This is a genomic window from Neobacillus kokaensis, from assembly GCF_014656545.1.
Classification (GTDB): Bacteria; Bacillota; Bacilli; order Bacillales; family Cytobacillaceae; genus Neobacillus; species Neobacillus kokaensis.
The window spans coordinates 62611-107177 of sequence record NZ_BNDS01000010.1 but is presented as its reverse complement, the minus strand read 5'-3'; the positions used below and the strand labels follow the sequence as shown (position 1 = coordinate 107177).

The window sequence follows — 44567 nt, the reverse complement described above, 5'->3', positions numbered from 1 at the left end:
GGTAAGAATAAAGCTCTGATTCTTCCCGTAAAGCCGATAGATAGGCGGCTATCGGTAAAAAAAGCGCTTGATTTTGCCTGAGTCGGATGGAAAAGCAGTTAAACGGTAAGAATCCCCTGAATCTATCAATACTGATTAATTTTGTAACTATTTGGATGTGTACTCGTATAAAATTATAAGGTATTTACAGAGGGGAGATGAGGATCTTGCGCTTTTATTCCAAAAAGGGACTATTTACCGGAATCATACTATGGGGTACAGTCACTTTTTTAATTGGTTCGTTTCTATTCTTACCCGAAGGGCCAGAAGGGAAGGGGGAAACCGTTACTGCTGTACTTATTTGCACTTTAACGAGTGGGTTTATAATGTGGCTTTGGTTTGCTACATATTACGAAATAAATGGGAATGAGTTAAAAATTGTTGCAGGACCGTTCAGATCACGAATAGATATCATAGAGATAAAGAGTATACGACCAAGCAGGAGCATTTTATCAAGCCCAGCATTATCAATGAATCGTCTGGAAATACTTTATGGAAAATGGGGGATGGTCTTGATATCTCCGAAAAATGAAGAGCAATTTTGCGAAAAATTAATGAACATAAATCCGAACATTGATATAAAATTGAATGATAGTTGATAATAAAATCCAATATTTTAATTTTAAGGTTACATTTTTGGAGTTAATAAATAATTTATCAGCAGATGTATGATATTTAGATAATTCCAGTGCATTTTTATTTAGAAGCATTAATATACGAAAAAATTTCTTCTGTCTCACTATCTTAAGTATACTTGGCGATTGAGACAGAATCGAATTAAGTAAATATAATAATATTATGTAAACTGATAAAACATCAAATAGGAGAGGAGAAGCAGCTGCTAATTTCAATAGCAGCTGTTATTGTTCCTTCGGCATATCCATTTTATCTACAGCAATCTTTAAATCATCATTCCGAATATGTGTGTAAATCATTGTTGTCTGAATTGATGAATGACCTAATTGCCGGCGTAATTTTGGAACATCGTTAATTTCTGCGTGATATCTGGTAGCAAACGAATGTCGTAATTTATGTACCGATAATGCTGGTTTTCCAAATGCTGCAGCGTATTTTTCAACCAATTTTTCAACTGATCGGGCTGTTAAACGTCTGGATTTTCCTTTTGGGCCCATTGGTGCAGCCACAAATAATGCTTTATTATTTTTATCAACCTGGTACTTAGCCGTTCTGACAGCCAAATATTCCTGCAGGTCATCCATAGCAATCTGACTGAAAAAAACAAATTGTTCTTTATTACCTTTACGAATAACTCTAGCGCAATATTTGCTGAAATCAATGTCATCGAGATCAAGACCGATCAGCTCTGATAAACGAAGCCCTGAGCCCAAAATCAACGAAATAATCGCAGTATCACGCTCTTTATTTAATTGATAAAAGTTGAAGATTTTTTTGTTATCTTTGTTTAATTCTCCATAATCACGTGCAACAAACAAGCGAAATTGCTCATATTCATCACCAAGCAGGATTTTTCCTTCCATTTTATTTGCCCGCGTTTCCATTGTTTCTTTAACCTCATTAAATTCAATTTTTGCCATTACATTACGGTTGATATATGGCTGCAGATCGGGCGTTTCAGCAATGTTTTGCAGGTAATTGAACAGCGATTTTAATGCCGATAACTTACGATTGACTGTTAATTCCTTGTTATTTAACTCGTAATGAAGAAAATTTAAAAATCCTTCAACTTCAAGTACCGTCATCTGCTCTAAACGTTCTAAAGGAATATCCTTAATGCTGCCAGTCCAAAGCTGCTCAGTGATCATCCAGTTAAAGAAAATTTTATAGTCATGACAGTAATTAAACAATGACGCCGTCGAAAGCTTTCTGAGTTTGTGATTAATATATTCCTCAACATACCAAGGAAGCTCATTAAGTAAAGCTTGCAGTTTTTTAAAATTTTGCTGCTTATCGGGATTTACCATAATAACACCTCACTACTATATTTTACCGTAGGTACATTATTACGTCAAATTTATATTTTACGTAATTTTATGAGGAGCGTAATTAAAACAGCGATTCTTCGTTTTTTGAAGTTTCGTCATTAATTAAATGTTCCAATGTTTATACCGCAAAACTTTGTTCATTAAACTCCCCTTTATCCTTCGGCTCTTGAATACAAGAAACTTACCTTATTTAAAAGAAAACCTTAATTAAATTTTTATTAAATAAAAAAACTGACCTATTAAATTTTAGGGTCAGTTTTTTATGAAAGCATATTATTTTAAAGATTATTTATATTAATTATCATTTCGTTATATGCGGTAACCACCTCTTGATAAGTGGCTTCGATTGCTTTAAGGTCAACATCAGCTTCAAAATTGGTTCGGATTTCATCAAATTCATTATCAAATAGATCCAGTTTTTGTTGAAACAACTGAACACTTTTTGCCTGCTCAATCTTGGAATCTATAAAAGTATAAACGGTGAATGAGTGTCTATTCGCAGACAATTTCTCGTACTGGTCAAAACGTTCCCGACCTTTCTTTTTCGCACGACGTTTTAGTTCATTCATACTCTTTAATATATTTTCGCCTTGCTGCTTTACTAATTCTAGCTGTTGTTTGCTTACATCCATCATAATTGCGACCTTTCCTATCTGAATTATATACATATTATATCATAAAAAATAAAGCGAGCTATTCTTCAGATTCAGCTCGCTTAAATCGCTATTACTGCTTGTTTATGACCTCTTCCGCTATTAACAGATAGGATCGAACTTTGTCCTCAGGCTCATGCGTAATCGTCACAATCATGATTTCATCAGCCTGGTATTTAGATCGTAATTCTTTCAGTTTCTGGCCAGTCATCTGTGGGTTCCCAATAATCATCTTCTGTTTCATTTTTTGTAACGCTTCCGACTCCTTTTCGGTCAGTACATATTGCTTTGCTTCTTCAATGGACGGAACGCCGTTGAGTCCCTCTCCTTTTCCTCTTTGAATCGACCAGATTAATGGGCTTAACGCAAGCTCCTCCGCCCTTTCGGTGGTTTCAGCACATATAGCGGAAACGGTTAAAATCACTTCTGGTTTTTGCCCCTGCTTTCTAGGTTTAAATGCTTCTTTATACTGCTGAATGATCGCAGCCGCGTTCGAATCACTCATAAACAAGCCAAAGGCAAAGGATAATCCATACTCCGCTGCAAGCATGGCACTCTTTTTTCCGGTCCCAAGGAGCCAAGGTTCAGGTGCTATGGGTGGAATGGGTGCAGCCGATAAATTAGCATACGGGTGTTCTGCAGGAAAATTATCCTCTATAAAATACAGCAAATCCCTGACTTTATCCGGCATATTCCATACATTTTGCAAAAAGTGATCGGACAACGCATTGGTGGCCTCTGTTGTGCCACCGGGCGCACGACCAATTCCAACATCTATTCGTCCAGGAAACAAGGTTGCGAGCAGGTTATATACCTCTGCTACTTTATATGGTTTATAATGAGGCAATAATACAGCTCCTGAGCCGATTCGGATGCCAGTTGTATGTGCGCCGATATAACTCAACATCACTTCCGGTGCCGGACATGCAAGCCCCGGGAGATCATGATGCTCAGCAATCCAGTAACGGGAATAGCCAAATTTTTCACCAGCCTGCGCCAGCTTCATTGCTGCAATTAAAGCCTGCTGTGGTGTTTGGCTAGTTGAAATCGGTGCCTGATCTAATATACTTAAACGCATGAAGCTCCCTCCCTTTTATTTACACAAAGGTTAAGTACTAATACAGTGTTTGCTTTTGTGTCTCATCCGATTTAATTGAATATACCATTTTTTCATTCTTAGCTGATTCAATTTCAGCTAGGGAAAGGTTGAAAATCTAAAATGCTTATCTATTCATTTTTAAATTTAATTTACTATAAAAAGTATTTTGTTGTTAGTATTTTAATCCATTGACAATCCTTAACAGATGCTTTAAAGTAAAATCGTTAAATGCAATAATAAAACATTTTGTGTGGACTTTTCTAGAGAACTCTCTATTTTCGCCACACAGCCTTCATCTGGAGGCTGTGTGGCTTTTTTTATTGTAAGAAAGGGGAAAGATTAATGAAAACATGGCATTATGCACTACTCGTATTTTTGGGAGGATGCTGTTACGGTGTATTATCAACCTTTGTGAAGCTGGCATATGAAGCTGGATTCAGTGTTTCAGCAGTTACAGGAAGCCAATATCTGCTTGGAACCTTGCTGATCTGGATTGTGTTCCTGTTTACAAAAAAGAAGAAACTTACACCGAAACAAATCATTAAATTATTATGTTCCGGGATTCCATTTGGATTAACAGGTGTATTTTATTATCACTCATTGGATACGCTTGATGCTTCACTTGCAATTATCTTTTTATTTCAATTCGTTTGGATTGGCAGTTTGCTAGAATGGCTCTTTTTTAAAAAAGCACCAACTGCTGGGAAGCTTGTTTCAATTGTCATTCTTATCGTTGGCTCTATTCTGGCAGCAGGTGTAATGACTAATACCGGTACCGAACTTTCGTGGCAAGGGGCCATATGGGGCGCTCTTTCCGCTGTAACGTATACCTTATTCATCTTTCTTAGCAGCTCTGTTGCGAAAGACACACCGCCTGTTCAAAAAAGTGCACTTCTTACGACTGGTGGACTGCTGACAATTTTCTTGGTGTTTCCGCCAACGGATTTATTCCATTTGTCGGTTTTAATGGGAGTCGCACCATATGGCTTATATCTTGGTTTATTTGGCGTTGTCTTGCCGCCGCTATTATTCTCAATTGGCATGCCGCATATCGGACCTGGACTTGGAACCATTCTTACCACATCCGAGCTTCCAGTCGTTGTCATCCTCTCTTCCCTTGTTTTAGGAGAACAAGTAAGTTTGTGGCAATGGGTCGGGGTAGTATTTATTTTAGGCGGAATTGCGGTTGGTAATTTAAAGCTTCCAAACAGAAAATTAAAATCGATTGTTCATTGGGAAAGCCGCTCTACTTCTTAATGATTTACATTACTCATTAAATCTAATAAACTTCTATTGGTATTATTGTGATCAAAAGGTATAGGTTACTATACCTTTTAGCAAATTAAGTTTAACTAAGTTTTCTAGGAGGATATTGTCCATGCATCAATTACAAGATATTTTAGAGGCAAAAAACTTTATTTTGAGTAAAACGAGCGCACAGCCTACAATTGGAATGATTTTAGGATCCGGCTTAGGAACGCTTGCTGATGAGATAGAAAATGCTGTTATTATCCCTTATAGCGAAATACCTCATTTCGCAAAATCAGAAGCTGTTGGACATGCAAATGAAATGGTCATTGGCGAATTAATGGGTAAGACGGTTGTCGCAATGAAAGGAAGATTTCATTATTATGAAGGCTTTACATTAGATGAAGTAACCTTTCCAGTGCGAGTATTAAAGGCACTGGGGGTCGGGCAGCTAATCCTGACAAATGCCTGCGGTGCTGTTAATACAAAATTTAACCCGGGAGATTTAATGTTAATTACCGATCACATTAATTTAGTCGGAACAAATCCATTAATCGGTCCGAATAATCCTGAATTAGGAACTCGTTTCCCTGATGTTTCTCAAGTCTATAATCGTGATTTGCGAAATACGGCTTTAAAAGTGGCTGAAAAACAAAATATGTCGCTGCAGCAAGGTGTTTATGCCTGGTGGAGCGGACCAGCCTATGAAACACCCGCAGAAATTCGTATGATTCGTACATTAGGAGCGGATGCTGTCGGTATGTCGACCGTTCCGGAAGCACTCGTTGCGATTCATGGAAATATGAAGGTATTGGGCATATCTTGTTTAACTAATATGGCCTGTGGCATCCTTGACCAGCCATTAAGCCATGATGAAGTAATTGAAGTAGCTGGCAAAGTGCGTGCTAAATTTGTTGATTTAGTAAAGGGGATTTTAGAGGAAATCTAATTACTTGGACATAAATTTTGATTTGAATACAGATAAACAGACACTTTCCCTTTCAGAAAGTGTCTGTTTATCTTATTTAAAAATCGCCGCAATGACTTCGTCTCTTGTCATAGCACTATCAACTGTGTATGTACCAGGGCGCAATTTGTTTTCAACCTTTTTCTTTTCTACTGCTTGTGAAAATTGAAACGCACTGCCTTTGATGACCTTTGCTTTTACCAGCATTTTGCCGACATCAATACTGGTCATCCCTTGTGACACACCGATAACAGCACGATATACAACCTTTTGACCACCATCGTCATTGGCCGCAGATTTTTGTCCGTCCGCTTTAGCTGTTTCGATATTCTTGTCATAATCTTCCTTTGTCTGTACAACATAGCCGGCAGCTGTAAGCTTGTCCTTCATTTCCGCTTCGGACAGGTCTTCTTTTACTGTGGTTTGTTTTTCGACCGTTTTTACCTGCGTCTTTGATGAGGTTCCGCTATCGCTAAAAAAGTAAACTGCACCACTAATACTTGTTGCAATCAGAAGTCCTGCAGCAAAATTAGTCAATCCATTTGTTTTCATATGCATACTATCTCCTTTCATCCCTTGTTGCCAGATGCGGAGTAAGCAGCTGTTCGATTTCACTTACAGAAACTTGTTTTTTCTCGGCAATACTCTCAATTGAGTATTTGCGTTTATATAAATCTAGTATTTCACGCATGAAAAGTTTTTCATCGGCGGACAGTTGAACTCCAGCTTCTTTTGCAACCACTTCAATGTCCAGTTCCATATTGCGAATGGTACTTTGCATGTCGTTAATTTCTTTCATGACAGACATATGAACCATGTCAATCTCACTATGCTCTTTTTTAACTGCCTTCTTATTTCCAACGATTGAAATTATTAGCAGCAATGCAGAAGCACCAAGTAATATCGCTAATGTCCACTCCATTATATTCATTCACTCCTTCATAAGAAAAGATAGCCACAAGTCATTATTATACATGGGAAACAAAAATTTTTCGATTAATATTTACTAAATACATCAAAAGTCGCAGAAATTTAACAAATTAAAATCTAAAACGACAGGAAGTTACATAATTGGAAGGGTATTTGTTCAATCTAAACTTGACACTCATGCACAAGAAAGGAGTTTTTTTATGGAAAATCAACAAATGAATCAAGCAACGATGCAAAGCCCGCCTCCTGCTATCACATCAAAAGACCTGCAATACTTAAAGGATGCATTATCGTGGGAGCTTCTGGCGTTTAAAAAATTTCATTTTCTAGCCCAACATGCGACTAATCCGAGCATTAAACAAGCCCTCGATAAAGCTGGTCAAATGCATCAGGACCATTATCAAAGGCTGTTGTCTCACCTTCAGGTTAATAACAATTCCGTATTAACCGGCATGCAAAATATGCAGCAGACTCAGCAGCAACATTTACAGTAAGGAATGGAGGTAAATTGAATGCAAAATCAGCAAATGCAAAGTCAGCAAGGACAGAACCCGAATCAAATCGCTAACCAGCAAACAGGACAATTGCCAAAGGTAAAAGGTCCTGAAATGAATGACCGTGATTTTATGAATGATGGTCTGAGTACGTGTAAGTATATTACAGACAGCTTAAATATTGCTGTTCGTGAAGCGAGTCATGATCAGCTTCATACTGATTTAATGCAAATGTTAACCGAAACCCAGCAAAGCTGCCGTGATTTGTTCTTAGTCATGTTCCAAAATGGCTGGTACAAGATGGAGGCGGAAGATCAGCAAAAAATTAACCAAGCCTATCAGCAGTTTAGTAATTACTCGACGCAATTTCCTTATCCCATTTCATAAAAAAGAGCCGATTCGGCTCTTTTTTACTGTATAAATTTTACTGATCATCGCGGTTTGGATAAGTAAATTCATAGGTCAATTCTTTATCTTTTAAGGTGATTGTGACGATTTCATTTTCATTACCCGAAATAAATGTATATGAGCTATTATTTCCAGATTGTTCCTTCCAACCGCCTGTTCCGCTGGTGATTTTTTTCAAATAATCTTGATAGGCTTTAAATGATGCTCCTTCCCAATGATACACTTCTTTTTCAGGAGAAATATAAATAGGTTTCAAATCAGTAGGGAATAACATAGAACCGTATCCATGTGTGACATATAACGGACCGTCATGATTATATGGTGTTTTTCCCTTTATTTTGAGTGTAGACATGGCCTGCAAAATCTCAGCATGCTCCAGTTTTGGATAATCAAAGCTAAATTCCAACCATTTTTCCTTTGTTAGAGGAATAAAGAAGTAGTAACGGAGTGCAACATCCATCATTTTTACATGTTCGATGTACATGTATGTCGCATATGGAAAATGTTCGAGTTCAGTATTAATATGCATTGATTTGCTGGCAATGATATTGTTCTTTTCTTGTTCCGAAACTTCCTTTACTGTCCCTACTTGGTTTGATTCATTATTTTTGTAAAGAGCTAATTCCTCTCCCGTTTTTTCGCTGTATACTTGGTCTAATTCCCAGTTGAATAGTTGAGCGTCCAATTTATATGGCTCAGCGGTTTTAAATTGGGGTTTTTCATGTACCATCTGAACGATAAAGCCTGCGAAAATGAAAATAAGAATACAGGAAGCTAATGCGTTCTTCCAGCGATGAGTCCAAACCGAACTGGTTTGAGAAGGAGCATTTTGAATTGTACGATATATCTTTTCTCGAATCGCAAATTTTTCAGCCTTTGTTGATGTGACCTGTTTAAGAATTTCCCACTGTTCTTCAGGAGTATTTTTCATTCTCACTCCTCCCTTCCATTCCATTGATTTTTCTAAGTGATTGCATCGCCCTTGATAATGTTTTACGTACCTTTACCTCGGACCAATCAAGAATTTCTGCGATTTCTTTCGTGGAGCATTCTTCAATCTTTTTAAGGGTGATGACAAGACGGTAATTTGGCTTCAACTTTTGAATGTTTTTTAATTGTTCCAGCACAATCTCCCTGTCTTCAATATGTTGTTCTAAATTAAAGGAAGAAGGTATGTCAGCATAAGATGCCGTCAAAGAGAAAAATCGTTTCCGCTTTCGTTTACGAATTTCATCAATAACCAAATGCTTAGCGATACTGAAAAGCCACGTTTTTATACCGGACCTGTTTTCAAACTTTTCTATGGCCAAATAAGCGCGAACAAATGTATCGTGAACTAAATCCTCACAGCTTTGCCGGTCCCCAAGCATGAACAAGATAAAGCGATAAATATCGTCATAATATTGTTCGTACCACTCCATTACTTGATTTTCTCTATTATTTTTCAATCCTAATCTCACCTGCTTTTTCTCTTCTTAATAATCAGTCGTTTATAAAGTTTAAATGTGACACTTTTTATAAACAATTACTTCTGATTATTGGGTATATTCAAATACTATGTTGACATATTTTCTTTTTCCTAGATATATAGATTGTATATAAAAATTTGCTTTAATGTTAAAGTTTTACTACTTGAATATCGCTTACTTCTATCTGCTCCTGGAACTTTATTTGATGAAAAGCGAGGTTATACTGTGTATACATTTTATTGCAGGTCCTATCAGACTATGATGAGAATTGCTTCAGCTGTCCTACCTTGGCGAAAGCCTAAGTTATTAGAGGGTATAAATAGTTTAAGCAAGCTGCCAAAGCTGATTAAGAGCAAAAAAATTGAAAGTGTTTTAATTGTTACGGATAAGGGATTGCTTCAATCGGTTTGATGGATGATTTGCTAGAAGGATTACGTGATGAAGGAGTAAGCTTTGTAGTCTACGATCAAACGGTTCCGAATCCTACGATTGAAAACATTGAAGAAGCCTATGAAATATATATGACAAACCAGTGCCAAGGGATTGTTGCCTTTGGAGGCGGGTCCCCAATGGATTGTGCCAAAGGTATAGGAGCACGGGCAGCAAGACCAAACAAGACCATCCAGCAGATGAAGGGTGTATTAAAAGTTATGAAAAAGCTGCCGCCCCTTTTTGCCATACCTACTACAGCAGGTACCGGAAGTGAAGCAACCCTTGCAGCAGTTGTCACTAACACTGATACACATGAGAAGTATGCGATAATGGATACGTCCCTTATTCCCCGTTATGCTGTCCTTGATCCCTTGCTTACTGTTAATCTGCCGTCCCATATCACAGCTGCAACAGGTATTGATGCATTAACACATGCTATAGAAGCTTATATTGGTAATAGTAATACAAAGGAAACGATTCAATGCAGTCTAGAAGCGGTAAAGTTAATTTTTGAAAATCTTTATGAGGCATATTCTAATGGAAGTAACATTACTGCTAGGGCGAATATGCAGCGGGCCGCTTATTTAGCAGGAATTGCCTTTACTCGTGCCTATGTAGGTAATGTGCATGCAATTGCGCATACTCTTGGCGGATTTTATTCGGTGCCCCATGGATTAGCCAATGCCATTATCCTCCCTTATGTTCTTGAGTATTATGGAGACTCTGCATACAAGCCGCTCGCGGACCTGGCGGATACAATTGGAATTAGTGAGCAAGGGGATTCTATAGAGCAAAAGGCGAAACAGTTCATCAGTGCCATTAAGCAGCTTAACGAACGGACAGGGATTCCCAAAAAGCTCGATTGCTTATTAGATGAAGATATTCCGTTAATGGTGGAACGAGCTTTAAAAGAAGCCAATCCTCTCTATCCTGTCCCCAAGATTTTATTTAAAGAGGATATGCTCTATCTCTATCATGCAATCAAGGCCTAAACACTTTATAATAGATGAAATGAAGGAGGAAATCATGTGGAAACATACAGTTCATTGATTTCTGCTCAAAAGTCATTTTTTCGTACAGGAAAAACAAAAGATGTAGCATTCCGCTTAAATGCTCTTCAAACGCTAAGAAATGCTATAAAGCAGCATGAAGAAGAGCTCATGCAGGCTTTACGGGCGGATTTAAATAAATCAGAATTTGAAGCCTATACTACCGAAATCGGCTTTGTCTTAGAAGAATTACGGTATACTATCAGCCATTTACATTCATGGGTCAAACCCGAAAAAGTGAAGACACCTATTACTCATATTGGTTCGAGCAGTTATATTTACTCCGACCCATATGGGGTGGTGTTAGTGATTGCTCCTTGGAATTACCCATTTCAACTAGCGATTGCCCCGTTAATCGGAGCCATAGCCGCCGGGAATTGTGCGGTGATGAAACCATCAGAATTAACACCGAAAACTAGTGAAATTCTAGAAAAACTAATGAGTGAATGTTTCCCTGAAGAGTATATCGCTGTTGTGCAAGGCGGAGTGGAAACAAGTCAAGGACTGCTAAATGAAAAATTTGATTATATCTTTTTTACAGGAAGTGTACCTGTCGGCAAAATAATCATGGAAGCAGCTGCTAAAAATTTGATCCCTGTTACCTTAGAACTGGGTGGTAAAAGTCCATGTATTGTCCATGAAGATGCCAATTTGAAAATAGCCGCAAAACGGATTGCCTGGGGAAAATATACGAATGCCGGTCAAACCTGTATTGCTCCTGATTATCTTTATTTACATAAGAATGTGAGAGACGAATTTTTGCAGCAATTGAAGGCGGCAATTGTGGAGTTATACGGCAGCGAGCCGCTTGATAATCCGAATTTCACCCGAATTGTCAGCGTACGGCATTTCGAACGTCTGTCAGCTTTTTTAAACAAAGGTGAGGTGTATGTTGGGGGAAAAACAAATCCTGAAAAATTGGCGATTGAACCGACTGTTTTAACGGAAATTTCATGGGATGACCCAATCATGCAGGATGAAATTTTTGGTCCAATCCTTCCAGTTCTGGTGTATAGCGAGCTGTCGGAGGTAATAGAGGGCATTCACGAGCATCCTAAACCGCTTTCGCTTTATATTTTTTCTGAAAATAACAGCATTCAAGAAAAGGTTCTAAACAGTGTTTCGTTTGGCGGCGGGTGTGTGAACGATACGGTTTATCACTTCGCCTCCCCCCATCTGCCATTTGGCGGTGTTGGCCCAAGCGGCATCGGATCCTATCATGGGAAAGGCAGTTTTGACACCTTTTCACACAAGAAAAGCATACTTAAACAAACCACACGCTTTGACATCCCTTTTCGCTACCCTAATGTGAAGAATGGACTGAAAAAAATTAAGATGTTTATGAAATAAAATAAAAAACAAATGCTCTCAGTGGATTTGCTGAGGCATTTGTTTTTTATATTCCTATTTACGAATTTTTAACGTATCTTCTTAATTTTTAAGAGTCAAGATCAGTAAAAAGGTGCTTTTTTATGGAGATGTTTTTTCCGTGAAAATGGGGCTTAATTCACTCCATACATCAAATTTATTCCCATCTAAATCATAGAAAACAAAGTTCCTGCCGGAATGGCCTCTATTCTCTATTTCTCCCACCCTTATCCGCTTTTCCTTAAAATTCTTATGTATCTCTTTTAATGCACTCAATCCATTTACTTCAAATGTGATTGAAAATCGCTCATTGCCATGGATATCATGGAAATTAGAACTCTGATTTTTGGGAGATTTAACTAAGAAAAAACTTTGGTTTGCGAAATTAAGAATAGCCTTATCCTCGTCTTTATAGCTTAGTTCTGCTCCTAATTTGTTAAGATACCAATTTGAAGCCTGTTCCACGTCTGAAACTGGAATATAAGTAGTTCCGATTCTTAATAATTTTTCAGTCATTTAATGATCTCCTCTGTTCAGGTGTTGAAAAATTTGAAACGCTCCCTTTAAGTTTGATCTTTTTGTCTATAATTGAAACTTTTTCTTTATGAGTTGCGCTGTTTCCGCTGCACTTAACCTGGTATTGTTGATTTTAAGATAATTATCTTTGTTGATTTCACCGTCAAACGAGTTCAAGCGGTGTTTTTTCAGCGTGTTAATTAAATCATTTTCAGACCATGCAAGATCTCTTTTTGAAGGCTTATGCTCAAGTCTATTAGAGGTTTTATTCCGTTCAAGTCTTTCTTCATACTCGGCCTCAAGTTCGACAAGGTATACCGTGCCGCCTCTCGATTCAAACAAATGAGACAGCTTATTAACATAATCCCAATCGGACTGAAGATCAAACATCCAAACAAACGTGAAAATTAAGCCATATAAATTACTTTTTGATACCTCTTCAAAAATCTCCTGTCGAAATTGGTTTACTAGTCTTTTACCTTCTGGTGTACTGTAATTGAAAAAATGGCTCACAAGATCAATTGTCATATGATTATGGAAAAGCTTTAATTCGGTCATTTTTGCTAATTCCTGTCCGACAGTCATTTTTCCAACCGCTTGCGGACCAAAGATCAGAACAAGTTTCATATCTCATATTTCCTCCTTAAAAAATATTTTTTTTACCAGAAATTATAATATTAAATTTTAAATGCATTAGGATGTAGTTGTTTTACCCGTATTAAATATTTTGTTACACGCTGGTCATCTTCATCTTGATATTCAAAATTAAGACTCTCCGCTACGAAATTAGCGGTGGATCGAAAAAGATTAATCATCGCAAACAAGGCATTCCAAACACTTTGCTCGTTTCCTTCAGGAAAGGTTGAAAGCAGTTCTTCCCAAGTCCCTTCTGGTAAAAATTTTTGTAACAACTTTCCGCTTTTTCCGATGCTGACGGCAAAATCGTTTTGAATGCCAACCTGCCATTCCAGCATTTTTAATAGCATAGGTCTTACACAATTGTTCAGATGGTCCATAGCATAAAGAATTTCTTTTCTCCACAACCCTTTTGCAACATATGTTGCTACCCACCAAAACTCATTACAACAATTTAAAAATTCTTCTGCGGTTGGGTGTTTCACCCAATAATCTTCATCAGTAGGCGGTGAAATCATTGGAAGAGAATCGTCTTTATCCAGTAAAATAACGGTCAACTTATCTTCTTGGAGATACTCGTCTTTTTTATTTATCGGTATTAATGTTAGATCAATGCGATTTCCATCAGAAAAAAGCATCAGATAGGGATATCTTTTGATGGAAGATGATGAATGCTTTTCAGGGGTCTGCATAATAATCCGTTCGCCAAAAATATCTATCCATTTCTCGTCTTGTATAAAAGAATCCATTTCAGTCACAAGATAAACAATATCAAAATCTTGAAATAAATCCTTTGGTGCATTCGAATTGGTTCGTGAACCATTCATAGCAACAGCACGAATTCTTTTGTCTTTTTTAGCGACATTTAAAATAAGGTCAAACATTACTTGTTCTGATCTCATTTAACAACCTCCACCATTTTTTTAATATGATTGGATTTTTCTATGGGACAGTTTGTTAATAAACTTGATAGGATTTGTCCCATAGGCCGCTTCTATGGGACAGTTTCCTAATAAACTAGTTGTACTTTGTCCTATATGGCAAATCTATAAGACAGTTTGCTAATAAACCAGCTTGTTTTTGTCCAATAGACTGCTTATACGGAATATTTTACCATAACTTTCTATCGAGAATTTCACAAAAAAAATAAAAATTGGCCGAACTGTAGTAACAAAAAAGCTCGGAGATATCTCCGAGCTCAAATCTTAATTATTTTATTACAGTTCCTGTTCCCCATTAACCCCATTTATCGAATAGCTAACGGTAATTTCAGCATTTAATGAATGGGAAACGGAACAGTATTTATCTTTGGAAAGTTGGATTGCCCGCACTACCTTTTCTTCAGGGAGTTCTCCCTCCAAAGCGTAATGAATGTTAATTTTAGTAAAACGTTTTGGTTCCACATCAGCGCGGTCACCCTTCACGTCCATATGAAATGATGTAGGATTCAATCTCATTTTATGCAAAATCATAATGATATCAATTCCGGTACAACCCGCAACTGCATTTAATAACAATTCTGTTGGCCGTGCTCCGGTATTTTCACCGCCGACTTCTGGCGCTGCATCCATTTTAATTTCATGGCCGGAGGGAGTTACCCCTGTAAAAGCCATTTTTCCTGTCCATTTAATTGTTGTTTCCACTATAAGTCATCTCCTTGTTTATTATTTTGGCTCACTGCCTATTTTTTAAAAATCAACCTGGGAATAAATCGGATGATAGGTATCGTTCTCCGGTATCAGGCGCCAAGCAAAGGACTCTTCCTGACGTTGGTAAACTTTTTGCAATCTCTATCGCAAAATGAGCAGAAGATGCGCCAGATGCCCCGATAAAAATACCCTCTTTGGCTGCAAGACTGCGTGCCATTACTTGAGCATCCTCATCTTTTATATGCAGGATTTCATCGTAAATTTCCTGATTCAAAATCTTGGGAATAAATCCTGGACCGGTTCCCGGGATTTTGTGAGGCCCCGGCTCACCGCCTGATAGAACCGGTGAACCTGCTGGCTCTACAACATAAATTTTTAAATCTGGTATTTGTTTTTTCAATTCTTCTCCAACACCTGTAACTGTGCCGCCAGTGCCGGCAGTCAGTACAAGCGCGTCGAGTTTTCCTTCAAATGCCTCTAAAATTTCAACTGCTGTCGTGTTTCGGTGGGCATCTGAATTCGCCTGATTTTCAAACTGCATTGGAATAAAGGTGTCAGGAATGGTTTCAGCCATTTCTATCGCTTTATCGATGGAACCCTGCATCCGTCGATTTGCTGGGGTTAAATGCACTTCCGCCCCATAAGCTTTTAAAATTTTCACACGCTCGAGTGTTGCGTTATCGGGCATAGTAATAATGCAGCGGTAGCCTTTCACTGCACAGACCATGGCAATCCCGATCCCGGTATTTCCGGAGGTCGGTTCGATAACCGTACTTTTTCCCGGAATTAATTTCCCCTCAGCCTCTGCTCGCTCAATCATATTGATTGATGCACGGTCCTTTACGCTACCACCGGGATTGAATGATTCCAATTTTATGTACACTTCTGCACCATTTTGGTCAGGGAGCTTATTCAATTTTACAATTGGAGTATTGCCGATTAAATCAAGAACCGAGTTATAAAGTTTCATTTTTGTCACCCTTTCAATAGTTGTCCTTTCTCTTATTATATCATTTAATTCCCATTAGATTAGTGGGTGATGCTTTTTATTTTACAAAAAATTTTTGAACAATATAACTTTATATTACCCTTTTAGCATTAGTTCTTGTTAAATTTTTATGAGTACAAACAACCTACCGTCATTTAAAACGATAGGTTATTTATGAGTTATCATTAAAGTTCAAACTCCCACTCATCCCGGAGATGTAAATAAAGTACCAAGAGCGTGTTTTCTAGATCATTTGCAGTTTTCCCGGCAGTCTCCACTCCAATTTTTGGCAGCAGAAGCTCGGCGATTTGCCTTGTCATTTGATCTCTCTCAGTGTCAGGCAGCTGTCGGAACCGGCTGGCATATGTTTTCAGCAGTTTCCAGTCTTTCTCTTTGAATGATTTCATCGTCCATTCATCAATTACAAGACTCTCTTTTGATAAACCACGTTCTTCCATCTCTTTTTCAATGCCGGTAAGCTTTTTTTTCTTTCGTTTAGCTTTACGTTCATGAACGACTATCGTTCCTGCAACAAGGTCGCCTAGGCGTTTATGCTTGGAATGAAAGAATATCATGATAATGCCAAGAAAGTAACCGGTTGGCAGCGAGTCAATCAGCCGTAAAATATTTCGAATAAAGCTTGATAGCAGTGTAATGCTGTGACCATTATCTTGAATCACTCGAATTCCCACTACTTTTTTCCCCAGCGTCCTGCCGCCGGAAAAAAACTCGAAGAAAAAAAAGTACCCGTAATTCACAATAAAGATAACGATGATCACAATTGCAATTGCAACGGTGCTGCCTTCAAAAAAGGTTGAGTACGATGCCAGTTTATCCGAAACCAGCAGAACGGATAAGAAAAAAACAATATTAAATAACCAAATTAAAATTTGGTCAATAATAAACGCAGCAGCCCTGCTTCCTAAACCTGCGAGGCGAAACTGAAGCGAGACATATTCGGGAGTTTTAACCTCCATTTGTTCATAATTCATCAAGATTCCCCCATAACATGATGTTTTTCACATAAGTTGTTTCTATTTTTCTACAATATTACTATAATAAGGAATAGCATGTAAACTAGAGAGAAGGTGTAACATGGATGTAAAACAATTTATCAGACAGCACCGTGAAGATTGGAAGCAGCTTGAAGAATTAGTGGCTGACTTAAGCAAAGGCAGGAATGCAATCAGCGGTGAAAATATAATGAAATACCATCGGCTCTATCAAAAAGCGGCCCAGAATCTTTCATACAGTCAAACCTATTTTCAACATGATGAAGTAACTCAATTCTTAAACGGACTCGTTTCCAAAGCACATAATTTGCTTTATAAGGATCAAGTATCAAGTGTAAAACAAATCCGCTATTTTTTCAGCACGAAATTTATTGGTTTATTAGTGGAACAATGGAAATTTGTCATTACAGCGATGATTTTGTTTGCCATTGGCGGATTCGGAAGCTTTCTAGCAGTAATGAATGATCCCCTCCATATTTATTCCATCCTGCCGGCAAATATCGCGCAGGGTGTTGATCCACAGAGGCTAGGGAGCAACGACGGAGCGGTCGATTCCTCGCTTATGTCGGCAAGTATCATGACAAACAACATTCAGGTTGCAATGTTAGCCTTCGCCGGTGGAATTACTTTTGGCATCTTGACTGTTTATTTACTCATTTATAACGGTATCATCGTGGGGGCACTTGCCGCCTTGTTCTGGCATCACGATAAGTCTTATGATTTCTGGGCTTATATTGTTCCTCATGGAATGATTGAGCTGACCGCTATCTTCATTGCCGGCGGTGCTGGATTGTTAATGGGTTTTAAGCTGTTCGTACCAGGGCTGTATTCTAGAGGCTATCAATTAAAGCAGCAGGCTAAACGATCTGTTCAGCTGCTGCTCGGGACAATTCCCTTGTTTGTACTAGCCGGGATCATCGAAGGCTTTATCACTCCGGCGGCCATTTCGCTGGAAGCTAAGTATGCCGTTGCTTTCTTAACGGTCATTGGCTTAATTCTTTATATCATGATCGGTAAGCTCAAGCTTGCTAAGACTATAACAAGTTCTGATTCATAATATCGATATATTGCGAAACGGCGGTTACCGCCAATTTTTCCTCCGGGGCCTCAATCATTTGCAGGCCCTGTTTTTCCCATTTGTTTTTTTCCCGCTTTTTAAACATCATTTGCTGCTGGGCAATGCTCTTTATCATAGCTGTTTGGACATCAGTTGGCTCTGCCTTCGTCCGTTTCACCAGCGTTTGGTCCTCTATTCCAATCATGAAAAATAAATGGCGAGACCGGAGCCGTTTTAAATAGATTAGTGCTGATTCTTCGTGTAAAAAGGTGCGGACATCACTGAATAACAACAATAAACTGCGCTTCTTCTGCACCATTTCCAAATATTGCAGTACTGCGGCATAATTAGATTCGGCAGCATCAACTTTCACATTGTAAATGGCCTGCAAGATTGTCTGCAGATGAGCCATTCCTTTTGCCGGAGGAACAAACACCTTGATCTCCTTTGAAAAAGCAAGAACTGATACATAGTCCCCTTTTTGAAGTGCTGCCGCTGCAACCGTCAGCGCTGCCTCGAGTGCTTTTTCCAGGCGATTGGCCTTTTTTAGCTCGGCCCCCATCATCCTGCCGCAATCGAGTAGTATTGTAATATATTTGCCGTGCTCCGGCTCATATTCATTGGTCATAACTTCTCTTAATTTTGCGGTTTGCCGCCAATTGATTTTCCGCGGGTCATCACCGACAACATAATTTCGAATCTTGGCGAACTCTCCAACGCCGCTTAACTGTTTCCGAATCTTCCATCCTTCATAAAGTAAAAATGCTTGGGCATTCTCTAAATACTGCTTCGTCTCCGTTAAATCTGGGATGACCTTGACTTCTTGCGGTAATTCTACCGTTGTTTGCTTTTCCCATAATCCGAGTAAGCTCCGGTAACGAAAATATAGCTTATTGATTTTATATTTTCCTCGTTCAGCAGCGGTTGTTTCATACATAATCTTCACTGCTGAATCCTTTGGTATCGTTCCCTTTATTGGAAACGGCCGAGAAAATGACTGTGGCAGGCTGTCAATCAGCCTGTAAGAAAACGAATAGGCTGAAGGATTGCTTACCTCAATCGTAAGTGAATATGGCAGCCCGCGTTCCATTTCATCTGACAACGTCCTTTTAAAGCTTAGCTGGGATTTTTTTGGAGAGAAAAATAAATCCCCAAGACTTACCAAAAATACTATAATATTTATAGTAAACACATACCACCATGATAGATTCCCTGCTGTTGCTATTCCTAAAGCGGCAGTAAGAATCACATAGACTATCAGCAATTTTTTAGTTGGTAATATCCCTCTATCTTGGAACAGGAACCGAGCCCACAAGCTCTTCAATAATTTGGTCAACGGTTGCTCCCTCCAATTCTACATGCGGGGATAATTGAATCCGATGTCGCAATGCCGGTTTGGCAACCATTTTAATATCATCCGGTGTCACATAATCTCTGCCGGCAAGATAAGCCCAGGCTTGAGCCGCTTTTCCGATAGAAATCCCCGCTCTTGTACTGGCGCCAAAGCGGATGGTTTCCGTTTCCCGTGTTTTCCTGACAATTTTCATCATGTAATCAAGGACGTTTTCTCCTACGGTAACTTCGCTAACCTCCTTGCGAATCGCCATGAAAGTCGGCAAATCAAGGACTTCAGGAAGCGGGCTTGTATCAAATTGCTTTTCAATTACTTGTTTTAACACCTGTTTTTCTTCTTCAAAGGTTGGGAAGTCGATGTACAGCTTAAACAAGAATCGGTCCTGCTGTGCTTCCGGAAGCGGATACGTTCCTTCAAATTCAATTGGGTTTTGTGTAGCGACAACGAAAAACATATCAGGCAGCTGGTACGTTTCACCTTGGATCGTCACCTGCTTTTCTTCCATTGCTTCCAGAAGTGCGGCTTGTGTTTTCGCCGGTGTCCGGTTAATTTCATCGGCTAATAATATATTTGTAAAAATTGGCCCTTTTAACGTCTGAAAGCTTCCTTCTTTCATATTGTAAATCATGCTTCCAGTAATATCACTTGGCAGAAGGTCTGGGGTAAATTGAATCCTGTTAAAATCGCCGCCAAGAAGATCAGCAAGCGTCCGTACCATTTGTGTTTTACCGGTGCCAGGCACCCCTTCTAGCAGAACATGTCCGCCCGATAATACGGATGATAATAGAAGCCGTAAATTTAATTTTTGTCCAAGAATTCGCTTTTCATATGTTTCTAGAAAGGATGTTAATTCCTGTCTCATCCTTGTTCCACCTCTTTCTGCAGCCGGTTGAGCCGGCCTGACCAATGTAAATATTCTTGCTTATTGATTTTTTCCTTTTCTAGTACAGCCGCTAGGCCTTGTAGAAAGGAACGAATTTCCGTTGGTTTAATTCCCTGCCATTTTCGTTCTAGAAAACTCGCAAGATCCTTCCAATCCCTGCTGTACGGAATTTGCCAGCGTTCCTGAAGCAACAGCTTGACAAAATCTGCTTGAATCACTAAAGAATCGTGATAACGTCTGCCGCGGATATACCACGCTGCTAACGCCCGGATCCCTTCATCGCTAAAACGGACAGTTGCTTCCCGCGGCAGAAAAATAGGGCCAAATCGTTTGCCTTGAAGCCAAAGCCAGAGAATGGCAAGAATAATTCCTTGAAGGATTAGCAATACAAACCACTTTGGATACACCATCCAAGCAGATTTGTGACTTTCTGCACCATGCAGGTATTCATCAATTAAAATGGTTTGGGCATCGCTTTCATTAATCAAACGTAAAACTAGCGGCAAATGATCATGTTTTAAAATATTTCCGTTCATTACCCATTCAGGCGTCACTGCTACGATCAATTGTCCCTTACCCACCGCTCGTTTCATTGCTACAATACCTGCTTTGTCCTTGAGTAAAATGTCATTTCCTTTCTGCGATTCCAGACGTATGTAAGACTTAATGTTAGCCTTATAGGCATTATTGTTTTGGTCATAAACCTTCAAAAGCTGATCATCGCTCATACCTTCGTCAACTGGCCAGGTATTAATATCCAACATGCCTTTTGGATTATCCTTCAAAAGCAGAATCGTATTCCCCGCTTTGATAAAATCCATGTACTCTTTCATTTCCTTTGTTTCCGGAACATTTAATGGTTCAATCATCACCATCAGCTGCTTTTCCTGACCCTTTGGCAATAAAGTAGGGGAATAGCTCCAGCGTTGCACCTTCGTCTCCTTGCTTAGGTATGTGTAGAATCCCTTTACCCCTGTAGGTGAAGGGGAATCTGAGACATAACTTGGAAAAAACCGCGGTTTTGGAGAAAAGGCGAAATAGCTGATGACACTGAATAGGACCAGTAAAACAGCAAGCCATATCCACCCTTGTCTAGCCTTTTTCAACGCTGCTCCCTCCCCCGAACAGATCTTCCTTTAGTTCTTTCATAACATTTTCGTAGAATTGAATATATTCCTTGCTCTTTACTTCTCGCTCGCCATATGTGACTTCATCAAAAAACTGGGCAAGATGGAAAAATTGTTCTGCCCGGCTTTGATCTATTTTCCTTAATTCTTCATAATACTCCCAGTTGGTTTTCCAAAACCTTGCCTCTAGCCATCCTTTTTCATGAAAGAAAAGTAATAGACCTAGAAATAAGTGGCGGACAGCACCAGTAAAGTCACTTAAAGCCTCCAGTCTTTCTGCTTCCCTTACATGCTGCGAATACGACCAGTTTAGCTCATTTCTCGATTGCAGCGGTTTGTGCTTCCGAAGGACTTTATTCCGTCTATGGTTTCGAATTAGAAAATAAGCGGATATAGCCAAAAGAAGTAACACTACAACAATCACTATTATCAGTAGGATTGATCCTGCTGCACTATCCGCAATGTTAACGGACGGAAATAAGTCTTCTAATTTGTCGGCAATCCATTGCTTTGCATTGTCCCACCAAGTGGCAAACAAACCCTTTGACTCGTCATATACGCGGTATTCTTTTTGATTGAGTATGTCTTTTAGCTCATCTCGTGCCTTGTTGGCATCAAGCATTGTCATCACCTTATTTATCTAAAATGGGTGGATTGTTATAGTCGTCAATTAGTTCTTTTAAATCATCGGCATCGTGGCGAACCTTTAAATCAAGATACATGACACCATATCCCACAGAGAAAATCATTGTCGTAATTAACACCACAATGTTGGAAATGATCGATAACAGGACGCTGTTTCCTAAAGCAATGCCAAGAGTTGCTTCCACCGCAAAGCTGATGATTGTAATGATTAAATAAAAAACAATAAATAAACCAATTAAAACCCATGTGCGTCCCCGTGTTAGTCTCCAGCTGCGGCCAAATCCAGGCGATTTGCGGTCAAGCACTACCGAGCCAAAATAAAAACTCCAGCGCGTGACGAAGTAAGCAATCACCACACCAAAGGCTAAAAATAAGACGACCCCAATTAAAATTCCTACAGCTGGATTAGTAGCCGCTGCCCCAATTACTCCCATTAAAGCGACGATGATAATAGGAACGAGAACCATCCCAAAAATAATCAGGCCAAATAAAATTGTACTTCCGAGCATCGGCCAAAAACGTGAGAAGGCTTCTTTAATAATTGATTTCACTGTAAAGTCTTCATTTTTTCGAATATGATTGATTCCTAATAAGATTGCTGCTTCTGCCACTGGTCCAAGGATGACTGTGAAAAGCCCTACAAAAATCAGCCCGACATCCGCACCAATGCTGCTGGAATCCACTGTCCCTGTCTCTGTAAAGCTGGCCAGCATTTGCTCATACCATGTACTTCCGCTGCCGACCTCCCTAAAAAAGCTTGTTCCCGATAATAATTGAATGATGGCTTCCACCAAATAAACTGGCCCTAATAAAATAAGGAAAACCATGAAGAAATCCTTAAATCTGCTTTTACTTAAACTAAATGTATGGTCGAGAATTTCCCCGAATCCTTTTGGTTTTGAAAACTTTGAATCCAATTTTTTATCCCCCTATAAAAAAATAATCACAATCATTATTTTAACATTTATCTTACAATTTTAGTGTAAATTCTGTAAAATAACGTAAAATTTAACTATCCTACTCGAATAAAAACTGTAAAAGATGCCGATGAATAAGGTGAATATTTTTGTTGTGAGTTGATGTGATGATTATGAGGAATTTTAGGAAAATCTTTAATCCACGAAATCGAAGCCATTCCGAATATACTGTAGTCGATGAGCAGCGGATGAATGCTCGGCCGACAAGATTAGTTTCTGTTATAACACCGGTGTATAATGCCGAAAAGTATTTACGAAAAACAATCGATTCGGTGCTTCAACAATCACTTGGTTTAGACAAGATTGAATACATCCTGGTCGATGACTGTTCTACTGATTCATCTCGGGAGATTTTATTAGACTATTCTTCAAGGTTTGAAAACATTATGGTTATTTTTTTGAATAGGAATACAGGAACACCTGGCCGCCCACGCAATATCGGGATTGACCTGTCGAGTTCGAAATATATTTCCTTCTTGGATGCCGATGATTGGCTCGAACCAAGCGGCCTTGAAACACTTGCGGCAATTCTTGAGGAAACTGGAGATGCTTATGCTGTAGGAAAGACCATACAGGTGAAGGCTAAGGGGATAAGTATAATTGGTGAGCATGAATCCTGTAAGGAACGAAGAAGTGTTTGCCCCTTATCTATTCCACATATCTTTCATCATCTTGGCCCTAGGGCAAGAATGGTAAGTGCCGAATTATTGAAAAACAATCAAATACAATTTCCCGAAATGAAGTTTGCAGAGGATAAGCAATTTTTCATGGAAGTTTTGGTTCATTGTCCTTCCATATCAACAACTACAAAACCGATTTATTACTTAAACAGGATTGATAACCAGGATACAAGGCTTTCCAATCAGACAAACATCATACAAAAAACAAACTGTAATCTAAAAGTCATTCACCATATGATCAATAAAGAGCTGGATGTAAACAAACAAAAGATGGTGTTAAACCGATTATATGAATACGATTCCATTTCCCGATTTTTCACCACCCCGCATTATCAAAAAACCAAGCTTAAACGGGTGTATTACCATAAGCTGAACCAAGTGTTAAAAACAACAAAACATTTAGACTATGAGTTTTCCGAAGAATTTCTGCAGCCGATGAATAAAGTGGTTTATCAGCTTTTTCGAGAAAAAAATTATCGGCTGCTGGAAAACCTTTATGCATGGGATCGTCAGGAGAAAATTAAGGAAGTTATTATCAAAGAAGGCTTGCCGTATACGATTTTTAATGGGAGTACCCATATTAGGTTACCTATGCATGCTGTATATAAGGAGGATTATTTTTCACAGAATTCTTATTTTCTCAATTTTACCGTGTATGGAGATTATTTAGATGGTGTTACGGATGTACTGATTCGCGATACAAAAAATGCTTTAAATGAGGTATTGCTTCCCGTAGTTGTTGATAAAAGTGGAAACGGAACAGTGGAAATTGATTTGGTTTTATTAGGCACCCTGTCTCCATCCACTTATTCCATTTTTTTAAGATATCATGATTATATGAAAATTAATATTAGAAAACCGGCGGAGGAAAAATTACGGCATATCGTCCAAAATCGTCAATTCACTTTTTTTAGAACTGTCTTTTCAAATGTTGGCTTAAAGATTGAAAAAGCAGCAGAGTAAAACACAAAAACGCCTCTCCCATCATAGTTTAACGTAACGTGATTTATTTTGGGGGAGGTTAAATATGGTCATCCATGTTGTTCAGCGTGGTGAAACGTTATGGCAAATATCCAATCGATACCAAGTTGCTATTGGTAATATTACCGAAGTGAATGGGTTAACAAATCCAAATCAATTAGCAGTTGGCCAGGCTATTGTTATTCCGACACTAGATGTTTTTCACTCTGTTAATTCTGGAGAAGCCCTGTGGTCCATTGCTCAAAGGTATGGTACATCGATCGAGGCGATTATTCGGGCAAATCAAATCACAAATCCTGCACTTATTTATCCCGGTACCGTTTTAAGAATTCCGGCAATAAGGCACACCATCGCCCAAGGAGAAACTTTATGGATGATTGCCAAGTATTATGGAACGACGATCAATGCGATCATAAAGGCCAATAAAATCCAAAATCCTAACATGTTATATCCTGGAACGGTACTAATAATTCCGCGAAGCAAGCCGGTAATCGAAAGCAATGCCTTTACGTACCATTCAGGGCAGCAGGCAATTCAAATGGTAGGAGAAGTGGCTGAACATTTGACGTATATTGCGCCGTTTGCCTATGTTATTCAACCAGACGGTACACTTGTTCTTTACATGGAAAACGACTCAGACGCCATCCAAGCCGGTTCTAGCAAGGGTGCGCTGCCAATGATGTCGATTACCAATTTCACTGCCACAAAAGCCGGTGAAAACATTGCTCACAGCGTACTAGCAAGTGAAGAACACCGGGATAAGCTGTTGGAAAACATCTTATCGATTATGCGTTCAAAAGGCTATCGAGGATTAAATATTGATTTCGAAAATGTCCTGCCGGCTGACCGTGAATTATATAATCAATTTCTTCAGCGTGCAGTGGACCGGCTGCACGCTGAAGGTTATTTTGTATCGACCTCCTTAGCGCCTAAAATTAGCGGTGAACAAAAAGGATTATTGTATGAAGCACATGATTATCCCGCTCACGGCAAAATTGCTGACTTTGTTGTGCTGATGACTTATGAGTGGGGCTATCGCAAGGGACCACCGCAAGCTGTTTCGCCTTTGAACGAAATTCGCCGGGTACTCGATTACGCTGTCTCCGTGATCCCGCCTGAAAAAATTCTGATGGGCTTCCAGTTATATGCTAGGGACTGGATTATTCCTCATGTGCAAGGACAGGAGGCAGAAACGTATAGTCCTCAAGAAGCGGTCAGCCGGGCGATTAAGTATGGTGTTGCGATTCAATATGATCCAGTTGCTGCGTCCCCTTACTTTAGGTATACAGATGAGCAGGGCCGAGGACACGAGGTATGGTTTGAAGATGCACGAAGTGCTCAGGCTAAATTTGATTTGATAAAGGAATACAATTTGCGCGGCGTCAGCTATTGGGTACTCGGCTATCCATACCCGCAAAACTGGGCGCTGCTGGAAGATAATTTTACGATAAAGAAGCTGACGTAATTTTTTCTCATTAAGTCCTATGAATAGGGTTATATTACCAACCGAACCTCCTCCTCTTTTCTGTTACAATTTTTAAAGACAGGAAGATTAGGAGGTTTTAATCTATGAAAAAACGGAATCTAATCCTTGTACTAGTCATCCTTTTGACATTTGTCGGGGGATTTTCTTCTGGAATACTATACACAAAAAACGCCAAAATGAATCCAATAAATATATATCAAGCACCAGTTTCGGCTGCGAACCCTAAAGAAAAAACACTTCCCAAGACACCTAAAGCAAACTCAAAGGTGTTAATTGGTTACGTACAGGACTTTCGCGATCCCAACATGATCGATTATTCGAAACTAACTCATGTCATTTTCTCCTTTGTACATCCTACAAAGGACGGCGAAATCCTTTTTAGCGGAGATTATGCCATGGAAAATTTACGTACAATCGTTACGAATGCAAAGAAGCACAATACAAAAGTGATCCTTGCAATTGGTGGCTGGTACCATATAAAGGGCGGAGAATCCTATCCGTATTTTAAAGCGGCCATATCCAATTCAGCAGCAAGAACAAAGCTGGTGAATGAGCTTGCCAGGATTGCAGAAAGGGAGCATCTTGACGGAATAGACATCGATTTTGAGCATTCACGTTCAGCCGAAGATGCTCAAAATTTGAAGGCCTTTACTAAGCAGTTAAGCAATAAGCTTCATAAGACAAATAAAGAACTATCAATAGCGGTTTATTCAAAAATTAATGCAGAAACGTTGACTGAAGTCGGTTTCGTCCAATACGACACGGCCATGTTCCGTTATGTTGACCATGTAAATATCATGGCTTATGACGGTCAGTGGGATGGCAAATATAATGCTGCTAACCTATCACCTTATAAGTTTACAGAGAAAATTGTCAACTATTGGTCCAACCTTTTTGAGCAAAATAAGATTTCAAAAGATAAACTAGTTCTTGGAGTTCCATTTTATGCACAGCCAACGGATCCGAAAATCAAACAGGTTTCCTATGCCGCGATTATCAAAGAGAATCCAGATGATGCTGCATCCGATATGGTAAAAATGAATGGAACCACTTATTATTACAATGGCAGTACGACCATGGAAAAGAAAACGCAGCTGGCATTGAATTATGGTTTTGGCGGTATGATGTTATGGGAGGCTGGATTAGATGCCCAAGGACCTAGAAGTCTAACAACAGCCATTTATGCTGAATTAAAAAAATCGAGTACAAAGTATTATTCTCTTAAAAAATAAAAAGACAAGGTGCCCCCTTGTCTTTTAATCTTTTTTAATCACTTCAAATTGGCTGATTTGCCAAGGAAGCGATCCATTTGTTTTGTTCAAAGTGAATTTATACGTAACCTCTTCCTCATATTCTTTCGTCCCGTCCGTATATTTGAAAAATTTGGTTGCCTTAACTGTTGCTTCATCATTTTCTTCCATTGCAGCACCTATGTCTTTAACAACGGCTTCCTTAAAGGTAAACGTATTAAACAGCTGTTTGTAATTTTCATAAAGCGCTTTATATTCTGCGGAACCTTTATCCAACTGGTACGTACTCATATATCCTTCCAAATCTCCCGCCAGCTCGGCTAATGTTTGAAAATACACCGTACGTTTAATCTCATCAAGATTGTTTCCAGCCCCTTTTCCTTTCCCCAACACCACATCATGAATCATGATCATTTTTTCAGCTGGATATCCAGCTTTTTTCAGTTTTGAAAAATCATCGGCAATAACATTGGATATTTTTACCCCATTTTGCTCAAGGTCTTTATTGACCCGGTAAAGTTTAAAGGCTTCGCCGAAATGGTTGGTCAATAATTTAACATGTGCGAAGGTGACCTCTAAAAGCGGACTTTTTGGATTATATTCTTTAGCCAACTGAAGCGAATTCAATGCATCATCCGGCATATGATTGAGGAGCTGACACCATGCTAAATTTCCGTACCCGCTGCCTAACACTTTTACATTTGTAAGCAATTTTTTGTCCTTAAGCTCTGTCAAAATGATTACACTATCTTCGGCGTCCTGAAATGCATGATAAGGATGCCCTAATTCAATTTTTACAATGGCCATTGAATCGGCAATCTGAGCCTCAGCAAAACGGGCATCTCCAAGTAGGTTCGAACTATTTCCCGCCGTATTCCCTAGGATGTTTGCCATGTCCCTAGCTTGAATGTAAAGTTTAAGTGCCGCTTCCCATTTCCGCTGTTTAAATAACGCATCTGCCTGGTCCCAGTACTGATTGACCATTCCCATTCCCTGCTGTTGAAGGCTATTCGCATCAACTGGGAGTTCTACACCGCTTGAGAGGATAATATCTACTGCTGTATTTTTGGCGATTGTAGATTTGTAATCAATGGATTGTTTAATAACATGCCCTTTTTTCGAAAGTAAATCCTTTTGCTGCTTCACTATACCAAGTTTCAACCCAGCCTTTTCCAGTTCTATTTTGGCTTCTTCTTCTGTAAGGTCATAAAGTAATGGAACGGTTACCTTTACTGATTGGTCAATCGGATTTTTTTCTAGATTGTTTTTCAAAACATTTTCGGGTTTCTCCTCTTCGTAGGAAGGGGCTAAACTGCCAATGACATATAAAAAACCTAACATCAGGATAACAAAAATTGCAAAACCACTAATAATGGCGGTAATGACAATCCATGTATCTTTCTTCTTTACCGGTGCTGTCTGCGGAATATGAGTAGGCTCTTGGGAAACTGTCGTAATGTTTTGCTCCCTAACTGGATTTTCATCCTGCAATGATTCTGATAATAAACGCTCCTCTTTGACAATTTCCCTTCCTTTTTTTCTTAAGGTTAGAATAAGTGCCAAAACAGCAATTAATACCGCAAGGACGCCTAAGCCAATCATGGCCGAATAAAAAATGATCGGTGCCCCGTCAGATGATTCTGATTTAACTTGACGTCCTTCCGTTTTGTATTGAATTCCTAACCTGTCAAGCTCTTCTAATAGTTCATCAGCCTGAATCGACCAGCCGATATTATCACCTAAACGAATGCGTTCTGTCTTTCCTCTTCCATCCTCACCAAGGACAACACCTGCAACGAGTGAAGCGGCACTGTTAATTCCAATAACTGCACCGTTTTCTGTAAATAATGGACCTCCTGAATTTCCTGGATTGATCGGGGCATCTGTTTGATACAGTTCAACTCCATCCTTTGATTTTACTTTGGCACTGATAATTCCTTGTGACACCTTTACTGTAGCGATTGTGGAGGGATCAATTAAGCGCTGGTCAATGGCTGCACCGGGAAAACCCATTACATACACACGGTCGGCTACTTTCACATCCTTTGACCTTGTAAAAGTAACTGCCGGCCGGTCAAGCGCTTTTTCAGTTTTAAGGACAGCCAAATCTTTGACAGCTGAAGACCAAATGACCTCTGCAGGTATAATAATACCAATTTCTAGAACGATGTTGACAGGACCGCCCTGTTCAGCACATGAAATGACATGGTGATTGGTTACAACGTGGTCCGAATTCCCAATAACAAAGCCTGTGCCCATTCCATAAGCACCGTTTAAATCGCCGCAAGTAATCAATACTGTACTGGCCTGCATTTCATCTGTAGATTTAGCATAGGATGACAATGGCAATAAAACAGATAGAAATAGAAGAAAAATAGCGGTAAAAGAAGGAAGACAACGGAGCTTTTTCACCAGATTCCCCTCCCCTTCTTGGGTGTTCTTTCATTGTTGTTAGCAGGGATTTTTCATAGATTAATAATGCTGAGGTAAAAGATGAAGCGTTATTTGTAGTAAAACAGTATATTCTTAAAATACGTTAGTCATGACGGAAGAAGACCTCTTTAGTCAATATGTAATGTATATTTCAATTAGCCAGCAAACAGAAAAACCATTCCCAACCAAATTCAGGCTGGGAATGGTTTTAAATAGCATTGTAATACCATACACCATTTTCTAAACATTTTTCACACTGATTGCTGTAGTATAAATACTCTAAATGAGCAATCGTTTCTCCCATTGCAAAGCGCATTTCATGCGTCGTTAATGGCCTTTTAAACAGCTGCTTAGAGACCTGATAAATAGTTGCAGGAGTTTTGATATATTTATAGACCTCATGTAAACGGTCGTGATGATGAGAAATTAATTCAGCGATTCTCTTATTGGCGTTTTGAAAAGGGATGCCGTGTGACGGAATCACATACTCCGCATCCAACAATTCAATTTTTTTCAAAGAATTAAAGAACGCCTCAAGCGGATTAGGAATGCCGCGAAACCAATACGAAATATTCGGGGTGATTTTAGGTAAAATATGGTCTGTTGAAAATAGGATGCTGTTCTCTTTGTTATACAAGCATATTAAACCATCAGAGTGACCAGGTGTAAAAATTACATCATATTCATACTTTCCGAATAGAATTTTCTCACCCTCTTCTAGATGTTTTGACACTAAGGGATATGGTTTCACTCTCGGAAAAAAGCTTCCTTCATCACTTGTTAACTCATCCGCTCCTTGTTCAGGAATGCCGCATGTGTCGTAGTGCTGCTTCACCTTTGCGAGCGATTCAGGTTCCCAAAAAGTGGTCCCCGCAATATCATCCACCTTCGTCATCCATACGTCTGCATTCGTTAATCGCTGCAGCGTTCCCCCGTACCCATAATGATCCGGATGAAGATGGGTGAGAATAATTGTGGAAATCTCGTGCTTTTCAATATATGGTTTCCATATGTCCCTGGATACTTCATTGTTTAAGCCGGTATCGATAATTATCCAGCCTCGAGAACCTTCCGCTATAAAACAATTCACATGGTTTAAGCGGAAGGGCAAGGGAATCGTCACCTGCGTGACTCCAATATCATTCAACAAATACATCAGACTCCTTCCTCCATGATATATATATTTATCGAAATTATCAGTCTATTGATATCATGCCATAATATTTATGAAAAATAAATAAAGAAGCCTTGCTGTAACAAGGCTTCCGTAAATTTTGATAACGAGGAAACAAAAGAACCATCCTTTATCTTTCTTTTAGGCTGCTTCTATTTCTTCTTCGCCATGAGCAGATGCTGCCTTCGTTACAAGACTAACGCCGATCATGACGATGATATTGATTAATACGGCGATTAAGCCGACATTTAAATCCTTAATTACTTGAGGAAATGCCGGGAAAAGTGTTCCAATGGTTGCTTTTGTCAACGTGGTATAGCCGACAATTGCTAAACCAGCAATGATTCCAGCTATGGCACCTTGCTTTGTAACAAATTTATTTTTCATTAAACTTGCAAAGAAAGATGGAGCCAATTGAGTTACCATACTGTAACCCATTAATAACAATGCAACGATTGTATTGCCTCCTGTTAACGTGAAGTAAACGGCAATCAGCGCTAGAACCGGAACAAGAATTTTCGCAATCGAGATAATTTGTTGATCCGTTGTTGACGGGACAAAATGTTTATAAACGTTTTTCGCCAACAATGTTGCCGAACTCATTAAGATCATGGAGCCAGGAACAAGTGCTGTTAGTAAGCCGGCGGCGCCAATTACTCCAACAAACCACGGGTCAAAGGTTTTCATGGAAAGTTTTAATAGGGCAAGGTCCATCTCAGGCCCTTGCAGCCCAGGAACTTGCACTATCGCCGTGTACCCTACGAACAAGACGCCGATAGACAATGCCCCATAAAGCGGAAGAATAAAGGCGTTTTTACGTAATGTCTTCGCATTTTTGGCTGCATATGCAGATCCAAACGTTTGCGGCCACATATAAAAACCAAGCGTTGTTAAAATAACTGTTGAAATAAACCAAGATGCCCCCATCCCTTGTGAGGGAAGCGTTAGAAAATTAGGCTTTACAGCATCAACTGCTTCAAACATTGGCTGGAGACCGCCAAAATAATGGATCGGAATATAAATGCCTAAGAATAATGCAACACCAGCAATCATTATATCCTTTAATACAGCTGTCCAAACAGATCCATGAATCCCTGAAATCATGACATATACCGTAACTGCAATTGCTCCAATCCAAACTGCAATAGTTGGAGAAATAGCCCCATAGGATGTTGTAGAAACAATAATGCCCAATCCTTTTAACTGCAGAACTAAAAATGGAATAAGTGCCAGTACACCTACAATGGACACAATTACTCCTAAAATTGGACTGTTGTACTTTTTCACATAAAAATCTGCTTGCGATACTAACCTATGTTTCGTACCATATCTCCACACCGCTGGGTAAACCCAATAGGAGAACAAATAACCTAAAGCAGCAAAGGCTAATCCATATAAAGCCGGACCACCGATACCATAGGCCCAGCCGCTGTTTCCTAAGAAGGTAGAGGTTGAATAAATCTCACCAGCTAAAAGAATCATGACAAGAATGGAGCCAAATCCGCGGCCGCCGACCGTCCATTGTTCTAAGTCCATATCTTTCCCTCGTCTTGCCAGTATACCTAAAAATAAAACAAATGCTAAAAATCCAAAAATGATTACAAGCGTGATGTTCATTATTCTTCACTCCCTTCTTCTTTGTTAATTGGATCTAGCTTATATATTAGAAAAACAACAAGTGATGTAAGAATCAGCCAAGAGAAATTCCAAAAAAAGAACAATGGCATTCCTAATATATATGGCGTCATACTATTAGCCCAAAATGGTCCCCCTAATAAAGCAATAACGGGAATTAGTGCAAGAAAATAAATTGGTTTCATAAATCGTCCTCCCATTTTTGTGGTTTTACAGAATATGCCCATTTTGTGTAATATTCTGATTCTTATATTTAAGAAAAGAGGTTAAAAGGCTTAACTCCACCCCTTTTCACTTTAAATTGGATATTTTTTTTAAAACGGCTCTTTGCTCTTTTACGTTTGTTTTACATGAACTTGAGTGTCTTCATGGGAATTAAGTTCTAGTATGTCCTTCTTCTTTAAAAGCTAATGATTAAGAATGTTTTTCAGGTTCAATAAAGGAAACTTGATTGTGTTTTTTTGAACCTAACCTATAAATCATTGTTCCGAAGACAGCACCGATAATTGCTGGTACCAGCCAAGAAAAGCCGTTTGCACTGAATGGCAGAAATGGAATGAAATTTAAAGCAGCTGGGATTTTAATTCCGATGGCGCCTAATGTTTCAAATAAACTCACAATAAATGTTAACAGGATGGCTCCACGATAGCTCCCAGGATTGGGAATAACTTTATGAAATACTCCTAAAAATACTAGAACAATCGCAACTGGATATAATGCAAGGAAAATTGGCAATGTATAATTAATAATTTTTTCAACACCAAGCATTCCAATCGCTGCACCGACCACACAAACAAGCAATGCTCCGTTCCGATAGCTAATTTTGTTATTAGATATATCTCTTAAAAAGTCGCCAATGACAGCTGTTACACCGATCGCAGAGGTTAGACAGGCAAGTGCAATCGTAATGGCCAGCAGGACAGCCCCGTAGCTTCCTAATAACCGGTTAATTAATGCGGAAACTAGTGCTGTACTTTCAATATCATTTGGATATAAGCCGCTGCCGGCTGCTCCAAGATATAGTAAACCTCCGTAGACAACCAATAAGCCTATACCGGCGATCGCAGTGGCGGAAATGGCTACCTTTTTCATCGATGCTCCCTTATATCCATGACCAATAATCGCCGCGATAATAATGGGGGCACAAAAAATACCAGTAACTACGTCACCCGTTTGATAAGCATTAATAAAGGCATTGGAGAACGGATTTTTTAACTCTGTTGAAATTGGTGAACCGATTGGATCGAAAACTCCTTTAATCACAATAAATGTTAGAATGATAACTAAAAGCGGGGTAAGAAACTTTCCGATTTTATCAATGACATTCGACTTATCCATGGCAAAATAAAATGTTACTGCAAAGAAAACGAAAATAGTCACAACTGAAGGGACTTGTGGGATTAATGTTTTAACCCCTAATTCATGTGTTGTTGCTGCCATGCGTGGAATGGTTACAAACATTCCAATTCCCACCATTAACAAAAGATTAAAGATTTTATAAAACCAAGGACTGATCGGTTTTGTTAAATCCTCAAATTTTCCGCCAACATTTAAAATCGCGATAACAGCTAACAGTGGTAAAGCAATTCCTGTTATGCAAAATCCTATCAATGCGGGAAGCCAGTTGGTCCCTGAGGCAAGTCCAATTGTAGGTGGGAAAATCAAGTTGCCTGCACCAAAAAATACAGCAAATAATGCAAAACCAATGATGATCGTATGTTGAATAATTTTATTTTCTTTCATTTAAACACCTCTTTCTTGCGAAATCGTTTACATTTTTTACCTCCGTTTTAATTCCGTCAGCCTTACAAAGGGTTAACAAATTTTTTGTTTTAAGCGCCCTCAATAATGTATTTGCAATATATGTGCCAACTTTTCGAATTTTGTAGAAAAATATAGATTTTATATGAAAATTATATTAAAATCAGTTATTTCCATATAATCGCAGGATTATAAATTGGTTTAATATTGAAAAAATTAGCAGAGTTTTCTATTTTACTATTGAAAAAATCGCAATATTCGTCAAAAATTTTTACCTTTAGTAAAATTTTTTTTACTCCCAAACAAAAAGCCGACAGTAGTTAGATTTTATACTAACTGTCGGCTCTCAAAAATAACATTAATTAAAAGCGGTATATAATAAAATCCCATTGTTTTAATGTTGGATTAATGTAATTGATATTTGTCCATTTTGTATTTTAATAATTGCTTGGAAAGGCCCAGACCTTTGGCAGCAGCAGTTATTTTACCATTTGTTAAAGATAATTCTTTCACAATGATTTCTTTTTCAAATTTTTCGACCGCTTCTTTTAATGAATAGATCTTTCTATCCTTTTGTGTATTATCAGGAGCCCTTCGATATTCCTTAATTCTTTTAGGTATATCATCTAAAGTTATTTTATCGGACAAGGCATTATTATAAGCTGTTTCTACTGCGTTCTTCAGTTCTCTGATATTCCCAGGCCAGCTGTAAGCATTAAAACATTCCATAACTTCTGGTTCGGCACCACTAATATAAATATTCATGTGATTATTGTAAAAATCAATAAAGTTTGTTAACAGTACCTGTATATCTTCTTTTCTTTCACTTAAACACGGTAGATCAATTTGCACAACCCCTAAGCGATAGTACAGATCTTCTCTTAGTCGCTTCTCTGCAACCAACTTATCCGGGTCTTCATTGGTTGCTGATATGACCCTTATGTCAACACTAATATTTTTGCTGCCGCCAATTCGCCGAATTGTTTTTTCTTCAATGGCTTTTAAGAGCTTGACCTGAAGATAATAATCTAAGGAATTGATTTCATCTAAAAATAACGTGCCGCCATCAGCTTGTTCAAATAAGCCGGTGCTGTCAATCGCCCCTGTAAAACTTCCTTTTACAGTGCCGAATAAGGTACTTTCTAATAAATTGGGCGGAACGGCACCACAGTTCAGTGAGATAAACGGCCCGTTATATCGATTACTTAAATTGTGGATGGATTGTGCGACCATTTCCTTCCCTGTTCCAGTTTGGCCGTAAATCAAGACGGTAGAGTCTGTCTTGGAGATTTTTCTAACTTTTTCTTTTATAGCTTCCATTTTTGGATTAGTCGTAATTATATTATCGATGGTATAAATGGTATTATTTTTTCGAAAAACCTTGTGGCTGGCAAATTGATCTAAGGATTGGATATTTTCTTTGGAAAAGAAATGCTTCGAAAATTCAATTGCACCTTTAATTTTATCGTTTTCAATAATTGGGTATGTAGAATTAAGTGAAACTAATAGGTTGCCGCTTTTTGTTATCAGTTCCTGTTTCACATTACAAATGGCTTTCCCTGTTTTAATGACATTCATAATCGTACTATTTTCATTGGTGAGATTTTTGTAATACGAGGTAATGTGTTTTCCCATGAACTCTTCAGGTCTAACAGATATTTCTTTTAATACTTTTAAATCCGCTAAATCAAAAAATAGAATAACTCCATTTTCATCTGCAATTAAAATATTGTCAAAATCAGATATATGCTTAAAATCTTCCGTATTAATTTTCAACATTTTCCCCTCCTATCCTGATTAAAGGAAGGACATTGTCCTACTAGTACTTGCATTACATATTAACCATACAAGTATATAGTAATACAAAATCAAATGAAATAAGCATCGATATAGAAAAAACTCTTTCCGAGACCGGAAAGAGTCCGTTATTTTATTCAAAGAATTCTTATGCTAATACCTCTTTAATTTTTTCAACTGCCCAATCGATTTCTTCTTTTGTTATGATTAGCGGCGGAGCAAAACGGATGACGGTATCATGTGTCTCTTTACATAATAATCCTTTATCCTTCAACTGCTCGCAATAAGGTCTTGCTTCCTCCGTTAATTCAACACCGATAAACAATCCTCTGCCTCTAATTTCTTTCACAATAGGATTTTCGATTGTTCGTAATTGTTCAAGGAAGTAATTACCTAATTCTAAAGAACGTTCAGCCAGTTTTTCCTCTTCGATTACTTCAAGTGCAGCAATCGAAACGGCACAAGCAAGCGGGTTACCGCCAAAAGTGGAACCGTGTGACCCCGGGTTAAATACTCCTAAAATATCGGAATTAGCAACTACGCAAGAAATTGGGAATACTCCGCCGCCAAGTGCTTTTCCTAAAATTAACATGTCAGGTTCAATGCCTTCCCACTCGTAAGCGAACAATTTACCAGTACGAGCTAGGCCTGCTTGAATTTCATCACAGATGAATAGAACATTATTTTCTTTACATAAATCATAAGCAGCTTTTAAGAAACCTGCTGGTGGAACGATAATCCCTGCTTCCCCTTGGATTGGTTCAAGGATAAATGCCGCTGTATTAGGAGTAATCACAGCTTTTAGTGCTTCCAGATCACCATAAGGAATTAATTTAATACCTGGAAGCATTGGACCGAAGCCGCGCTTATATTCTGGATCAGATGATAATGATACAGCACCCATTGTACGGCCGTGAAAATTACCGTTACATGCAATGATTTCTGCTTGGTTTTCGGCAATGCCTTTAACGTCATATCCCCAGCGGCGTGCAGCTTTAAGAGCTGTTTCAACTGCTTCAGCACCGGTGTTCATCGGAAGTGCCATATTTTTATTCGTTAATTTACAAACTTTTTCATACCATAAACCAAGCTGGTCATTATGGAAAGCACGTGAAGTTAAAGTTACTTTATCTGCTTGATCCTTTAATGCTTGAATAATCTTTGGATGTCTGTGTCCTTGGTTTACAGCGGAATAAGCACTAAGCATATCCATGTAACGGTTGCCTTCTGGACTTTCTACCCAAACACCCTCTGCTTTGGAAATAACGATTGGCAGCGGATGGTAGTTGTTAGCCCCGAATTTTTGTGTTTGTTCAATGATTTCAGTAGTTTTGGAAGTTGTCATCGTCATATTGTTTCTCCCTTCTTTAATCGACCGTTTTATATAAAGCGGGAGCTTCAGGTGAAGCTCTCCGCCTCTATCATCAATGGTTATAGAGTTTCAGCAGTTGTTTTAGCTTGCATATGAAGTAATAAATAATCAGGTCCGCCAGCTTTGGAATCTGTTCCGGACATATTAAAGCCGCCAAATGGCTGGTACCCTACAATGGCACCGGTACAGCCGCGGTTAAAATAAAGGTTGCCAACGTGGAATTCTTCACGTGCCCGTTCGATATGCTCGCGATTATTAGTGATTAAAGCACCTGTTAAGCCATAATCAGTATTATTAGCAATTGTCATCATATGGTCAAAGTCACGTGCCTTACAGAACGCTACGACTGGGCCAAAGATTTCTTCCTGCATTAGACGAGATTTTTCATCAAGATCAGCAAAAATTGTTGGTTGGATGAAGTACCCTTTAGAATCATCACCTTCTCCGCCAGTCATAAGTCTGCCTTCTTCCTTACCGACTTCAATATAGTTCATAATTTTCTTGAACGATTTGTCATCAATAACTGGTCCCATATAGTTATTAAGGTCTTCCGGATTTCCGATAGTGAGTGTTTTGGTTAAAGCAACAGCTTTTTCAAGCACTACATCGTACACATCTTGATGAATAACAGCTCGGGAGCCTGCTGAACATTTCTGACCTGAGAAACCAAAGGCAGAATATACAATACTTGCTGCTGCTAAGTCTAAATCGGCATCGTTATCGACAACCACTGTGTCTTTTCCGCCCATTTCTGCAATAACACGTTTAATCCAGATTTGTCCCGGATTAATTTTGGCAGCACGTTCATTAATGCGACAGCCAACCTCGCGTGAACCAGTGAATGATACGAAGCGAGTTTTGGGATGGTCTACTAGATAATCACCGATCTGTGCCCCGCTTCCAGGAACAAAGTTAAGGACTCCTTTTGGAAGACCTGCTTCGTACATTAACTCAACAAATTTTGCAGCAACAACAGGTGTTGAGTTAGCAGGCTTTAGAAGAACTGTATTACCTGATACAATCGCTGCAACTGTTGTTCCAGCCATAATAGCTAGAGGGAAGTTAAATGGTGAAATAATAATTCCAACTCCAAGCGGGATATAGTGGAATTGATTGAACTCCCCATCTCGGCTGTTTACAGGGAAACCTTCTTTAATACGTAACATTTGTCTTCCATAATACTCTAGGAAGTCGATGGCTTCTGCTGTATCAGCATCCGCTTCTTTCCATGGCTTGCCAGCTTCCTTTACAAGGTAAGCAGAAAATTCATGCTTACGACGACGAAGCATTGCTGCTGCACGGAAGATAATATTCGCACGATGCTCAGGTTTCCATTTTTTCCAAGTTTCAAAGGTTGTTAAAGCTTCCTGCATGGCTTTCTCTGCCAATTCTTGATCAGCCATTGATACTTGGCCAATCACTTCTTCTTTATTTGCTGGATTAATAGAAGTAATTTTTTTATCCGTATGAATAGATTCTCCGCCAATGATGACTGGATACTCTTTTCCTAGTTGACTTTGAACATAATTTAAAGCTTCTTGGAATGCTTGTTTATTTTTTTCTTCAGCAAAATTTGTAAATGGTTCATGTGTATAAGGCTTCATGTGTAATTCCTCCTTGTAATTCCGTTCCGAATATTTATTATGCAAGTATCGTGCCAACATTGAAAACCTAATTTTCAGGCATTTTCTTTATTAATGCAAAATATTTTGGCGCAAAATTTTTATGTTGTTTAATATGTCAGCAAAATTATTTTGCGTTATAAAGGTATAATATAAAAAAGGACCTCCATGTTTAATGGAAGTCCAGTTTTTGAGATTTAGCTGATTTGTTCTTCATTCTCTGAATTTAATAATGCTCTTTTATTTGGGATTTTAGTTAAATTTGAACGTTTCAATAAATAGTTTAAATGGTCGATTGGCATGGCACCTTGCCCTTTGCCTTCCCCAAGCGTAAACTGTACAGTCGTCCCGTTATTAGTTATCACGGTCATTGATTCAGCGTGGTTAAAATAACCTTGAATACCTTGAGAAATTTGAAACTTTGTACCTTCTTCAATAGACATTACGTCTCTCCTTTGGTTCATTTTTTCCCAAACAGTATTCCCACTCTATTTTAAAAAATACATAGATCTTTAAATCCAGCCGAAAAACCTCACTGTTTGAGTTATCATAAGCGGGATGACAATGGCAATAACAGTTGGAATGAGAAAGGCCATGAAGGTCCATTTTTTACTTTTTGTTTCTTTATAAATATTTACTAAAGTTGTCCCGCATGGGTAATGTAAAAGCGAGAATAGCATCATATTCAAAGCTGTAAGCCATGTCCAGCCATGGTCAAGGAATATTTTCTTTAAATCTACCATGCTCTTTACTTCTGTTAATGAACCAGTTGACAAATACCCCATTAATAAAATCGGCAGAACAATTTCATTCGCTGGCAATCCTAAGATAAATGCCATCATGATATAACCGTCTAATCCAAGCAATCTGCCAAAAGGATCTAAGAAATTAACGGCATGGAGCAATATACTTGAATCCCCAATGTAAATGTTGGCAAATACCCAGGTTAAGATTGCAGCAGGAGCGGCAACCTTAACGGCGCGAACAAGTACGGACCACGATTTTGTTGCCGATGCCCGAATAACAGTATCGAATATCTTCGGCTTTCGATATGGCGGCAGTTCCAATGTATAGTGGGTTGGGATTCCTTTTAAAGCTGTTTTTGAAAGAAACCAAGAGACGAAGAAGGTTATGAGAATCCCAAATAGAACAATGCCGACTAATATCCCTGTTGTCACCAGTGATTTCATTCCACCAGTAAAACCGGCCGCCATAAATAATGAAGCAAAGACAATTAATGTGCCCCAGCGGCCATTACATGGAACAAAGTTATTGGTTAAAATCGCGAGCATCCGCTCCCGGGGTGATTCGATAATTCGTGTCGAAATTACCGCAGCAGCATTACAGCCAAAGCCCATTGCCATCGTTAACGACTGCTTCCCATGTGCTCCGACCTTTTTAAATAGACGATCCATGTTAAAGGCTACCCTTGGTAGATACCCATAATTCTCAAGTAGAGCGAAGGTTGGAAAAAAGATGGCCATTGGCGGAAGCATGACAGCAATGACCCAAGCTGTTCCTCTAAATAAACCGAGTATGAGCATCCCGTGCAGCCATTCAGGGGCATGAAGGAAAGTAAATAAGGCTGTAAGCTGCGATTCAAGCCAGCCAAAAAAATCGGCTAAAAGCGAAGATGGAACATTGGCTCCAGCAATCGTGATATAAAATACAGTCCCAAGCATGATCATCATAATCGGAAATCCGAAAATCGGTGAGGTGAAAATCGCATCCAGTTTTTCAGTTTTTGTATCCTTTTTCGCCTTATTATAGGTAATCCCTTCTTGACACAATAGATGACTTCGCTCATGTAGATGCTGAACAATGTCATCTCTTAACTGCTTTGTAGACAGCTTTTGAGCTTCCTTATACAGCTGTTCAATATGCATTTAGGAAGCCCCCTTTAACGTTATCAATCTATTGATTTCATCCAATAAGGATTCATCCCCATCCAATAGACGCAGTGCGACCCACCTGGCGGATACATGATCACCAACAATCGCCCTAACATGCGGCTCTATTTGACGAATCTTTTCCTCAATTTCGTCTGGATATTGAAGCACTAACGGCTGGCATTCAATTGCCCCGGTGACAATCCGATCAATCGTGTCAAGGAGCAGTGGGAAGCCGATTTTATTTCTTGCTGAAATTTTTATTACCGGAACGCCGAGCCTGTTTGTCAGCAGTCGTTCCTTAATTTCGATTCCCTGTTTTTCCGCGATATCGATAAGATTTATGCAGATTATCACATTTTTTGTCATTTCTAGCACTTGAAGCGCAAGGTTGAAGTTTCTTTCTAAAGAAGTGGCGTCAAGAACAACCAGTGTCACATCCGGTTTTTCAAACACAATGTAATTACGTGCAACTTCTTCATCTTTTGAGTTTGAAAAAAGTGAGTAGGTGCCCGGCAGGTCAATGAATTGAAATGTTTTGTTTTTATATTCAACGCTTCCTTGTGCAAGCGAAACGGTTTTCCCTGCCCAGTTGCCGGTATGCTGCCTTAATCCAGTTAACGCGTTAAATAACGTGCTTTTTCCAGTATTCGGGTTTCCTGCTAACGCAATCCGATACTCATTCCCCATTGGAAATCAGCTCCCCTTCTATTTTTGAACTTTCCTCTTTTCGTAAAGCAATGGTCGTTTGACTGACGCGAAAGGCAATAGGGTCACCAAGCGGGCTTTTTCGTACAACCTCTACCTGGGCGCCTTTGATAAATCCTAAATCAAGTAATCTTCTTCTCATCACACCGTCTAATTGTAAATCCGTAATTTTTATAATATTTCCTTTTTCTCCATCCACTAGCTTGATAATTTTAGGTTGGACCATTTGTCTTTCCCCTTCCTTAAAATGTTTCCCCAACGCAACTTTTTGTTAATTATATGACATACCTGGCAAACTTGCCACTATTTAATTAAAAATATTTAGAAAAAAAGCACGAATGTTTCATCGCGCTCTTTTACATTACAGTATAATCCTGCCATTCCTGCGGCAGGAGATTTTGATATTTTGTGGTTAGGAATCGGTCGTCCACCAGTATGATGGTGCCCTGATCCGTTTCAGACCGAATAAGTCTTCCGCCTGCCTGCAACACCTTGTTGAATCCTGGATATACATAGGCATAATCATAGCCGTTTTTACCATTTTGAGTAAAATGCTCTTTAATTAGGTTTCGCTCAAAGCATAATTGCGGCAATCCAACACCAATGATAACAACTCCATTAAGGCGCTCACCAATTAAATCGACCCCTTCGGAAAAAATACCGCCAAGAACAGCAAAGCCGACTAAGCTTTTCGTTTGGTTAGGCTGAAAGTTATTAAGAAATGCTTCCCTGTCATTTTCTGTCATGTTTATTGTCTGCAAGAGTGTATTTATCTCGGGGCTTGCTTTTTGAAATTCATCGTAAATAGTTTGAAGATATTGATATGAAGAGAAAAAGATTAAAAAATTCCCTTTATTATTTTGTGTTACGGATTGAATCAGGCTTACTATCTGATTCTTAGTTCGTTCGCGGTCGCGGTAACGAGTTGACAATGGCTTGATATAGATTTCCGTCTGTTCTTTTGAAAATGGTGATGGTACCGAAAGCTGATAATCATCTGTATTGCCCCCAAGAATATCCCGGTAATAGGCTAGTGGCGAAAGGGTTGCCGAGAAAAACACGCTTGAACGATAGCCTTTCCCCATTTTTTGCAATAATTGTGATGGGTTAATGCAAAATAGCTTTAAGATTACGTCATTTCTTGTTTTTTCAGCATAAATGACATAATGATCATCAAGAAATTCAGCAATTTTTAAAAAACTCTGTGCTTCAAAGTATGCTTCTAAAAGTTTAGGGAAGCTTCCTGTCTTTAACATTTGCTCGGCTGCTTCGGAAAATTGAACGAGGAGCTCTTTTAGATAATGATCCAGGCTGTCTAAAACAAACTCATTTTCATCTGATTTCTTTTTTAACGATATGAACCAGGAGTTGACATTGCTGGATGCATCATAAATCGCTTTGTTCACTCCTTTAAATTCCTTTTTTAATTGGAGAAATAGCTGCTTATAAATGCTGGCAGAAAACATCTCTCGTCCGCGGTCAACGAGATTATGGGCTTCATCCACTAATAAAGCCGTTGACCTCTTTTGATCTTCTAATAAACGTTTAAGCGACACCCGGGGGTCAAAAACATAGTTATAATCACAGATGACTGCATCCGCGGCATAGGCAAGGTCAATGGAAAATTCAAATGGGCAAACCCTGTGTTTACGGGCATAGGTTTCTACTACTTCCCGGGTCATTGCCTGTTCATACGTTAAAATGTCTAGTATGGCTCGATTAATCCGCTCATAGTAGCCATCGGCAAATTCACAATGCTCTTTCTGACAAATTGACTCCTCTTTAAAACAAACCTTTTCCTTAGCGGTGATGGTTACCGCTTGGAGGTTAAGACCCGAGGAACGCATCCTATCAAACGCTTCTTCTGCTGTTGTCCGCGTTATGGTTTTGGCAGTAAGGTAGAATACTTTAGTTAACTGCCCTTCCCCCATTGCTTTGACGGCAGGAAAAAGTGTTGATATGGTTTTACCGATTCCGGTCGGTGCTTGAACGAATAGATTTTTTTCATCAGCAATCGTTTTGTAGACGGCGCCCGCTAATTTCCGTTGTCCTTCCCTGTATTTGGGGAAAGGAAAAAGAAGTTCTTTGCTGCTTGCAGTTCTATTTGCCTGGTGTTCCAGCTGGAGCCTTGCGAAGGGAGCATAGTTTTTTAGAATATTAAACACGATAGTTTCTAAATCTTTGAAGGTGAAGGTTTTCTTAATACGACGTATTTCTTCTGTTTCTTTGTGAACATATGTAAGCTGTACTTCGATTTCTTTTAATTGTTTGTCTATGGCATACATGTAGGCATACATTTGGGCTTGTGCCCAGTGTACCGGATAGCCTTCTTGTTCTAGTTGATCCACAGGCTGGGTGAATGACTTAATTTCGTCAATTGTAGTTGTACCGTCTTTTACTAACAATCCATCGCACCGGCCGTCGATAACGAATGTCAGGTCTTCAAATGGAATTTCAGCGCACAGATACACTTCCTTTTGATCCCCGTCCTCGTACATTTTTTGGATTTTCTGATGCACTCTTGTCCCTTCTGCAAGTGACTTTTGCGATCGGAACTGGGAATCAATGCTGCCTGATTTTAATACATATTCGACTAGAGTCCTGACTGATATATTTACTTCATTTTTCATGGAAAACCACCTATAGGAATGTGTGTTTGGTTTTATTGTAGCAGACTTTACAGTTGACTGGGAAATAAATTAAGAGGTATTTTGCCCGCAGGTCCTTCGTTTTGTACTATTGCGGTCAAAATCAAGCAGTTATTCTGCCCGCATCCCTCGATTTTTACTAAGCTCGGTCAAAATCAGTGCTTGT

At 39.0% G+C, this 44567-nt stretch carries 41 protein-coding genes and 1 pseudogene; 11 read left to right on the top strand and 31 right to left on the bottom strand.

The annotated features are described in order from the left end of the window. Nucleotides 1-206 precede the first annotated feature (206 nt). Complete coding sequence (locus tag IE222_RS13180; RefSeq protein WP_191273522.1) at nucleotides 207-638, top strand: PH domain-containing protein; 432 nt, start codon at nucleotides 207-209, stop codon at nucleotides 636-638. 261 nt (nucleotides 639-899) lie between these two features. On the opposite strand, the gene xerS is transcribed toward IE222_RS13180, so the two are convergent. The 3 genes from xerS to IE222_RS13165 all read right to left on the bottom strand — a co-directional run bounded on the left by xerS (nucleotide 900) and on the right by IE222_RS13165 (nucleotide 3734). Further along, nucleotides 900-1982: a tyrosine recombinase XerS gene (gene xerS, locus IE222_RS13175; RefSeq protein ID WP_191273520.1), complete on the bottom strand. Its 1083-nt coding sequence runs from the start codon at nucleotides 1980-1982 to the stop codon at nucleotides 900-902. 299 nt (nucleotides 1983-2281) lie between these two features. Continuing rightward, nucleotides 2282-2638, bottom strand: a complete 357-nt coding sequence (locus tag IE222_RS13170) for a hypothetical protein (RefSeq protein ID WP_223282692.1) — start codon at nucleotides 2636-2638, stop codon at nucleotides 2282-2284. 91 nt (nucleotides 2639-2729) lie between these two features. Next, nucleotides 2730-3734, bottom strand: a complete 1005-nt coding sequence (locus IE222_RS13165; RefSeq protein WP_191273516.1) for an LLM class flavin-dependent oxidoreductase — start codon at nucleotides 3732-3734, stop codon at nucleotides 2730-2732. Nucleotides 3735-4097: 363 nt separating this feature from the next. Between IE222_RS13165 and IE222_RS13160 the strand changes: the two genes are divergently transcribed. Beyond that, nucleotides 4098-5012, top strand: coding sequence for an EamA family transporter (locus tag IE222_RS13160; protein ID WP_191273514.1), 915 nt, complete (start codon nucleotides 4098-4100; stop codon nucleotides 5010-5012). 121 nt (nucleotides 5013-5133) lie between these two features. Continuing rightward, nucleotides 5134-5952 (top strand): purine-nucleoside phosphorylase, encoded by an 819-nt coding sequence (locus tag IE222_RS13155; protein WP_191273512.1) that lies wholly within the window; start codon nucleotides 5134-5136, stop codon nucleotides 5950-5952. Between the two features lie 72 nt (nucleotides 5953-6024). Here IE222_RS13155 and IE222_RS13150 read toward each other — a convergent pair whose 3' ends face one another. Next, a complete protein-coding gene (locus IE222_RS13150) occupies nucleotides 6025-6522 on the bottom strand; it encodes an MltG/YceG/YrrL family protein (RefSeq protein WP_191273693.1) in 498 nt (165 codons plus the stop codon). Between the two features lie 7 nt (nucleotides 6523-6529). Then, nucleotides 6530-6892, bottom strand: a complete 363-nt coding sequence (locus IE222_RS13145) for a hypothetical protein (RefSeq protein ID WP_191273510.1) — start codon at nucleotides 6890-6892, stop codon at nucleotides 6530-6532. 208 nt (nucleotides 6893-7100) lie between these two features. On the opposite strand from IE222_RS13145, the gene IE222_RS13140 reads away from it, so the two are divergent. After that, nucleotides 7101-7394 (top strand): ferritin-like domain-containing protein, encoded by a 294-nt coding sequence (locus IE222_RS13140; RefSeq protein ID WP_191273508.1) that lies wholly within the window; start codon nucleotides 7101-7103, stop codon nucleotides 7392-7394. Nucleotides 7395-7412: 18 nt separating this feature from the next. Beyond that, nucleotides 7413-7781 (top strand): spore coat protein, encoded by a 369-nt coding sequence (locus tag IE222_RS13135; RefSeq protein ID WP_223282691.1) that lies wholly within the window; start codon nucleotides 7413-7415, stop codon nucleotides 7779-7781. A gap of 37 nt (nucleotides 7782-7818) precedes the next feature. Here the strand turns inward: IE222_RS13135 and IE222_RS13130 are convergent, their stop codons facing one another. Then, nucleotides 7819-8733, bottom strand: coding sequence for a hypothetical protein (locus IE222_RS13130; RefSeq protein ID WP_191273506.1), 915 nt, complete (start codon nucleotides 8731-8733; stop codon nucleotides 7819-7821). Further along, complete coding sequence (locus IE222_RS13125) at nucleotides 8717-9250, bottom strand: RNA polymerase sigma factor (protein ID WP_191273504.1); 534 nt, start codon at nucleotides 9248-9250, stop codon at nucleotides 8717-8719. The genes IE222_RS13130 and IE222_RS13125 overlap by 17 nt, the downstream gene beginning before the upstream one ends. A gap of 246 nt (nucleotides 9251-9496) precedes the next feature. Between IE222_RS13125 and IE222_RS13120 the strand changes: the two are divergent. Beyond that, nucleotides 9497-10695 (top strand): annotated as a pseudogene (locus tag IE222_RS13120) (iron-containing alcohol dehydrogenase). Nucleotides 10696-10731: 36 nt separating this feature from the next. Further along, nucleotides 10732-12102 (top strand): aldehyde dehydrogenase, encoded by a 1371-nt coding sequence (locus tag IE222_RS13115; RefSeq protein WP_191273502.1) that lies wholly within the window; start codon nucleotides 10732-10734, stop codon nucleotides 12100-12102. 120 nt (nucleotides 12103-12222) lie between these two features. On the opposite strand, the gene IE222_RS13110 is transcribed toward IE222_RS13115, so the two are convergent. The 6 genes from IE222_RS13110 to IE222_RS13085 form a co-directional block, all read right to left on the bottom strand. Next, nucleotides 12223-12636 carry a VOC family protein gene (locus tag IE222_RS13110; RefSeq protein ID WP_191273500.1) on the bottom strand — a complete coding sequence of 138 codons (414 nt, stop codon included), beginning with the start codon at nucleotides 12634-12636 and terminating at the stop codon, nucleotides 12223-12225. Nucleotides 12637-12702: 66 nt separating this feature from the next. Continuing rightward, on the bottom strand, nucleotides 12703-13263 hold the full coding sequence (locus IE222_RS13105) for an AAA family ATPase (RefSeq protein ID WP_191273498.1): 561 nt from the start codon (nucleotides 13261-13263) through the stop codon (nucleotides 12703-12705). A gap of 50 nt (nucleotides 13264-13313) precedes the next feature. Beyond that, a complete protein-coding gene (locus IE222_RS13100) occupies nucleotides 13314-14174 on the bottom strand; it encodes an aminoglycoside 6-adenylyltransferase (protein ID WP_191273496.1) in 861 nt (286 codons plus the stop codon). A gap of 315 nt (nucleotides 14175-14489) precedes the next feature. Beyond that, entirely contained in the window at nucleotides 14490-14915 is a 426-nt protein-coding gene (locus IE222_RS13095; protein ID WP_191273495.1) for an OsmC family protein, read from the bottom strand. 52 nt (nucleotides 14916-14967) lie between these two features. Further along, a complete protein-coding gene (gene cysK, locus IE222_RS13090) occupies nucleotides 14968-15891 on the bottom strand; it encodes a cysteine synthase A (RefSeq protein ID WP_191273493.1) in 924 nt (307 codons plus the stop codon). Between the two features lie 203 nt (nucleotides 15892-16094). Next, on the bottom strand, nucleotides 16095-16901 hold the full coding sequence (locus IE222_RS13085; RefSeq protein ID WP_191273491.1) for an RDD family protein: 807 nt from the start codon (nucleotides 16899-16901) through the stop codon (nucleotides 16095-16097). Between the two features lie 103 nt (nucleotides 16902-17004). Between IE222_RS13085 and IE222_RS13080 the strand changes: the two genes are divergently transcribed. Beyond that, nucleotides 17005-17979 (top strand): stage II sporulation protein M, encoded by a 975-nt coding sequence (locus IE222_RS13080; RefSeq protein WP_191273489.1) that lies wholly within the window; start codon nucleotides 17005-17007, stop codon nucleotides 17977-17979. On the opposite strand, the gene IE222_RS13075 is transcribed toward IE222_RS13080, so the two are convergent. Genes IE222_RS13075 through IE222_RS13055 form a run of 5 tightly spaced genes read right to left on the bottom strand, consistent with a single transcriptional unit; the run spans nucleotide 17957 to nucleotide 22905 of the window. Beyond that, nucleotides 17957-19315 (bottom strand): DUF58 domain-containing protein, encoded by a 1359-nt coding sequence (locus IE222_RS13075; RefSeq protein ID WP_191273487.1) that lies wholly within the window; start codon nucleotides 19313-19315, stop codon nucleotides 17957-17959. The genes IE222_RS13080 and IE222_RS13075 overlap by 23 nt on opposite strands. Continuing rightward, nucleotides 19266-20195, bottom strand: a complete 930-nt coding sequence (locus IE222_RS13070) for an AAA family ATPase (RefSeq protein ID WP_191273485.1) — start codon at nucleotides 20193-20195, stop codon at nucleotides 19266-19268. The genes IE222_RS13075 and IE222_RS13070 overlap by 50 nt, the downstream gene beginning before the upstream one ends. Continuing rightward, nucleotides 20192-21322: a DUF4350 domain-containing protein gene (locus tag IE222_RS13065; RefSeq protein ID WP_191273483.1), complete on the bottom strand. Its 1131-nt coding sequence runs from the start codon at nucleotides 21320-21322 to the stop codon at nucleotides 20192-20194. Before IE222_RS13065 ends, IE222_RS13070 begins: the two co-directional genes overlap by 4 nt. Beyond that, nucleotides 21309-21965 (bottom strand): DUF4129 domain-containing protein, encoded by a 657-nt coding sequence (locus IE222_RS13060; RefSeq protein ID WP_191273481.1) that lies wholly within the window; start codon nucleotides 21963-21965, stop codon nucleotides 21309-21311. Before IE222_RS13060 ends, IE222_RS13065 begins: the two co-directional genes overlap by 14 nt. Nucleotides 21966-21975: 10 nt before the next feature. Next, nucleotides 21976-22905 (bottom strand): DUF7847 domain-containing protein, encoded by a 930-nt coding sequence (locus IE222_RS13055; RefSeq protein ID WP_191273479.1) that lies wholly within the window; start codon nucleotides 22903-22905, stop codon nucleotides 21976-21978. Between the two features lie 167 nt (nucleotides 22906-23072). Here IE222_RS13055 and IE222_RS13050 point away from each other — a divergent pair, with 167 nt between their 5' ends. The 3 genes from IE222_RS13050 to IE222_RS13040 all read left to right on the top strand — a co-directional run bounded on the left by IE222_RS13050 (nucleotide 23073) and on the right by IE222_RS13040 (nucleotide 27344). Next, nucleotides 23073-24608 (top strand): glycosyltransferase family 2 protein, encoded by a 1536-nt coding sequence (locus IE222_RS13050; RefSeq protein ID WP_223282690.1) that lies wholly within the window; start codon nucleotides 23073-23075, stop codon nucleotides 24606-24608. Nucleotides 24609-24672: 64 nt separating this feature from the next. Continuing rightward, a complete protein-coding gene (locus tag IE222_RS13045) occupies nucleotides 24673-26091 on the top strand; it encodes a glycoside hydrolase family 18 protein (protein ID WP_191273477.1) in 1419 nt (472 codons plus the stop codon). Nucleotides 26092-26195: 104 nt separating this feature from the next. After that, nucleotides 26196-27344 carry a glycosyl hydrolase family 18 protein gene (locus IE222_RS13040; RefSeq protein WP_191273475.1) on the top strand — a complete coding sequence of 383 codons (1149 nt, stop codon included), beginning with the start codon at nucleotides 26196-26198 and terminating at the stop codon, nucleotides 27342-27344. A gap of 24 nt (nucleotides 27345-27368) precedes the next feature. Here IE222_RS13040 and IE222_RS13035 read toward each other — a convergent pair whose 3' ends face one another. The 13 genes from IE222_RS13035 to IE222_RS12975 form a co-directional block, all read right to left on the bottom strand. After that, nucleotides 27369-29774 (bottom strand): S1C family serine protease, encoded by a 2406-nt coding sequence (locus IE222_RS13035; RefSeq protein WP_191273473.1) that lies wholly within the window; start codon nucleotides 29772-29774, stop codon nucleotides 27369-27371. A gap of 229 nt (nucleotides 29775-30003) precedes the next feature. Next, complete coding sequence (locus IE222_RS13030) at nucleotides 30004-30951, bottom strand: MBL fold metallo-hydrolase (RefSeq protein ID WP_223282689.1); 948 nt, start codon at nucleotides 30949-30951, stop codon at nucleotides 30004-30006. A 159-nt stretch (nucleotides 30952-31110) separates the two neighbouring features. Continuing rightward, nucleotides 31111-32586, bottom strand: coding sequence for a sodium:solute symporter family protein (locus IE222_RS13025; RefSeq protein ID WP_191273471.1), 1476 nt, complete (start codon nucleotides 32584-32586; stop codon nucleotides 31111-31113). Continuing rightward, complete coding sequence (locus tag IE222_RS13020) at nucleotides 32586-32789, bottom strand: DUF3311 domain-containing protein (protein WP_191273469.1); 204 nt, start codon at nucleotides 32787-32789, stop codon at nucleotides 32586-32588. The genes IE222_RS13025 and IE222_RS13020 overlap by 1 nt, the downstream gene beginning before the upstream one ends. 229 nt (nucleotides 32790-33018) lie before the next feature. Further along, nucleotides 33019-34347: a branched-chain amino acid transport system II carrier protein gene (gene brnQ, locus IE222_RS13015; RefSeq protein WP_191273467.1), complete on the bottom strand. Its 1329-nt coding sequence runs from the start codon at nucleotides 34345-34347 to the stop codon at nucleotides 33019-33021. A 423-nt stretch (nucleotides 34348-34770) separates the two neighbouring features. Further along, entirely contained in the window at nucleotides 34771-36144 is a 1374-nt protein-coding gene (locus tag IE222_RS13010) for a sigma-54 interaction domain-containing protein (protein WP_223282688.1), read from the bottom strand. Between the two features lie 166 nt (nucleotides 36145-36310). After that, entirely contained in the window at nucleotides 36311-37513 is a 1203-nt protein-coding gene (locus IE222_RS13005; RefSeq protein ID WP_275671465.1) for an ornithine--oxo-acid transaminase, read from the bottom strand. A gap of 80 nt (nucleotides 37514-37593) precedes the next feature. Beyond that, nucleotides 37594-39138, bottom strand: a complete 1545-nt coding sequence (gene pruA, locus IE222_RS13000; protein WP_191273463.1) for an L-glutamate gamma-semialdehyde dehydrogenase — start codon at nucleotides 39136-39138, stop codon at nucleotides 37594-37596. Nucleotides 39139-39353: 215 nt separating this feature from the next. Then, the gene (locus tag IE222_RS12995) at nucleotides 39354-39599 is read right to left on the bottom strand and encodes a hypothetical protein (protein ID WP_191273461.1); all 246 of its coding nucleotides are present in this window, start codon (nucleotides 39597-39599) and stop codon (nucleotides 39354-39356) included. Between the two features lie 69 nt (nucleotides 39600-39668). Further along, entirely contained in the window at nucleotides 39669-41042 is a 1374-nt protein-coding gene (locus IE222_RS12990) for a nucleoside recognition domain-containing protein (protein WP_191273459.1), read from the bottom strand. Next, nucleotides 41043-41735 (bottom strand): FeoB small GTPase domain-containing protein, encoded by a 693-nt coding sequence (locus IE222_RS12985; protein ID WP_191273458.1) that lies wholly within the window; start codon nucleotides 41733-41735, stop codon nucleotides 41043-41045. Beyond that, nucleotides 41725-41979, bottom strand: a complete 255-nt coding sequence (locus IE222_RS12980) for a FeoA family protein (protein ID WP_191273456.1) — start codon at nucleotides 41977-41979, stop codon at nucleotides 41725-41727. Before IE222_RS12980 ends, IE222_RS12985 begins: the two co-directional genes overlap by 11 nt. Nucleotides 41980-42109: 130 nt before the next feature. Further along, nucleotides 42110-44383, bottom strand: coding sequence for an ATP-dependent DNA helicase (locus IE222_RS12975; RefSeq protein WP_191273454.1), 2274 nt, complete (start codon nucleotides 44381-44383; stop codon nucleotides 42110-42112). Nucleotides 44384-44567: the final 184 nt, after the last annotated feature.

Coding starts and splice junctions, on each gene's coding strand:
- IE222_RS12990 (WP_191273459.1), bottom strand. CDS start 41,042: ATGCATATTGAACAGCTGTATAAGGAAGCTCAAAAGCTGTCTACAAAG.
- IE222_RS12985 (WP_191273458.1), bottom strand. CDS start 41,735: ATGGGGAATGAGTATCGGATTGCGTTAGCAGGAAACCCGAATACTGGA.
- cysK (WP_191273493.1), bottom strand. CDS start 15,891: ATGAAACTTTATAACTCGGTTCTTGATTTAATCGGCAATACTCCAATT.
- IE222_RS13005 (WP_275671465.1), bottom strand. CDS start 37,513: ATGACGATGACAACTTCCAAAACTACTGAAATCATTGAACAAACACAA.
- IE222_RS13110 (WP_191273500.1), bottom strand. CDS start 12,636: ATGACTGAAAAATTATTAAGAATCGGAACTACTTATATTCCAGTTTCA.
- IE222_RS13140 (WP_191273508.1), top strand. CDS start 7,101: ATGGAAAATCAACAAATGAATCAAGCAACGATGCAAAGCCCGCCTCCT.
- IE222_RS13010 (WP_223282688.1), bottom strand. CDS start 36,144: ATGTTGAAAATTAATACGGAAGATTTTAAGCATATATCTGATTTTGAC.
- IE222_RS13145 (WP_191273510.1), bottom strand. CDS start 6,892: ATGGAGTGGACATTAGCGATATTACTTGGTGCTTCTGCATTGCTGCTA.
- xerS (WP_191273520.1), bottom strand. CDS start 1,982: ATGGTAAATCCCGATAAGCAGCAAAATTTTAAAAAACTGCAAGCTTTA.
- IE222_RS13135 (WP_223282691.1), top strand. CDS start 7,413: ATGCAAAATCAGCAAATGCAAAGTCAGCAAGGACAGAACCCGAATCAA.
- IE222_RS13025 (WP_191273471.1), bottom strand. CDS start 32,586: ATGAACATCACGCTTGTAATCATTTTTGGATTTTTAGCATTTGTTTTA.
- IE222_RS13130 (WP_191273506.1), bottom strand. CDS start 8,733: ATGAAAAATACTCCTGAAGAACAGTGGGAAATTCTTAAACAGGTCACA.
- IE222_RS13155 (WP_191273512.1), top strand. CDS start 5,134: ATGCATCAATTACAAGATATTTTAGAGGCAAAAAACTTTATTTTGAGT.
- IE222_RS13165 (WP_191273516.1), bottom strand. CDS start 3,734: ATGCGTTTAAGTATATTAGATCAGGCACCGATTTCAACTAGCCAAACA.
- IE222_RS13070 (WP_191273485.1), bottom strand. CDS start 20,195: ATGAGACAGGAATTAACATCCTTTCTAGAAACATATGAAAAGCGAATT.
- IE222_RS13060 (WP_191273481.1), bottom strand. CDS start 21,965: ATGCTTGATGCCAACAAGGCACGAGATGAGCTAAAAGACATACTCAAT.
- IE222_RS12980 (WP_191273456.1), bottom strand. CDS start 41,979: ATGGTCCAACCTAAAATTATCAAGCTAGTGGATGGAGAAAAAGGAAAT.
- IE222_RS13150 (WP_191273693.1), bottom strand. CDS start 6,522: ATGAAAACAAATGGATTGACTAATTTTGCTGCAGGACTTCTGATTGCA.
- IE222_RS13160 (WP_191273514.1), top strand. CDS start 4,098: ATGAAAACATGGCATTATGCACTACTCGTATTTTTGGGAGGATGCTGT.
- IE222_RS13020 (WP_191273469.1), bottom strand. CDS start 32,789: ATGAAACCAATTTATTTTCTTGCACTAATTCCCGTTATTGCTTTATTA.
- IE222_RS13105 (WP_191273498.1), bottom strand. CDS start 13,263: ATGAAACTTGTTCTGATCTTTGGTCCGCAAGCGGTTGGAAAAATGACT.
- IE222_RS13080 (WP_191273489.1), top strand. CDS start 17,005: ATGGATGTAAAACAATTTATCAGACAGCACCGTGAAGATTGGAAGCAG.
- IE222_RS13170 (WP_223282692.1), bottom strand. CDS start 2,638: ATGATGGATGTAAGCAAACAACAGCTAGAATTAGTAAAGCAGCAAGGC.
- IE222_RS13100 (WP_191273496.1), bottom strand. CDS start 14,174: ATGAGATCAGAACAAGTAATGTTTGACCTTATTTTAAATGTCGCTAAA.
- IE222_RS13030 (WP_223282689.1), bottom strand. CDS start 30,951: ATGTATTTGTTGAATGATATTGGAGTCACGCAGGTGACGATTCCCTTG.
- IE222_RS13045 (WP_191273477.1), top strand. CDS start 24,673: ATGGTCATCCATGTTGTTCAGCGTGGTGAAACGTTATGGCAAATATCC.
- IE222_RS12995 (WP_191273461.1), bottom strand. CDS start 39,599: ATGTCTATTGAAGAAGGTACAAAGTTTCAAATTTCTCAAGGTATTCAA.
- brnQ (WP_191273467.1), bottom strand. CDS start 34,347: ATGAAAGAAAATAAAATTATTCAACATACGATCATCATTGGTTTTGCA.
- IE222_RS13050 (WP_223282690.1), top strand. CDS start 23,073: ATGATTATGAGGAATTTTAGGAAAATCTTTAATCCACGAAATCGAAGC.
- IE222_RS13085 (WP_191273491.1), bottom strand. CDS start 16,901: ATGAATTATGAACAAATGGAGGTTAAAACTCCCGAATATGTCTCGCTT.
- IE222_RS12975 (WP_191273454.1), bottom strand. CDS start 44,383: ATGAAAAATGAAGTAAATATATCAGTCAGGACTCTAGTCGAATATGTA.
- pruA (WP_191273463.1), bottom strand. CDS start 39,138: ATGAAGCCTTATACACATGAACCATTTACAAATTTTGCTGAAGAAAAA.
- IE222_RS13040 (WP_191273475.1), top strand. CDS start 26,196: ATGAAAAAACGGAATCTAATCCTTGTACTAGTCATCCTTTTGACATTT.